This is a genomic window from Affinirhizobium lemnae (assembly GCF_022968395.1).
GTDB lineage: Bacteria > Pseudomonadota > Alphaproteobacteria > Rhizobiales > Rhizobiaceae > Neorhizobium > Neorhizobium lemnae.
Genome location: NZ_JALJQZ010000031.1, coordinates 1 through 45,155, shown reverse-complemented (window position 1 = coordinate 45,155; position 45,155 = coordinate 1). Strand labels below are relative to the sequence as shown.

General features: G+C 56.7%; 44 protein-coding genes. 17 read left to right on the top strand and 27 right to left on the bottom strand.

Features of this window, described 5'->3' with window-relative positions; genetic code table 11:
* Window positions 1–78: 78 nt before the first annotated feature.
* The 5 genes from MUU53_RS17005 to MUU53_RS16985 all read right to left on the bottom strand — a co-directional run bounded on the left by MUU53_RS17005 (window position 79) and on the right by MUU53_RS16985 (window position 3,664).
* Window positions 79–1,092 carry a LacI family DNA-binding transcriptional regulator gene (locus MUU53_RS17005; protein ID WP_247261968.1) on the bottom strand — a complete coding sequence of 338 codons (1,014 nt, stop codon included), beginning with the start codon at window positions 1,090–1,092 and terminating at the stop codon, window positions 79–81.
* Window positions 1,093–1,183: 91 nt separating this feature from the next.
* Window positions 1,184–1,516 (bottom strand): EthD domain-containing protein, encoded by a 333-nt coding sequence (locus MUU53_RS17000; protein ID WP_247261967.1) that lies wholly within the window; start codon window positions 1,514–1,516, stop codon window positions 1,184–1,186.
* On the bottom strand, window positions 1,513–2,400 hold the full coding sequence (locus tag MUU53_RS16995; protein WP_247261966.1) for an NAD(P)-dependent oxidoreductase: 888 nt from the start codon (window positions 2,398–2,400) through the stop codon (window positions 1,513–1,515). Before MUU53_RS16995 ends, MUU53_RS17000 begins: the two co-directional genes overlap by 4 nt.
* Before the next feature lie 2 nt (window positions 2,401–2,402).
* Window positions 2,403–2,906 carry a gluconokinase gene (locus MUU53_RS16990; protein WP_247261965.1) on the bottom strand — a complete coding sequence of 168 codons (504 nt, stop codon included), beginning with the start codon at window positions 2,904–2,906 and terminating at the stop codon, window positions 2,403–2,405.
* Entirely contained in the window at window positions 2,906–3,664 is a 759-nt protein-coding gene (locus MUU53_RS16985; RefSeq protein ID WP_062556977.1) for an SDR family oxidoreductase, read from the bottom strand. The genes MUU53_RS16990 and MUU53_RS16985 overlap by 1 nt, the downstream gene beginning before the upstream one ends.
* A 98-nt stretch (window positions 3,665–3,762) precedes the next feature.
* Here MUU53_RS16985 and MUU53_RS16980 point away from each other — a divergent pair, with 98 nt between their 5' ends.
* The 4 genes from MUU53_RS16980 to MUU53_RS16965 all read left to right on the top strand — a co-directional run bounded on the left by MUU53_RS16980 (window position 3,763) and on the right by MUU53_RS16965 (window position 7,219).
* Complete coding sequence (locus MUU53_RS16980; RefSeq protein WP_247261964.1) at window positions 3,763–4,710, top strand: 2-hydroxyacid dehydrogenase; 948 nt, start codon at window positions 3,763–3,765, stop codon at window positions 4,708–4,710.
* Between the two features lie 12 nt (window positions 4,711–4,722).
* Window positions 4,723–5,754, top strand: a complete 1,032-nt coding sequence (locus MUU53_RS16975) for an L-idonate 5-dehydrogenase (protein WP_247261963.1) — start codon at window positions 4,723–4,725, stop codon at window positions 5,752–5,754.
* A 35-nt stretch (window positions 5,755–5,789) separates the two neighbouring features.
* Complete coding sequence (locus MUU53_RS16970; RefSeq protein WP_247261962.1) at window positions 5,790–6,680, top strand: SMP-30/gluconolactonase/LRE family protein; 891 nt, start codon at window positions 5,790–5,792, stop codon at window positions 6,678–6,680.
* A gap of 374 nt (window positions 6,681–7,054) precedes the next feature.
* Window positions 7,055–7,219: a hypothetical protein gene (locus MUU53_RS16965; protein ID WP_247261961.1), complete on the top strand. Its 165-nt coding sequence runs from the start codon at window positions 7,055–7,057 to the stop codon at window positions 7,217–7,219.
* A 279-nt stretch (window positions 7,220–7,498) separates the two neighbouring features.
* Here MUU53_RS16965 and MUU53_RS16960 read toward each other — a convergent pair whose 3' ends face one another.
* From MUU53_RS16960 to bglB, 8 genes are all read right to left on the bottom strand, one after another.
* Window positions 7,499–8,494, bottom strand: coding sequence for an MDR family oxidoreductase (locus MUU53_RS16960; protein WP_247261960.1), 996 nt, complete (start codon window positions 8,492–8,494; stop codon window positions 7,499–7,501).
* Window positions 8,495–8,569: 75 nt separating this feature from the next.
* Window positions 8,570–9,673 (bottom strand): ABC transporter ATP-binding protein, encoded by a 1,104-nt coding sequence (locus MUU53_RS16955; RefSeq protein ID WP_247261959.1) that lies wholly within the window; start codon window positions 9,671–9,673, stop codon window positions 8,570–8,572.
* A gap of 10 nt (window positions 9,674–9,683) precedes the next feature.
* Window positions 9,684–10,736, bottom strand: a complete 1,053-nt coding sequence (locus MUU53_RS16950; protein WP_247261958.1) for a carbohydrate ABC transporter permease — start codon at window positions 10,734–10,736, stop codon at window positions 9,684–9,686.
* Window positions 10,736–11,689, bottom strand: coding sequence for a carbohydrate ABC transporter permease (locus MUU53_RS16945; protein ID WP_244484841.1), 954 nt, complete (start codon window positions 11,687–11,689; stop codon window positions 10,736–10,738). The genes MUU53_RS16950 and MUU53_RS16945 overlap by 1 nt, the downstream gene beginning before the upstream one ends.
* 199 nt (window positions 11,690–11,888) lie before the next feature.
* Window positions 11,889–13,151, bottom strand: a complete 1,263-nt coding sequence (locus tag MUU53_RS16940) for an ABC transporter substrate-binding protein (RefSeq protein WP_247261957.1) — start codon at window positions 13,149–13,151, stop codon at window positions 11,889–11,891.
* Window positions 13,152–13,198: 47 nt separating this feature from the next.
* Complete coding sequence (locus MUU53_RS16935; protein WP_247261956.1) at window positions 13,199–15,670, bottom strand: hypothetical protein; 2,472 nt, start codon at window positions 15,668–15,670, stop codon at window positions 13,199–13,201.
* Window positions 15,667–16,503: a 5-dehydro-4-deoxy-D-glucuronate isomerase gene (gene kduI, locus MUU53_RS16930; protein ID WP_247261955.1), complete on the bottom strand. Its 837-nt coding sequence runs from the start codon at window positions 16,501–16,503 to the stop codon at window positions 15,667–15,669. Before kduI ends, MUU53_RS16935 begins: the two co-directional genes overlap by 4 nt.
* Entirely contained in the window at window positions 16,500–17,600 is a 1,101-nt protein-coding gene (gene bglB / locus MUU53_RS16925) for a beta-galactosidase BglB (RefSeq protein ID WP_247261954.1), read from the bottom strand. Before bglB ends, kduI begins: the two co-directional genes overlap by 4 nt.
* Before the next feature lie 118 nt (window positions 17,601–17,718).
* Between bglB and MUU53_RS16920 the strand changes: the two genes are divergently transcribed.
* The 6 genes from MUU53_RS16920 (at window position 17,719) to minE (ending at window position 22,653) form a co-directional block, all read left to right on the top strand.
* Window positions 17,719–18,774, top strand: coding sequence for a LacI family DNA-binding transcriptional regulator (locus tag MUU53_RS16920; protein ID WP_247261953.1), 1,056 nt, complete (start codon window positions 17,719–17,721; stop codon window positions 18,772–18,774).
* A 78-nt stretch (window positions 18,775–18,852) separates the two neighbouring features.
* On the top strand, window positions 18,853–19,893 hold the full coding sequence (locus MUU53_RS16915; protein WP_247261952.1) for a dipeptidase: 1,041 nt from the start codon (window positions 18,853–18,855) through the stop codon (window positions 19,891–19,893).
* Between the two features lie 176 nt (window positions 19,894–20,069).
* On the top strand, window positions 20,070–20,216 hold the full coding sequence (locus tag MUU53_RS16910) for a DUF1127 domain-containing protein (RefSeq protein ID WP_247261951.1): 147 nt from the start codon (window positions 20,070–20,072) through the stop codon (window positions 20,214–20,216).
* 568 nt (window positions 20,217–20,784) lie between these two features.
* Window positions 20,785–21,549, top strand: a complete 765-nt coding sequence (gene minC, locus MUU53_RS16905; protein ID WP_247261950.1) for a septum site-determining protein MinC — start codon at window positions 20,785–20,787, stop codon at window positions 21,547–21,549.
* Window positions 21,550–21,580: 31 nt separating this feature from the next.
* Window positions 21,581–22,396, top strand: a complete 816-nt coding sequence (minD, locus tag MUU53_RS16900) for a septum site-determining protein MinD (RefSeq protein WP_062556958.1) — start codon at window positions 21,581–21,583, stop codon at window positions 22,394–22,396.
* On the top strand, window positions 22,393–22,653 hold the full coding sequence (gene minE / locus MUU53_RS16895) for a cell division topological specificity factor MinE (protein WP_062556957.1): 261 nt from the start codon (window positions 22,393–22,395) through the stop codon (window positions 22,651–22,653). Before minD ends, minE begins: the two co-directional genes overlap by 4 nt.
* Window positions 22,654–22,705: 52 nt before the next feature.
* Here minE and MUU53_RS16890 read toward each other — a convergent pair whose 3' ends face one another.
* The 4 genes from MUU53_RS16890 to MUU53_RS16875 form a co-directional block, all read right to left on the bottom strand.
* Window positions 22,706–23,602 carry an amino acid ABC transporter substrate-binding protein gene (locus MUU53_RS16890; RefSeq protein ID WP_247261949.1) on the bottom strand — a complete coding sequence of 299 codons (897 nt, stop codon included), beginning with the start codon at window positions 23,600–23,602 and terminating at the stop codon, window positions 22,706–22,708.
* Between the two features lie 4 nt (window positions 23,603–23,606).
* On the bottom strand, window positions 23,607–24,641 hold the full coding sequence (locus MUU53_RS16885; protein ID WP_247261948.1) for an amino acid ABC transporter substrate-binding protein: 1,035 nt from the start codon (window positions 24,639–24,641) through the stop codon (window positions 23,607–23,609).
* Window positions 24,586–26,772, bottom strand: coding sequence for an EAL domain-containing protein (locus tag MUU53_RS16880; protein ID WP_247261947.1), 2,187 nt, complete (start codon window positions 26,770–26,772; stop codon window positions 24,586–24,588). Before MUU53_RS16880 ends, MUU53_RS16885 begins: the two co-directional genes overlap by 56 nt.
* A gap of 393 nt (window positions 26,773–27,165) precedes the next feature.
* Window positions 27,166–28,764, bottom strand: coding sequence for a sulfatase-like hydrolase/transferase (locus MUU53_RS16875; RefSeq protein ID WP_247261946.1), 1,599 nt, complete (start codon window positions 28,762–28,764; stop codon window positions 27,166–27,168).
* A gap of 80 nt (window positions 28,765–28,844) precedes the next feature.
* On the opposite strand from MUU53_RS16875, the gene MUU53_RS16870 reads away from it, so the two are divergent.
* On the top strand, window positions 28,845–29,765 hold the full coding sequence (locus tag MUU53_RS16870) for a lysylphosphatidylglycerol synthase transmembrane domain-containing protein (protein ID WP_247261945.1): 921 nt from the start codon (window positions 28,845–28,847) through the stop codon (window positions 29,763–29,765).
* 13 nt (window positions 29,766–29,778) lie between these two features.
* Here the strand turns inward: MUU53_RS16870 and MUU53_RS16865 are convergent, their stop codons facing one another.
* On the bottom strand, window positions 29,779–30,489 hold the full coding sequence (locus MUU53_RS16865; protein ID WP_247261944.1) for a CDP-alcohol phosphatidyltransferase family protein: 711 nt from the start codon (window positions 30,487–30,489) through the stop codon (window positions 29,779–29,781).
* Between the two features lie 118 nt (window positions 30,490–30,607).
* Window positions 30,608–31,714 carry a GTP cyclohydrolase II RibA gene (ribA, locus tag MUU53_RS16860; RefSeq protein WP_247261943.1) on the bottom strand — a complete coding sequence of 369 codons (1,107 nt, stop codon included), beginning with the start codon at window positions 31,712–31,714 and terminating at the stop codon, window positions 30,608–30,610.
* Between the two features lie 368 nt (window positions 31,715–32,082).
* On the opposite strand from ribA, the gene MUU53_RS16855 reads away from it, so the two are divergent.
* The 4 genes from MUU53_RS16855 to MUU53_RS16840 are packed head-to-tail and all read left to right on the top strand — an operon-like array spanning window position 32,083 to window position 35,120.
* The gene (locus tag MUU53_RS16855) at window positions 32,083–32,871 is read left to right on the top strand and encodes a zinc-dependent alcohol dehydrogenase (RefSeq protein ID WP_247261942.1); all 789 of its coding nucleotides are present in this window, start codon (window positions 32,083–32,085) and stop codon (window positions 32,869–32,871) included.
* 16 nt (window positions 32,872–32,887) lie between these two features.
* Entirely contained in the window at window positions 32,888–33,286 is a 399-nt protein-coding gene (locus tag MUU53_RS16850; protein WP_247261941.1) for a 6-pyruvoyl trahydropterin synthase family protein, read from the top strand.
* 35 nt (window positions 33,287–33,321) lie between these two features.
* Entirely contained in the window at window positions 33,322–34,326 is a 1,005-nt protein-coding gene (locus tag MUU53_RS16845; protein WP_247261940.1) for a glycosyltransferase, read from the top strand.
* Window positions 34,323–35,120, top strand: coding sequence for a class I SAM-dependent methyltransferase (locus MUU53_RS16840; protein WP_247261939.1), 798 nt, complete (start codon window positions 34,323–34,325; stop codon window positions 35,118–35,120). Before MUU53_RS16845 ends, MUU53_RS16840 begins: the two co-directional genes overlap by 4 nt.
* Here the strand turns inward: MUU53_RS16840 and MUU53_RS16835 are convergent.
* Both MUU53_RS16835 and MUU53_RS16830 read right to left on the bottom strand, forming a co-directional pair.
* Window positions 35,049–35,885: a RibD family protein gene (locus MUU53_RS16835; protein WP_247261938.1), complete on the bottom strand. Its 837-nt coding sequence runs from the start codon at window positions 35,883–35,885 to the stop codon at window positions 35,049–35,051. The genes MUU53_RS16840 and MUU53_RS16835 overlap by 72 nt on opposite strands.
* A gap of 15 nt (window positions 35,886–35,900) precedes the next feature.
* Window positions 35,901–36,431: a cytochrome b gene (locus tag MUU53_RS16830; protein ID WP_247261937.1), complete on the bottom strand. Its 531-nt coding sequence runs from the start codon at window positions 36,429–36,431 to the stop codon at window positions 35,901–35,903.
* 207 nt (window positions 36,432–36,638) lie between these two features.
* Here MUU53_RS16830 and MUU53_RS16825 point away from each other — a divergent pair, with 207 nt between their 5' ends.
* Window positions 36,639–37,886: a cytochrome P450 gene (locus MUU53_RS16825; protein ID WP_247261936.1), complete on the top strand. Its 1,248-nt coding sequence runs from the start codon at window positions 36,639–36,641 to the stop codon at window positions 37,884–37,886.
* 14 nt (window positions 37,887–37,900) lie between these two features.
* Here MUU53_RS16825 and MUU53_RS16820 read toward each other — a convergent pair whose 3' ends face one another.
* From MUU53_RS16820 to MUU53_RS23245, 5 genes are all read right to left on the bottom strand, one after another.
* Entirely contained in the window at window positions 37,901–40,222 is a 2,322-nt protein-coding gene (locus tag MUU53_RS16820; protein WP_247261935.1) for an FdhF/YdeP family oxidoreductase, read from the bottom strand.
* A gap of 102 nt (window positions 40,223–40,324) precedes the next feature.
* Window positions 40,325–40,600 (bottom strand): hypothetical protein, encoded by a 276-nt coding sequence (locus tag MUU53_RS16815; protein ID WP_247261934.1) that lies wholly within the window; start codon window positions 40,598–40,600, stop codon window positions 40,325–40,327.
* Window positions 40,601–40,627: 27 nt separating this feature from the next.
* On the bottom strand, window positions 40,628–42,814 hold the full coding sequence (locus MUU53_RS16810; protein WP_247261933.1) for a mechanosensitive ion channel family protein: 2,187 nt from the start codon (window positions 42,812–42,814) through the stop codon (window positions 40,628–40,630).
* Window positions 42,815–42,934: 120 nt separating this feature from the next.
* Complete coding sequence (locus MUU53_RS16805) at window positions 42,935–43,879, bottom strand: 2-hydroxyacid dehydrogenase (protein WP_247261932.1); 945 nt, start codon at window positions 43,877–43,879, stop codon at window positions 42,935–42,937.
* A gap of 13 nt (window positions 43,880–43,892) precedes the next feature.
* Entirely contained in the window at window positions 43,893–44,021 is a 129-nt protein-coding gene (locus tag MUU53_RS23245) for a hypothetical protein (protein WP_281435172.1), read from the bottom strand.
* Here MUU53_RS23245 and MUU53_RS16800 point away from each other — a divergent pair.
* A complete protein-coding gene (locus tag MUU53_RS16800) occupies window positions 44,020–44,874 on the top strand; it encodes a D-amino-acid transaminase (RefSeq protein ID WP_247261931.1) in 855 nt (284 codons plus the stop codon). The two genes, MUU53_RS23245 and MUU53_RS16800, sit on opposite strands and share 2 nt — an antisense overlap.
* Before the next feature lie 14 nt (window positions 44,875–44,888).
* On the opposite strand, the gene MUU53_RS16795 is transcribed toward MUU53_RS16800, so the two are convergent.
* On the bottom strand, window positions 44,889–45,155 hold a 267-nt coding region (locus MUU53_RS16795; RefSeq protein ID WP_247261930.1), incomplete at its 5' end, for a hypothetical protein.

Here is a 45,155-nt window from a genome sequence, read left to right as displayed (position 1 = left end):
CGATCTCCAAAATCAGCTTTGAATCCGATTTGCGCTCTTTTGGGAATCCCAATCCTTAAATCATCACCACGACCTAAATCAGCGGGTGCTTTCTCGAACGATTAGTTGAGGCTTGATGAGCACATCGCCCACATCCTGCTTGCCGTCGAGAATGTCCAGCAGCAGGGAGCCGGTCTTGCGTCCGATATCGCGCGCGTGCGCATCAATCGTGGTGAGTGTCGGCACACAAATGCTGCCGATTTCATAAGCACCAAAGCCGCCGATCGAGATATCCTCCGGCACGCGCATCCCCCGCCGCTGACATTCGGTCAAGGCACCGAAGGCGGAGAGATCCGACACGCAGATCACGGCTTCAGTATCAGGAAACTGCTCAAGAAGCCGCGCCATGGCATTGGCGCCTTCCCGCATGGAAATCGGCGGTGGGCCTGCTGCAATCAGCCGGGACGTATCGAGCCCGTGTTGGCGCATGGCCTCCAGAAAGCCCTGGCGTCTGTCGCTGCCGCGCGTATCGCGCCCCACATCGCCGCCGATGAAAGCGATACGGCTATAGCCTGTCCGAACGAGATGATCCACCATGCCGCGCACGACGCCGGCGTTCGAAAAGCCCACGAAGCGACCGATGGGCTCAGCGGGAACATCCCATGTTTCGATTACGGGAATGGGCGCGTTTTCCAGCAGTTTGCGGGCACGCGCGGTGTGTTTTCCGCCCGTCACCACAATGGCTTCCGGTTTACGACGCAGCAGTTGCTCGATCAGCCGCTCTTCTTCCTGCATGTCATAATTGGTATAACCGAGCAGGATCTGCATGTTGCGGGCGGCGAGCGTTTCGGAAAGACCGCCCACCGTATCGGCAAAGTTGGCATTGTTGATCGAAGGGATCGTGACGGCCACGAAATCGGTCTTCTGGGAGCGCAGGTTCGAAGCCGTGGCATCGAACACATAGCCCAGATCTTCTGCGGCCTTCAGGATGGCGTCCCGCGTTTCCTTGCTGATGAGGCTGTCCGTCTTGAACGCACGCGAAACCGTCATCGGCGAAACGCCCGTGACGCGCGCGATGTCCGCCATGGTGGGCGGTTTACGGATCTGGCTCATCAAACGCCTTTGTTATCGATACCATCCAACTAGAGCCTGTTTATTGAACCGGCGCAAGTGGAGGTGGCGGGTAAAACCGATGATCCGTCAATCAAAGCGGAAATTCGTTGGCCAGCGTCACGTGATGATGAATGCGGCCATCGAAGAAACGTGAGAGCACGCTTTCGGTCGCGGCCCGCGCTTCGGTTCGCACAGGACTTGCCAGCGCCTGTTCGACGGCTTCGATGCTGGGATAATTGACGGCGAGGATCATCGGGAATTCCGGCGCGCCATCATCTCTGGCTTCCGCGAAGGACACTCGCACATCAAGCGCACCTGGAAACTGCTTCCACTTCGGCAGGATTTCATCCATCACAGCGGTGCGAAAGGCTTCTGTCTGGCCTGGTTTTACAGTGCCTTCAAACAAGGCATAGCGCGTAATCATGGCGAAATCTCCCTCTTCGCTCCCGTGAAAAATTCCATCAGCGCCGCTTGATCTTCGCCGCCAAGCCCGGCAGCCGTCAGCATGCGGTGCACCTCCGCACACACGGCGGTTAATGGCATGGCGGTGTTGGTGCGGCGAGCGAGATCCTGCGCGCCGTTCAGATCTTTCACCATATTGTCGATGCGACCGGTGCGCCGATAATCCTTGGTCACGAAGCGCGGCATATATTCCTGCAGGATGGCGCTGTCAGCACGTCCGCCCTTGAGCGCCTGCGGAATCTTGGCAGCATCGACCCCGGCATCCAGCGCGAGTTGGGTCGCCTCGGCAACAGCCAGAAAGTTCAAGCCGCACAGGACCTGATTGATGAGCTTCGTCGTCTGGCCTGTCCCAACCGGCCCCATATGGGTGTAGTTGGAGGAAACATGGCAGAGAACCTTGTGGGCATCGCTCACATCCTGCTCTGTGCCGCCAGCCATCAGGGTCAACTGACCGATCAGGGCTTTCGGTGCGCCGCCGGAAAGCGGGCTATCCACCCAGCGCAAGGCCTTTTCAGCCGCCTCTGCCGCGAGTTCCCTGGTCGCTTCCGGGTCTATGGACGACATGTCGATGATAAGGGTGCCGGGAGCCGCGCCCGCGGCAACACCCTTGTCACCAAAAACCGCGAGCCGAACAATCTTTGGCGCGTTGAGGCTGAGGATGACGAAATCCGAAACGGACGCGGCTTCCGCCGCACTGGCAGCCCGCTTTGCGCCAAAGGCCTCCAGTGCTGCAATCTTGGCAGGATCGGGATCGAACACCGTCAATTGCTGACCCGTCTCGGCGAGGCGCTGACCGATCGCCCCACCCATTGCGCCTGCGCCGATCAGGGCGACCCGGTTGCTCATCGTCAGTTCCTTCCGATTTTGTTCAGAATGTCCTGGACCACCTCATCCAGAGGTTGCCCAATATCGGCATCGACAGACAGTTCGCCTTCTCCCGGCGGTTCCAGCGTCGCGAACTGATTATCCAGCAGCGAGGTTGGCATGAAATGTCCGGGACGATGCTTCATCCGCTCGGCAATCACCTCTTTCGCGCCTGTGAGATGAATGAAGAGGACAGGCTCTCCCGCCTTCTCGCGGATCAGATCGCGATAGGAGTGCTTGAGTGCAGAGCAGCCAATGAAGATCTCGCCCTTATGGTTGCCCAGCCGTTCGCCCACAGCGGCAAGCCAAGGCCAACGGTCTTCGTCGGTCAGCGGAATGCCCGCACTCATCTTTTCGATATTGCTTTCGGTGTGCAGGTCATCGCCGTCCACGTAAGGCGCGCCGGTCTTCTCCGAAAGAGCTGCGCCGACCGATGACTTGCCGGAGCCGGACACACCCATGATGACGAACTTCTGGATATCCGCCATCAGAGCGACACCGTGATTCCGCCATCCACATAGAGGATGTGACCATTGACGAAGGTGGAGGCGTCGGATGCCAGGAAGATGCAGGCGCCGACCAGTTCTTCTACTTTGCCCCAGCGTCCGGCAGGGGTGCGCTTTTCCAGCCAGGACGTGAAGGCCGGATCGCTGACCAGCGCTGCGTTCAGCGGGGTATCGAAATAGCCGGGTGCAATGGCATTGCATTGCAGGCCATACTTCGCCCAGTCCGTCGCCATGCCCTTTGTCAGGTTGCCCACGGCACCCTTGGTGGCAGTGTAAGGCGCGATGGAGGGGCGGGCCAGCGCCGTCTGCACACTGGCAATGTTGATGATCTTGCCACGGCCGCGCTTGATCATGTGGCGCGCAACGGCTTGGCCAACATGGAAAACGCTGGAGATATTTGTTTTCAGCAGCCGCTCGAAAGCGTCTTCCGGGAAGTCTTCCAAAGGACCGCGATGCTGCATGCCCGCATTGTTGACGAGCACATCGATGGCACCATGTTCAGCCTCGAAACGATCGATTGCCTCGCGCGCTGCGCCGTGGTCCGTAACGTCGAAGTTCAGAACCTGGACCGGCTTTGAAAACTGTTTTGCGGCTTCGGCAAGCTTTGCGGGATCGCGGCCATTCAACACGAGATCAGCTCCCGCATCTGCCATTCCCTTAGCCAGGGCAAAGCCAATTCCCTGCGACGAACCCGTGACAAGCGCCCGACGGCCCTTCAGATCAAAAAGTGCAAGCGACATGTTTTCCTCCCTCTTGCATCTCGACAACCGTCATCTTGTGCGTTTATGTTATCGATAACATCAAGTGTCAAGACGATTTTCGTGGAGGAATGTTAGCAATGGCGAAACCGCACATCCTGCAGGTTGGACCCTATCCGCAATGGGACGAGGAGCCTTTGAATGAGGCTTTTCAGGTGCACCGCTATTTTGAGGCCGAGGATAAGCAGGCATTTCTTTCACAGGTCGGTCCGCAGGTTCGCGGCATTGCGACTCGTGGAGAACTGGGCGCCAACAGGATCATGATCGAGGCTTGCCCGAACCTCGAAGTCATCTCCGTCTATGGTGTGGGCTATGATGCCGTGGATCTCGCGGTCTGCCGTGAGCGCGGTATCCGCGTTACCAACACGCCGGATGTGCTGACCAATGACGTGGCTGATCTGGGCATTGCCATGATGCTGGTACAATCGCGCGGCATCATCGGCGCGGAAACCTGGGTGAAGGATGGAAGTTGGGCCGCCAAGGGCCTCTATCCGCTTAAGCGCCGTGTCTGGGGCCGCAAGGCGGGTGTTCTGGGCCTTGGCCGTATCGGTTTTGAGGTGGCCAAGCGTCTCAAGGGCTTCGATATGGATATTGCCTATAGCGATGTATCTGCCAAGTCATACGCAGAAGGCATGGAGTTTGTGAGCGATCCGGTTGAACTGGCGCGGCGATCCGATTTCCTGTTCGTCACTTTGGCGGCATCTGCCGAGACACGGCACATTGTGGGCCGCGCTGTTATTGAGGCTCTTGGACCGGAAGGCATGCTGATCAATATTTCGCGTGCCTCGAATATTGATGAAGAGGCGCTTCTGGAGGCATTGGAAAACAGGCAACTCGGCTCGGCGGCGCTGGATGTTTTTGAGGGCGAGCCGAAGCTGAACCCGCGGTTCTTGGCACTCGATAATGTTCTGTTGCAGCCGCATCACGCATCTGGAACGGTGGAAACCCGCAAGGCCATGGGCCAGCTGGTTCGCGATAACCTGATGGCGCATTTTGATGGACGCGCCCTGCTGACGCCGGTGATTTGAGGAGACAGAACCATGAGAGCAATTGTTGCACACGCGGCGAAGGATCTGCGCATTGAAGAACACCCATCTGCAGCGCCCGGTCGAGGTGAGGTCAAACTGCGGCTGGCGACCGGCGGCGTCTGTGGCAGCGACCTTCACTATTATAATCACGGTGGGTTCGGCACGGTTCGCCTGAAGGAACCGATGATCCTTGGCCATGAAGTTTCCGCCTATGTCGAGGAACTGGGTGAGGGCGTGACCGGTCTTGAGATCGGCCAACTGGTGGCTGTTTCGCCGTCGCGGCCATGCCGCACCTGCCGCTACTGTCAGCAGGGGCTGCATAACCAGTGCCTGAACATGCGGTTCTACGGCAGCGCCATGCCTTTCCCGCATATTCAGGGTGCTTTCCGCGAGAGTCTGGTGGCAGATGCCATTCAGTGCGTTCCCGCTGACGGGCTGTCCGCGGGCGAAGCCGCGATGGCCGAGCCTCTGGCGGTCACGCTGCATGCAACGCGGCGGGCGGGCGAAATGCTGGGTAAGCGGGTGCTTGTCACGGGCTGTGGCCCGATTGGCCTGCTCTCCATTCTTGCGGCCAGACGTGCAGGTGCAGCGGAAATCGTGGCGGCGGATCTTTCCGATTTCACGCTTCAAATGGCAAAAGCCGCCGGTGCCGACCGGACCATCAACACAAAGGATGAGCCGGAGGCGCTCATCGCCTATTCCGCCGACAAGGGCACGTTCGATGTACTCTACGAGTGCTCGGGAGCGGCTGTTGCACTGGCGGGTGGCATCGCGGCTCTTCGTCCGCGTGGCGTCATTGTTCAGCTTGGCCTTGGCGGCGACATGAGCCTGCCGATGATGGCTATTACCGCAAAGGAACTGGAGCTGCGCGGCTCCTTCCGTTTCCACGAGGAATTTGCGGTGGGTGTCGGGCTGATGCAGAAGGGCCTTATCGACGTGAAGCCGCTGATCACCCATACGGTCGCGCTTGACGATGCGGTCTCGGCATTTGAGATCGCCTCGGATAGAAGCAAAGCCATGAAGGCACAGATCCGATTCTCTTGATCGAGGTCTGATAGAAGGGTTGGGAGGGTGAGTGCATGTCGTTTTTCGAGGTCGTCGAACCGGTATTTTCGCGCTTCGTGCTGGGGAATGCGCCGGTAAAGGAGATCGCGACCGGCTTCGACTGGGTGGAGGGACCGGTGTGGTTTGGAGACCTGAACTGCCTGCTGTTTTCCGATATACCCAACAACCGGATGATGCGCTGGATACCGGGCGTCGGAACATCGGTGTTCCGCGCTCCTTCCAACTATTCGAACGGCAATACACGAGACCGGGAGGGGCGCCTGATAACCTGCGAGCACCTGACGCGACGGGTGACCCGAACCGAGCGTGACGGATCGATCACCGTGTTGGCGGACAGTTATCAGGGCAAGCGGCTGAACTCTCCCAATGATATCATGGTCGCGTCCGATGGTGCTGTCTGGTTCACCGATCCGCATTACGGGATTGCGATGGACTACGAGGGTGAAAAGTCGGAGCAGGAACTGCCCTGCCATGTCTATCGCATCGATCCCAACGGTGAGATCAAGGCGGTTCTGACAGACTTCAACTGCCCAAACGGGCTCGCCTTCAGTCCGGATGAGAAGCGGCTCTATGTGGCAGATACCGGCCGCATGCATTCCGGTGACGCGCAACACATTCGCGCCTTCGATGTGGGGGAGAACTGGTCACTTTCTGGCGGTGAGGTGCTGCACAGCATCAAGCCCGGTTGTGCCGACGGTTTTCGGCTGGATACGGACGGCAATATCTGGTCTTCGGCGGCGGACGGGGTTCACTGCCTTTCGCCTGAAGGCCGGTTGCTCGGAAAGATCAAGATTCCGCAGGTTGTCTCGAATGTCTGCTTCGGTGGCAGGCACAGGCATGTGCTGTTCATTACGGCTTCGACCAGCGTCTATTCTGTTGCGCTGAACAGGCGCGGGGTGCTGTGAGGTCGCAAATCTATAAATGATTTGTTGACCATACATCGCTCCAATAGCGTCTCCGATCCGGCCATCATTGCGACCATTCAGGGATTGGGCCAGTTTGCCTGACACGCAATGGGACAAGGATCAGAGCACATGCAGGTTCGGGCGGCGATCGCTCGCTTACTGGCCTTAACTGTAGCGGCACCCGAGACCTTGGCTGCTGGCACTTGCCTGCAGAGAATTTCAAATCAATGTTGGGAGTCGATTTTTTTGAGTGGGTTTGCCTAGCTCGAGCCCGCCCGTACAGTTAAGAAATTCTGAGTAGCAACGCATTTCGCTCTTCTGGAACAATCCAGCGGGCTGGTCCGTTAGTGGGGCAAGATCAATGGAGGTGAGACATGGACAAGTCTTCTTCACCTGCTGCTCACAACGCGGCGAATGAACAAAAGACGAAGCAAGAGGATCATGGTGTGATCTCTGCCGGGAATGATGCTCACAAACGTGAAAATGCCAGTGAACCTCAAGCTGAAGAAGTTCGCGGGACGCGCCAGGAAAAGAGATAAACACAACCTGATCGCATGCGCTTTGTACGCCATCTCTCCGACCAGGATCTGTTGACAGAAGACTGGCGCACAACGTGACCAGAGTGGTCATTCAGAATGTCGGCGTTTGCCAAGAACAAAAATTCAGAATGATTGGAGCCTTTGATTAGATGAAATCGGGTCTTTCATTTAATTGCTAGCAGTCACCCGCCAGGCTATCATTTCGCCAAGAAAAAAGGAGTCAGACCATGAATGGAACAAGGTCAGGACCCTCCGACAGGCCTGTCTGGAACTGCGGATCTAGCGGTTAACATCTACGACGACGCGGCCCTGGATGCGTCCCGATACGATATCCTGCGCCAATTGCGGCAGGGCCGACATGGGCTCGATCCTTGTCATTTTGGCTAGATGCGTGCGATCAAGGTGGTCCGCCAAGGTCTTCCAGGCTCGCGCACGCTTTGGCATGGCTGTCATCACGGAATCGATACCGATCAAGGTGACGGCCCGCAGAATATGCGGCATCACGGTTGCCGGAAGGTCTGCACCTCCAGCCAGACCGCAGGCGGCGACAGCTCCGCCGTAAACGGTTTGTGCGAGGATGTTTGCCAGGGTGACAGAACCGACAGCATCGACCGCGCCAGTCCAGCGTTCCTTTTGCAACGCGCCACCTTTTTCACTCAGAGTTGCGCGATCAATGATGTTGCTCGCACCGAGATAGCGCAGATAATCATGCGTTTCCGGCCTGCCCGTCGAAGCCGTGACGCTGTAACCTTTGGCGGCGAGCAGGCTGATTGCGACCGAACCGACACCGCCCGCAGCCCCCGTGACCAGAACCTCGCCTTGGCCGGGACTGATCATGCCCCAATCTTCGAGCACATTGACGCAGAGTGCCGCAGTGTATCCAGCCGTGCCGATGGCCATCGTCTCTTCAAAGCTGAAGGCGTCTGGAAGCGGCATCAGCCATTCGGGTTTCAGGCGTTGGTATCGCGTATAGCCACCGGATTCGGTTTCGCTCAGTCCCCAACCGTTCACAATAACCTTATCGCCCGCTTTCCATACGGGGGAGCGCGATTCAACGACCGTACCCGACAGATCCAACCCTGCAATGAGCGGCGTGCGACGCGCAATGCGCCCCTTGCTCGTTATAGCCAGGCCGTCCTTGTAATTGACGGTCGAACAGGCAATCTCGACCAGAACGTCGTGATCCGGCAGGTCAGCCGTTGTGATCTCGCGAAATCCGGCTACCGGCTTTCCGTCTACCAGATCAATGACCATGGCGTTGAATCGATCTGTCATCCTGTCTCCTCCTCGCATTGCTAAAGCAGACAATATGCAGAGAAGCAGTCGGCTGACAAACGAAGCTTTCGCGTCTCAGACGAAGGTCGGGGAGTGGCCATCTTCCGTCTGAACGGTTGCGATCCGCAAGCCGCTCTGATCGAAAAGATGCAAGGGGGCATTGGCGTAGGAAAGATAGATCGTATCGCCCGTAGAAATGCGTCGTTGACCCGGAACGATGGCCAACAGTTTTGTTCCGAAAGCGGAAGCGTGAATGACGGTTTCTGAGCCCAGGGCCTCGACCAGTTGTACCTGAGCCGCAAATCCCGATTGATCATTCGACAGCGAGATGTGTTGCGGGCGAAGACCGACGGTGATCGGTGCGCCGGGAGCAACGCTCTGAGGAAGATGAAGCACATCACCTTGCGCTGTGCGCAGCATATGGGTGCCGTTGGAGCTTTCCAGCGCGCCTTCAATGAAGTTCATATGTGGTGCACCGATGAAGCCCGCGACAAATCGGTTTGCCGGTTGATTATAGAGATCGAGCGGCGTTCCAACCTGCTCAATGCGTCCCGCCCGCATGACCACGATCCGGTTTGCGAGTGTCATGGCTTCAACCTGATCATGGGTAACATAGATCATCGTCGATCTGAGGCGGGCATGAAGCGCTGCGATCTCGGCACGGGTCGAAACGCGCAGTTCCGCATCGAGGTTGGAGAGAGGCTCGTCGAGCAGGAAGGCCGTGGGACGACGCACAATGGCGCGACCGATGGCAACGCGCTGGCGTTGCCCGCCTGAGAGCTGGCCCGGACGGCGGTCCATGTACTGCTCGATTTCCAGCATTCGGGCCGCTTCACCGATACGTTGTGTGATCTCGGCCTTGGGCATGCCTGCATTTTCTAGACCGAAAGCGAGGTTCTGGCGCACTGTCATGTGCGGATAGAGCGCATAGGACTGGAATACCATAGCGAGACCACGATCTGCGGCCGAAACGTCATTGACGCGTTCGCCATTGATGGAGAGCTCCCCACCTGTGACTTTCTCCAGACCGGCTATGACGCGCAGAAGCGTGGACTTTCCGCAGCCGGATGGACCAACGAATACGATGAACTCACCTTCGTTGATCGCAAGGTTGATGTCGTGGAGGACATGCACGGCGCCATAGGACTTCTGGATGTTCGTGAGAGTGATGCTACCCATTTTGATAATCCTATTTCAGTCCGGAGCCGGCGATGCCGGTGGTAATGAAGCGCTGGAGGAAGATGAAGACAACGACGACAGGGATCATGGTGACAACCGTCATGGCGAGAATGTAATGCCACTGCACATTCAGCTCTCCCGCATAGATGCTAAGACCAACCTGCAGCGTGTAAAGCTCGCGCCTTGAAAGTACGATGAGCGGCCAGAGGAAGTCGTTCCAACGCCAGACGACGGAGAAGATGGCGAGAACTGCAAGCGCGGGGGCTGTCAGCGGCACGATGATGCGCCAGTAGATCTGCCACTCGGATGCCTTGTCCATGCGGGCGGCATCGATCAGTTCATCCGGTATGGTCAGCATATACTGTCGCAGGATGAAGACGCCTGTCGGCGTTGCAACGGTGGGCAAGATGACGCCCCACAGGCTGTTGAAGAGGCCGACTGTCGAGATGATCGAGTAGAGCGGAACGAGGATAACCGAGAGCGGCACCATCAGCGTGGCAAGGATCGTCAGCATAGCCAGATTTCGGCCTTTGAACTCGTATTTCGAGAGCGCGAAAGCAGCCATGGAATTGACGATGAGGGTGATCAGTGTGGCCGTCACGGTTACGAAGACAGAATTCCACAGGTAGCGGAAGAAATCGAACTGCATGAAGGGCTGCGTATAGTTTTCTGTGGCGAAGAAAACTTCTCGCACGGGCTGCCGATCACCGATGTTCACCTTGATGACTTCGCCCGGTGCCTTCGGGTCGACCATCTGGCTGACAATGCCGATCCGGCGCACCTCTGCCAGAACCCGTGTCGAGCCATCCGGCATCTTAGCATTGTAAAGCATCAACGGCTTTTCATAGCCTTCAACCTTCACCTGCTGGGTGACATAGGGGAGAATGCTGGGCGGAAATTCCGCAAGCCCTTGCGGTGTCTTGAAAGAGGAGAAGGCAAGCCAGACGGCAGGCCCGAACATGATGAACAGGCCACCGATCAACCAGACCCAGGTCACGATATCGGTCCAGTGCCAGCCCTTGCCACCCTTGCGGCGCGTAAGAAAGCGGATCGCGGCGCTCATCAGCGTTTCCCCTTGTTTTCATTCTTGCGGCCAATGCCGAGTTGCACGAGTGTCAGCACGACCAGAACAAGCCCCATGAGGATGGATGCTGCCGCGGCAAGGCCTGCATTGCGGGGTTGCGAGACGAAACCGGTTTCATAAATATACTGCGTCAGGAACAGCGTGCTGGTGCCGGGGCCGCCACCGGTCAGAACGAAGACCTCGTCAAAGACCTGCACGGCGCGAATGAGTGCGAGCACGACGACGACCAGAAGGTTCGGCATCAGGAGCGGCAGCGTGATGCGCCAGAAGATGCGGGCTGGTTTCGTGCCATCCATTTCCGCAGCTTCGTAGAGATCTTTCGGAATCGCCTGGAGCCCTGCGAGAAGGATCAGCGTGTAGAAGCCCATATGCGCCCAGATCGAAACACCAACCGCCGCAGCAAATGCGAAGGTACGGTCCGACAACCAGGTATAGGGCTCGAAACCCATGGGATAGAGGGCGAAATTCAGAAGCCCTTGCCGTTGCAGGATCCATTTCCAGATCAGGCCGACGACCACCGGCGACAAAAGGACCGGAAAGAAGAACACCGCACGCCAGAAGGAACGTGCCATCAGTTCCCGGTTGAGGATCAGCGCTGTGATGAGCGAGAACAGGATCAGCAGCGTAACTTGCAGAACGACAAACCAGAAGGTGTTGCCGACAGCCGTCCAGAACGCATCTTCCTGGCAGGACATCGGATCCAGATAGCTTTTGCAGTCGAAAAGCTTTGCGTATTGATCTGTTCCGACAAAACTTCTCTCTGACAGGAACAGTGCGGAGCCGCCGGTCATCGAGTAGATGAGGTTTATGATGATTGGCAGCAGAACGAAGACGCCGAAGATGAGCATGTTCGGCGCGAGAAAGAACGCGGCCATGCCACCTATGCCGGCGCGCTTTTGCAGCAGGCGCAGCGGTCGGTCGGCCAATCCCATGATGAAGTGGACGGGCGCAAGCACGACGGACGACCAGTCTGTTTTCGGCTTGAGCTGCCCGGTTCGCGGCGGCGTATGGGAAGGCGAAGACATGGCGTCATTCCTCTTGCGCTGATTTTGCCCGGCTATCGATGCCCGACCGAGAAACGGCCGCCGCCTCTCGTGGCGGCAGCGGCCGTGATTTCACCTGATTGAACGATCAGAGACTGGATGCCTTGACCTTTTCCGCGACATCGCTGTCGATGCGGGTGAAGGCATCTTCCTTCGACATCTCACCGGCCACCGCCTGGGCTGTGCGGGTGACCACGGCGCCGTACATGGTGTCGGACCAGCGCCAGCCGGGCATTTTGTTGGCAAGGTCGGACGTGGTCTTGGTCGCGTTGACGAAGGTGTTCAAGGCTTCCTTGACCAGAGCGCTATCGGTCTTGAAGTTGACGCCCTCGGCAATCACGCCCTTATGCGCAGGCAGGAACAGGGTACGCTCAGAGAATTCCTTCACGATGTCCTTGCGCGCCAGATAGTCCATGACCTTGGCGACTTCCTTGGCGTTTTTGGTATACTTCACAGCAACAAGTGCTGCGCCACCAGGAAGGCCTGTGCAGGCCGCCGGACCGCAGGGACTTCCCGTCGCAACCCAATCGAAATTGGTGCCGATCTTCTTCGCGAAATTCGGGACCTGCCACGAGCCTGCATAATAGAATGCGACTTGACCGTTGATGAAGTCATCCGCAGCAGCGCGATAGGATTGTCCAGCGGCCGAGACCCAGACGTCCTTCGACATCGTGCCGTCCTTTGACCAATCCACGAACTTGCCGAGGAAGCCCTTTGCGCCAGCGTCGAGCGGAGCAGGCTTGCCGTCCTTGCCGATGTAGTTGGCGCCGTTGGAAATGGCCGGGCCGGTGATGCGGTGACCCGAACGGTCCATCGCCATCGGATAGGGGATTTGCTGGCTCTGCGCGACCTTCTTCGCCGCCGCTGCCCACTCGTCCCACGTCGCCTTGGGGCCTGGAAGCGGGACATTGGCCTGCTCGAAAAGGGTCTTGTTGGCGAAGCCGCCGGTCAGCGTCAGCTGCGTCATGAAGCCGGAAATCTGGTTGGAGCCGTCCGGCCGCATCCAGTCTGCATTGGCGCCGAAGTTTTCGTCCCAGTATTTTGCATCCGCCACCAGCGGGCGCAGATCCAGCCAGTGCTTCGCCAGATCCTTGATGGCGGTCACGCGGGCGATATCCGGGCCGTTGCCGGCTTCCAGCTGAACCGGGAGCTGCTCCTTGATGACGCTGTAGGCGACATTATCAACGATAACGTTGATGCCGGGGTTCTCCTTCATGAACCTGTTGACGAGATCCTGAAAGACTTCTCCCTCGATACCATCCGAATACCACATGATGCGGACATCGCCCGCATGGGCCGTGCTGGCCAGCAGCGCAAAAGCGGATGCTGCAAAAAGCGACTTCAATGCCATTGTCTTTCCTCCTCCGATTGGGCAGATCCTCCATCCGCCCGGCTTGTTTACAGGTCGATCGCTTGGCCCTTTACGGTGTAATCCTCGCGACGAAGTGTTCTGCCTTCCGCCTCGACCGAGCCGTCGGCCAGGAACCGGACAGGCCCGTAATCAGGGTCGTTGACGGTGAATATTCCATCATTCTCAACCATCGCCAAGTCGCCATACCGCGCCTCGGCCTCCGTCAATCCGTCGCCTTCGCAGAGACGGACGATCCAGCGCGTCTTGCGCCCTGGAATACGAAGCTCCGCGCCTGCGGACGGGCCTTCATGGACCTGCGACAGCGTATCGCTCGCGATCAGAAGTGCTATGCCTCGACCGCTGCGGGCGATGGCTTTGTTTCCAGCAATCTTGACGTCGTCGAATTCGGCCTTCGGGAACCACGCATGGGAGAAGTCAGGTTGCTCCTCATGCACGTCGAAATCGACAACAGCCAGACCGCGGTACTGCTGCACCCTGGGTACCGAGCCGCAACCACCCCAGTAGGATGGACGCCCGTAGCCGAGCTGGATGATTTCACCGGGATGGTTGATCCAGATCGCTGCCTCGGGCTTTTCGCCGATACGTAGGTGCAGAACGGTTTCCTGATAGCCCCAGTCCTTCCAGCGGTAGTGGACTGCGGAACCCATCGCATAGTGCTCGCCCTTGTAGTGGTAGAGCGCGGCAAAACTATCCTGACCCTGTGCAAAGCGCCATTCCTGATGCTTGGCACGACGGTGGCTGGCGATGGCTACCAGTTCTTCAGGCACCACGAGGCCATGATCCCGAAGGCAGACGGCGAGTTGAGACAGCGCATGAACGCGGCGTCCATACCAGCCCTTGCCCCAGAGGAGACGCGCAACCGCAGAAAGCTCCAGCGAGCGACCGGCGCAGAGCGTGTGTTCGTAGGAGCGGCCCTGTGCTGCCGTCAGCATGCCATGATGGGCGGAGCGAGCCACGATCTCGCACAGCCGGATGATGCCAGCCTTGGCGCGGTCCGCGATATCCTTGTCCGGCGAAAGTGCTGCCAGCGCTGTCAGGCCCTTCAGATCGATCGGGAAATAGGGTGCGGAGTTGAACTCGGCCATTTCCCAGTGTTCGAAATGGTCGAGCCATGCACGCACCCGCTCCGCCCCGATTCTCGCTTGTTCGGAACCCTTGCGGCCAGACCGCACGAAGGTCGCTTCCGGCAGCAGATGTCCTGCCAGATAGCAGGAAGTGTGGAAGAGCAGCGCGTGGTTTTCGGAGAAATACCACTGAACGTCGTTGCCTGGCTCATCCATCCAGTACCGGTAATTGAGGATGGCGCCGTCGATACGATCGCGTGTCTTCTGGTTGATATCCTTGCCCCAGACGGTGCGCGACCAGATGAGCGGGACCAGCGAGAAATCGGCGCAATCATGGCAATCTTCGATGGAGGGCAGGATCTCCTCGATCATTGCATCGGTATCGCTCCCGGCGCGACCGCTTGCCAGCCGTGCGAAAGCGCGCACCGTATCGCGCTCGGAGTGCTCGGAAACTTCGGTTAACGTCTCGACGATGCGTTCCTGAAGCGAAGCCGGAGCCTGACCCTGGCGCTCCGCATGGCAAATCTCCACCCCAAGCGGGCGCGCCGCGACAAAGCCGCCAGCATCCAGCCTGATGCGGAAATGGCGGAAATCCGCCGGTGCGCTTTCTGCGGAGCCGAGATTGAGGCTCGTTGCGCCAGCGGGCAGCTTGAAATCATGATCGAAGCGCTCACGCGACATGAAATCGCCTTCGACCGCGACATTTACCTCGACGGCAACGGGCAGCGGCTTGGCGAATAGAAGCGTGATATCACCGCTGAAATAGGCGGGGCGATCAAGATGCATGCCTTCCAGTGCGTTCTCGATACTTTCGGCAACAGAGCCTTCCACCGGGACCGGGATCGCGATCTTCGCGGCCGGTCCGGCCAGATAGTCGAACTGATAGAAGTAGCGCGCGTCGCGTTCCGCAAGATCATCGAAAAACAGCGTAATCTCGTTCAGCCCGGGCTTGAGGTCGAGTTCAAACTCCTGCTTCGTTTCCAGATTGCGGCCATAGGGTGCCATCCATCCGGCTTCCTGACCGTTCAGGAAAAGGACCGCGCCGCCGCAGGTGCCGAGACGAATACGAGCGGTCCCTGCTTCGCTGACCTCGAGATAGGTGCGGGCCCAGGTTGCCAGACGCGTGGGACGGAACCAGAAACCGGACAGATCGACACGCGGAGAACCAAACGGCAGCCACCACTGCTTTGCCTCGAACGACCCACGCACATCCGGTCGTTTGCCGCGATAGGTTTCTGCAAAGATGGTGCGGCACGGATATTCGTGCGGAATGAAGTTCTTGTGCTTGGTCAGGAAGAAGAAGGGGTCCATCTCGCCCTTCATCGGCTGATCGACTACGTCGAAGCGGTCTTCCATCGTCGCGCCGAGCTGCCAGTACCGCACCGGTTCGCCCGCGTTCAAGGTCTTGTGCATGTAGTTCTGTTCTGTCGTCATTTCAGATCCGCCACGGCCACCGGGGCCACATCGTTGTATTCCTGGTTCTCGCCGGTCATGCCCCAGACAAAGGCATAGGAGCCTGTGCCTGCGCCCATGTGGATGGACCATGCCGGAGAAAGAACTGCATCGCCGTTTGCTACAATGAGATTACGCGTTTCGTCCGGCCTTCCCATCAGGTGGATGACGCGATCCTCCGCTGCCATGTCGAAGTAGCAATAGGCTTCCATCCGCCGTTCATGCAGGTGCGGCGGCATGGTATTCCACACGCTGCCTTCAGCCAGATCCGTGATGCCCATCAAAAGCAGGCAAGACGGAGCAACCTGCGGATGGATATACATGCGCAGGTTTCGCTTGTTGGAGCGCTTCTGATCGCCCAGTTCGAGCAGCTTTGACTCTTCCCGCTTGATCAGGCGATGCGGGAAATCGGCACTCGCCGGGACGGAGTTCATGTAGAAGCGTGCGGGCTCATCGGAACTGTTCGATTGAACGGTAATGGTCTGTGCGCCTCGGCCCACATAGAGCACATCGCGGTTGCCGAGCTCATAGGTCTCGCCGTCGACGGTCACGCTGCCCGCACCGCCGAGATTGGCAATGCCCATCTCTCGTGCGGAAAGAAGATAGGGTGTTCCAATATCTTCGCCTGACCCGAAGGTGAGGGGAGATGTTGTCGGAACCGCGCCGCCAAGGATCAACCGATCGACATGGGTGTAGACAAACGTTGCCTGACCCAGCTGAAACAGATCCTCGACAAGAAACGCATCGCGCAGTTTTTGTGTATCGTAGCTTTTTATATCTGCCGGAGCGGCACCGTAGAGAACGCGCATGGTCATGCCGCCACCTCGGAAGCATTCACATGGTTGAGGGCTTCCGACAGGCAAAGGATTGAGAGGGCTTGCCCATAGCCGGTCGGCTGTATCGGAATGTCCTTGTAGAACTGAAGATCATGGCCCATGCGAGTGCCATAGGACACGTTGAGTACGGTTCCGTTTGCATCGATGTTGCGAAGGACGAACTCGACGGCCCGGAGGCCTGCTGTTTTCCAGCGCTCGTCTCCATATCCCAGGCGATAGGCTTTCAGCAGGCCGTAGCCAATCCCCGCAGTGGCCGAGGTTTCCTCGTAAGATGTCGGGTCGTCCAGCAGGGTGCGCCAGGCGCCGCTCTCGGCTTGCAGGGGAAGCAGGGCGTTCACCTGGGCCGTCAATACGCCGAGAAGGAAGTCCCGCACCGACGTGGGGAGTTCGGCCAGATCGAAAAGATCGAGAATACCAGCTGTAATCCACGCATTGCCACGCGCCCAGCGTGCGCGGGCGAAGTTGTGGCGCCCATTGAAAGTCCAGCCATGGAACCACAGGCCGGTTTCCGGATCTGAAAGATAGCGCGCATGTACGAGGAACTGGCGCGCTGCTTCATCGACCAGTTCCATCCGGCCACTCGCCTGCCCATAGGAGGCCAGGAACAGTGCAACCATATAAAGCGTGTCGTCCCACAACTCGTCATCGTTCACCTTGTCGGAGACGTGGTGTTCGAATGCGCCTTCTTGGGTGCGACCCATCTCGGTGATGACGCGGCTCGCCCAGGTGTCCAGCGTCTCTTTCCAGCGGTCATCCTGCGTTTCGCGCCAGAGCACGGAAAGGCCAAGCATCGGCGCCGTCGTATTGACGTTCAGCTTTGGCAGGCCGGCGGCCAGCCGCCGCACATACCAACCCTCGATTAGGGCCTTCAGGTCATCCCGACCCGTGAACTGCCAAAGGCGAATGATACCATAGAGCCCAACGCCCTGCGGCCATTCCCAGCTATCGAATGAAATGTAATCTCCTGCCGTGCCGTCAAGGTTCGGCTCGTGAAAACGACCGTCGTTTTTCAGGCCAGTTATCCCGGCAACAAGCCGATCGAGATTGGCAAGAATGGTATCGCCATTCAGGGCCATGGTGTCCTCCTGCGTCCGCCTCTCCCAAGGCGTCATGTATGAGCAAGAAGAAATCATTACGAAAATCATTGCGCAAGCTGAAAATTTTTTGCAATTTGCTGCAAACGCGAGAAAAGCCATGACCAGTCGACCCTTGCCCGGAAAACGGGCTACGAAATCCAGGCGGATAAAACTGGAAGACGTCGCAGCGGCAAGCGGCGTGTCGATCAGTACCGCTTCACGTGCGCTGGCAGGCGAGAAAGGCGTGAAACCGGAGATACGTGAAAAGGTTCTGGCCGCTGCCAAACAGGTGAATTACACGCTTCCTGTTGCGCTCTCCGGCCGCAAGATCGTGCTGGCGGCATCGAGCGCCGCAATGATCGATTATGTGCGAAACCAGTTCACGCTCTACGTGCTTGAGGGACTGCGCGAGCGTGCCGAGGCGCTCAATCTGGAGATCGTGACTCGTCCTATCGCAGACAAGGCGGACGAAACCCAGATGCTGAAGGAAGCGCGGGAAGACCCCGAAACCGCGGGTCTTCTGTTTCTGACGGTGGACGACGAGGCCATGCTGGCGGCGACCCGTGATTTTCCGAAACCGGTGGTCCTGCTGAACGGACATGATCCTCTGATGCGTCTTTCCAGCGTGACGCCTTGCAATCGCTCCGCCGCAAGGCTGGCCACAGAACATCTGATTCAGTTGGGGCACAAGCGAATCCTCTTTCTGATGCGCCCCGGAAGACGGACGATTCTGCACCGTTGCGACGGCTGGCAGGATGCGCTGAAGGCTCATCAGCTGGTTGCTGACCAGGATCTGATCATCTCGGTCGATGACTGGCTTCCGGAGTTGGCGGCAAGGGCAATCGAAGAACGCATACGGGACAGGGGGCTGGATTTTTCCGCGATCGTGACGGCAGGCGATAGCCTTGCGGTCGGCGCCATCATGGGTGTTCAAAAAGCGGGCTTCACGGTGCCGGACGATGTGTCGGTTGTCGGCATGGACGATCTGCCTCAGGCTTCTTTCGTCAATCCACCGCTGACGACAATGCATCTGCCGATGCGAGAGATCGGTTCGGCTGCTCTCGACCTGATCAGCGACAGTATGGCGGGCAGGATCAACCCTGCTCGGCGCGTCGAACTGGCCTGTCATCTGGTAGAGCGTTCATCGACCGCACCCGCAAAGGTCTACCTGTGAAAGCTGCCAATTTGCCCTGAGCGGCTGGCTGGCGTAGGACTGGGTTGAACAGCTCGATATGTTTTACTGGAATGCATCATGCCCGAACTCTCACTTGTTCCGATCATAGACGGTCATAACGACGTTCTGCTGCGCATGATGCAGCCGGGCCAAGACGATCCCGTTGCCGGGTTTCTGGAAGGCGAGGGAAGGGGGCATATCGATCTGCCGCGCGCCAAAGCTGGCGGTCTGGCAGGAGGGCTTTTTGCCATCTTCGTTCCCTCCCCGCATCATAAGCCAGATGCCGAGGGAAATTTTGTTGCACCGGAACAGGCCTCCGCCCTGAACCAGACTTTGGCAATGGCCCGCAAACTTTTCGAACTGGAAGCCCGTTCACAGGGCCAGATCAAGGTCTGTCGCAATGCAAGCGAATTGCAGGCCTGTATTGAGCAGTCGATTTTTGCGCCGGTTCTTCATATCGAAGGTGCCGAGGGCATAGGTGAGGACCTCGATGCGCTTCACGTGCTTCATCAGGCCGGTTTGCGAAGCCTGGGGCCCGTCTGGAGCAGACCCAATATATTCGCTCACGGTGTTCCCTTCCGGGTGCCCCATTCTCCCGACATCGGGCCAGGACTGACGCAGGCAGGGCGCGCTCTTGTTCGCGTCTGCAATGATCTCAAGATCCTGATCGACCTCTCGCACATGAACGAACAGGGTTTCTGGGACATTGCAAGACTTACGGATGCTCCGCTCGTGGCGACACACTCCAATGCACATGCGCTCAGTCCGCACAGCCGGAACCTGACGGACCGCCAGCTTGATGCGATCGGCGAAAGCAAGGGCCTTGTTGGTATCAATTATGGAGTTCTGTTCCTCCGGGACGATGGGGTACGGAACCTCGATACTCCTTTGCAGATCGTCGTGGACCACATTCGCTACATTGCTGACCGCATAGGAATCGAGCGTGTAGCGCTGGGTTCCGATTTTGACGGAACGACTGTTCCCAATGAACTGAAGGATGCTGCTGGCTTGCCGCGTCTGATCGAGCTTATGCGGCAAAACGGTTTCGATCAGATTTCGATCGAGCGGATTGCCTATCGCAACTGGATTGATGTGCTTGCTCGTACCTGGGGCAACTGAGTGGCAGCCTTGCGTTTTGTCATTAGTAATTTGGAAACCAATGCATTTAGTGCATGGGTGACATGAAGTCTTGTCTCTGCAAGTTCGGCGGGTGCGGGACTATATGGAGCTCATCGAAACGACGCCGGAACTGATCTAGTTGCTGACGTCACCAAGACCTCAGAAAGGCGAAGAAAATGAACGTAGCACGCTCCTTCAACAACTGGCGTAAGTACCGCAAGACTGTCAACGAACTCGCTCGCATGTCGAGCCGTGAGCTCTCTGACATGGGCATCTCTCGCTCTGAGATCGAAGCTGTTGCTCGCGGTGCCGTGTCGCGCTAATCTTTTAGCTGATCGTAAGTCGCAACGCCCGCCTCAAGCGGGCGTTTTGCATTTTGCAGCTTATGCCGCATCGCATTTATGCATAGCTGCACTGCAACATAAGCGCCTCCACTTCTCTATGGATTCGCTAATCTATTTCCATCGAGACGACGCATCCTCCTCCCGCGAAGTTTTGATATGAGGCCAACTCCTCATCCTCCCAAAGTTGGCTTGTAAGAACAACAGCAACTCCTCCTCCCACGCTGTTGTTCGATCATTTTCGGAAAGCCTGCCGCACTTCTTCCCGCGGCAGGCTTTTTTGCTTTGTGGGATTTTCTCGTAATGGTTGGGTGCTTCTGCACTTGCACTATATTAACAATTAGTGATGATCGTTTTGTCAATCTGGCACGGCAATCGACTGACGGCGCAAGTTTGGCAAAAGTTTCGTCTGGCTAAAAAAGATCAACAATTCAGGTACGATCTCTGCAGACCGTATGCGCTTGCGATACGGGGCGGGAGACTGTTTTCCGTCGTTAACTCTTTGTTAACTATGTAACCGCTATCAGAAATCAACCATTCGTTAACGAAGATGACCAAAGTGCAAACAAATTCACGCTCGATCAGGATCAAGGGACGCTCGTTTCTCGCCGTTGTTCTGACGCCTGACCTGCCCCTCGATCAGTGGCTGGAGAGATTGGATGATCTTGCCGCACGTTCTGCTGGTTTCTTCTTGGGTCGGCCGGTCGTGCTCGATGTCTCCGATCTGCAGATCGATCGGCAGCAACTCGGCGAATGTCTTGCCCATCTGGCGCAGCGCAACGTCAGCATAATGGGTATTGAAGGCGCGCGCCACTCGATGATCTCACCGGGGATGCCGCCAGTTCTGAAAGGCGGCCGTCCGGCGGGCGATGTCGATGTCGCATCCGTTGAACCGGTGGCAGTCGCTGCGCAGTCCGTTGCTCACGATGCTGGCGAAACCCTGCAGGAGCCGCAGGCAACTGTGCTGCAGGCGCCCCGCTCCACCTTGCAATCGCTGCTCATCAACGAGCCCGTAAGGTCCGGACAATCTATCATCTTTACGGAAGGGGACGTCACGATCGTCGGCTCCGTTGCCTCCGGCGCTGAGGTCATCGCGGGCGGATCGGTGCATGTTTACGGCACTCTTCGTGGACGGGCCATGGCCGGGTCCGTCGGTAATTCGCAGGCGCGCATATTCTGCCGCAAACTCGAAGCCGAGCTGATCGCGATCGATGGAATTTACAAGATGGCCGAGGATCTGCCTACGGACCTGCTTGGACAACCCGTGCAGGTCTGGCTCGAAGGAGATGCAATCGTTGCCGGAAAAGTCAATTGAGCTGCACCAAGCTCACGAACAGGAGAGAAAGATGGGGAAGGTAATCGTCGTTACGTCAGGCAAGGGCGGGGTCGGCAAGACAACCTCCACAGCTGCTTTGGGTGCTGCACTTGCCCAGCGCAATGAGAAGGTCGTCGTCGTGGACTTCGATGTAGGCCTGCGCAACCTGGATCTGGTCATGGGTGCCGAGCGCCGGGTCGTCTACGATCTCGTCAACGTCATTCAGGGCGATGCGAAGCTGACACAGGCGCTCATTCGCGACAAGCGGATTGAAAACCTGTTCCTGCTGCCTGCCTCCCAGACGCGCGACAAGGACAATCTGACGCCGGAAGGCGTCGAGTGGGTCATCAACGAACTCAAGCGCTACTTCGATTGGGTCATCTGCGACAGCCCCGCGGGCATCGAGCGCGGTGCGACACTTGCCATGCGCCATGCGGATGTGGCCGTGGTCGTCACCAATCCCGAGGTCTCGTCGGTGCGCGATTCCGACCGTATCATTGGTCTCCTGGACTCCAAGACGGTCAAGGCGGAGCGGGGCGAGCGTATGGAGAAGCATCTTCTTCTGACCCGTTTCGACCAGAACCGCGCCGCACGCGGCGACATGCTGAAGGTCGAGGACGTGCTGGAAATTCTCTCCATCCCGCTGCTCGGCATCATTCCGGAAAGCATGGACGTGTTGAAGGCTTCCAACATCGGCGCTCCGGTAACGATCGCTGATGCGAAGTCCGCTCCTGCCCAGGCCTATTTCGAAGCGGCCCGCCGTCTGGCCGGTGAAGACATTCCTGTCACCATGCCGGAAGAAAAGCGTGGTCTGTTCGGCAAGATCTTCTCGCGGAGGGCTGCATGAATATTTTCCGGCTTTTCAACAAGCAGAGATCCGCGCCTTTGGCGCGCGAGAGACTGCAGGTCCTGTTGGCGCATGAGCGTGTCGCGACAGGTAATGATCTCGTAGCCGTCTTGCGTGAGGAAATTCTTGCGGTGATCGCCAAGCATGTTGAACTCGACAGCGAACGCGTTCACGTGAAAATGGATCGCGATGAGCGGTTTTCCATTCTGGAGATCGACGTGGAAATTCCTTTGGAGGCAAAGCTCGAAGCGGCCTGAAGGCGAGTTTCAATGTAAAGTGTCGGCGCGGATTATCTCAGCGCCGACCTGCTCATTGAGTAGCAAATGATGCTTTGAGTTCGTCACTCATCGGTAGGTTAAGTCCTTTCGGTGATCCCTCGAAGGGCTGCATGAACCAGCGATCATACATCTCTTGCATCTGCGGGCTGCGATAGACACTGCGGAGGGCGGTCGCTGCAAGCTCCGCAAATTGTGGATCACTGATTCGTGTCATAAAGCCGTAGGGTTGCGGTTCGGAGATAGCCTCCGCGCTCACCACATAATCATCCGGGTTTCCTGTCTGGGATATCAAGTTGCGGATCAAGACATCGTCCATCGCGAATGCCGAGACACGTCCCGATTTTACAAGTTCAAAGGCTTCGCGAACTTCGTTTACTGGCACCGAGACAAGCCCGAGCTTCCTCTCGCGAGACAGTTGCAAAATCTGGCTTACGTTAACTGTTCCAAGAACGACGGCAACGCTCTTCCCTCTCAGATCATCGATCCTGTTGATATTGTTGCGCGCGAGCGAAACGACCTTCGTCTGGGCTATGAAATGGGGCGGAGTAAAGAATACCGCCTTGCGGCGTTCCGCAATGTTGGTACTTGCATTGCACTCGATGTCTATCCCTCCGTCATTTAACGATTGGATGCGATTTGCGGGTGTGCGCTGCACCAGTTCTACAGACAGTTCAGGGAGATCCAGCATGGTCTGTATTTTTGCGGCCATGGCTTTGCACAGATCTATTGAATAGCCAACGACGTCACCTGAACTGGTCCTGTAGGAGAACGGTTGAGCCAATCCATAACCGACTCGCAGGACCCGTGTCTCCTTCAATCGTTCTATGGTCGAGCCATTTAAGCTCAAATCTGTCTCAGCGAATGCGAGAGTTGATTGCAATATCAACATGATGACGGCCAAAAGCCGTTCGAAGACCATCCTCAACATTAAATTACTCCAAATATTCTTTTGGCTTTGAAAAGACCGCCTTCAATTCGGGCGACATTGGCAGCTTCATATTCTGTCCCAACGGCGGAATTGGGCGCTCGAACCACTTTGAATAAAGCTCCTGGATATCTTTGCTGGTGAACAGTTTTTCCAGGCTTCTGTTCACGATCGTCTTGAAAGCATCATCGCCCAATGGCAGTAAAATACCGTAAGGCTCCGGCGGACTGAATGTTTCCTCGGAGATAACATAGTCGTCCGGTCTAGAGGAGGCTGCGATCTGTCCGGCGAGGAGAATATCATCCATCACAAAGGCAGAGGCTTTGCCATTGGTGACCAGATTAAAGGAGTCCGCATTTTCGCGATTGAGCAAAACGGAGATATTCAGCATCCGTTGACGGTTGATCGCGTTCAATTGATCAAGGTTCACAGTTCCTGTCGTTGCTGCAACGCTTCTGCCTGCGAGATCCGAAATCAAGCGGATATTCGAACTCTTCAACGCGACGAAGCGCGTTGCCGTCACGAAGTGCGGATAGGAGAAGGCGACCATCTTCCGGCGCTCTGCGTTATTGGTTGTCGCCGCGCATTCCATGTCGATCCGATGAGATTTGACCATGACGAAGCGGGTAGCCGCTGTCACCGAAACATATTCTATCCGAAGGTCAGGCATACCAAGCGCGGCTGCGATATCTTTTACAATCCGCTGACAGATTTCGACGGTGTATCCGGTCGGTATGCCAGCAACAAGATAGGAGAAGGGTGGTTCCAAGGCACGATGTCCGATCGTGACTGTTCCGGTTTTTTTGATCCTCGTCAGAGTGTCTGAATTCTCTTCTGCCGATGCGGCAACGCTTCCCACAGTCAGTGCCAGTATCACAGCCCATAAGATTGTCGTGACGGATCGCAAAAGGTTTGAGGATGTGCTGATAACTCGTACCGTCGCTGCAATTTTATCGTAACCCGGCATAAAGATCGTCCCTTTTGTTTCAGGCAGCGCTCGATCCCAAATACTGTTCCGTGAAGCTGGCTTGCGGTCTGCCAAGTAGATAGCCCTGTACTGACCCGCAACCGGCCGCACGAAGCAGATCCAGTTGTTCCTTGTGTTCGACACCTTCAGCGGTAACGCTGATGTCCAGGCCACGGGCCAGTGAAACTGCCGACAGGACTATGTTGAGGCAACGGGTACTTTCCGCGACGCCTGAAATGAAGCGGCGATCCAGCTTTATGCGCGTTACCGGCAAGTCAATCAGATAGGACAAGGATGCAAACCCCGTCCCGAAATCATCGAGTGCAATGCCCACACCCATTGCCCGAATGGCCGTTAGGATGGTGATCGCTTCCTTGCCTTGGACTTTATTGGTTTCGGTGATCTCTATTTCTAGGCGGTCAGCCTTGAGCCCGGTTTCATTCAGTGTAGCACGAATAAAATCCGGTAAATCCTGTCTCAGTAATCCTATCGCAGAGACATTTACCGAGACTGTTGTCTGATCATCCTTGGCTGCTATTTGTCGGCATGCCTGCTTTAGGACCCAACGGTCCAGCTCTACGATGAAACCGGTTTCCTCAGCTGCAGGGATGAATTTGTCCGGCGTAATGAAGCCGCGTTTGGGATGGTTCCACCGCACAAGTGCCTCGTAGCCGGAAATACGACCCTCGCCGATAGCCACGATTGGCTGGTAATGTACCTCGAACTGGTCTTCGTTCAGGGCAGTCATGAGCTCCAGCTCTATCGTGGAGCGATGTGATGTTTCCATGGTCATCCCTGGTTCAAATATATGAAAGCAACCGCGACCTGCGCCCTTTGATGTGTAAAGAGCAACATCCGCATTGCTCAAAATTTGATTTGAGTTTCGGCCGTGTAATGGTGCTCTAGCTATTCCTATGCTGGCACCGATAGACAAGGAAAGTTCATCAATCTGAAAGGGTCTGGAAATCGCTTCCAGAATTCGCGCGGCCAACCGCCTTGCCTCCTTCTCTGCGTTTATGGCCACCACTTGTATGAGCGCAAACTCGTCACCACCGAGGCGGGCGAATACATCGTCCGGTCCCAGTAGCGTGGAAACCCGCTTACAAGTCGATATCAGCACCTGGTCACCGACGGCATGTCCGTAGGTGTCGTTGACGGGCTTGAAGCGATCAAGGTCTAGCAACATGACGTTGATAGTCTTGTTTCCGACTTCGACCTCTTCAAGCAGGCTACAGAGTGCCTTCTGGAGAAAAGCCCGATTTGGCAGTCCCGTCAGAGCGTCATGATGGGCAAGATGCTCCAACTCCCTGGCTGCCTCCCGCATTTGTCTCAGATGTTCACGCTCGACCACGGCCTCCCGCAAGGTCTCGATTGTCGTCGCAAGTTGGCCGATTTCATCCTGTCGTCGTTGATAGGGCGTGATATTGCCTGTCTCATCGCGCGCAATTCGTTTAAGCGCTTCGATTAGCACAGGCACGGGTTTGAACAGGCTCCGAAGCAGCAAGGCAATGGCGCCACCGGTGGCGAGCATGATCACGCTAAAGGACAGCAGGGAGTTGCGATAGAAGAGACCGCGGGTAGCCATCAGTGATTCCTTGGGACCAACAGATGCTGCGACACCGCCGAGGATCTTGCCATCGGAAGAACGGATCGGCAGATACCCTACATAATGCTCTTCCGACCCAATCTTCGCAAATCCTGTAAAGAATTCGGTGAAGTCTTCCGCAACGGCCCCCTTGTTCTCGGCCGATAAGGTCAAGCCTGATGGGCCTCCGTCACTGTCAGTGATGGAAATGAGACTCTTCGTTGATGCATCGTATTGAAGAAGCCATACCTTCTGTTTTGTCTGGACAGAGGCAAGTGCAAGAACATCCACGGCTACATAGCCTGTATCCAGCACGGATGCATCGTCCCCTATCATACGGTCGGTGATGATCCGTACGATCTGGCTCGACGGTGTCATGTCCACAGCAACGAAGGTATAGACGCTTCGAATTGCACTGCTTGCGATCTGAATATTGGTGCCCGCCTGCTGTCGCCATTCGTCTCGCTGACTTCGTTCAATCATGATCCAGCCTGTCGCTGCACCCGAAATAAAGGCAAGCGCGACAGCAAACAGCAGGAATGAAGTAACCTTGCCAATGATGGAGCGACGCCAATTGAAACGCGTTTTCGGGGCCTTTTGGCCTGCGATTATCGACAGCATCAGAGTTCCAATCAAAATGCAATTATAAGTAGGTTGTGTAAATGTCACATTCTAGATGATGGTTGCAGGGTTCTTTCAAAATCATTGACGGAGATGAAACTATGAAACAAAACAACCGCATGGTTAATAAAAATATATTAACCAGAACGTGATAATATTAAATTCAGATATTTTGGTGTGCTTCGAAATGAATACTGTAGTATTTAATCAATAATAATTATCAACATCTAAATTTATCTGGAGAAATCAATCTGAGTAAAATTGTTTACGCTTCAATACATTATAATATTAGAAAATATGATAATAAATCATTTTTTTGATTTGTGCCAACATCTATTTTTTGCACTGAGGCAATACTTACCACCAATGAGATCATCCGCGCGGTTTCTGGCTTCAAGGAATTGGTCCAGAGAAAAGCTCTACGATAAGGTTGCGGAGTTGATCCATCCTCAGGCTGTCTGTCTGTTCCGGTTTCAAACCGGAATTAAATCCATGCTTAAGGAATTCAGCGACAATATCAGACCGCTTTGCAATGATGTGAATCGGAACATCGCGTGTTGCGTCTGGTCCGGTTACGACTGACGCAGGCTGATGATCACCGATAACGATGAAGATCGCATCATCACCGAAGGTACGGATATAGCTTGCCACCGCCTCCAGCGAATAGTCTATCGTCCGGATGTAATGGTCGCGGATACGGTCGGGGTCTGCCCAGACGAAAGCCGGCGATTCGCCTGACGCGGCTTGGTCATTGAAGGCTTTCCCATCTCCCACCGCCTGCCAGTCGATCATATGAGGGACTGGCGTCCACGGTGCATGACTAGAAATGAGGGCTGTCTCGATCATGACACTCCGACGTGGCTGGGGATCTCGAATAAGTTTCTGGATGGCCGCAAGCGTGTACTGATCGGGCATTGTGACCCAGTTGAACGGCTTGCCATTGTAACCTAGATCTTTTGCAGCAAAAATTTGATCGTAGCCGAAATAAGCACTTTCCGGCCAGTCTAGTGTAATCGCGGGCATCGCCGTCGCCGTCTCCCAGCCCGCATTCTTGAACAAGCGGTTGAGACTGCTTCTGTCACTCATGATCAGCCGATCGTAGCGCGCCTGACTGTCGATCCAGAGTCCTGACAACAGTGTGCCATGGGCAAGCCAACTGAGGCCTGCCACAGTCGGCGATATGGCCCAGCGGCTGGCGATCTGAAAGCCGGACTGTTCAAGGTTTTTCTGCATATCCTCAAATCGTGCAGCTATACGCGGCGAGTAACGTGTGTCTTCAACAGCACTGCGTCCGTAAGACTCGACGAAAATCAGGAAAACGTCTTGTCCCTTGACCCGTCCCATGAGTTCGGTCTTGCCTTTGAAGGGGTCGGATTGTGCGAGCTCCACCTCAAAGCGGTGCATGTCAGCAATCGCATGCGAGATCAGATCGAGCCGCTGTATCAGATAGGGCGTGGCTTTGGCTTCGACCGTCAACGCATGCCGCTCATCTCCGCTTCGTAGCATCAGAATCGAAAGCCCGATCAATGCGGTTGATACCGCCACACAGCCATAAAGCTTGCGTTTGGACGACCAGCCTCCCGGAAAGTTGCATGACCAGTAGAACAGGCCAAATATGATGAAAAGGCTGAAGGATCCGCACAGAATGGCAAATGCGCCGACCCAGGTACCAATGCTCCTGGAAAGCACATTCCAGCCGTCGCCAATCATTTTGATATCGAGATAGGGGTTAAACGGTCTCTGGAACGCGGATTGCGTGCCGATGTCTGCCAGTTTGAGCAGAACCAGAACGCTTGCCAGTACAGTGACCACAGCCGCAACTTTTCCGCGCCACCTGCCGGGAACCATGATGAGACCCAGAGCTATGATCGGTATCTCAAGCGGGATGGACAGGAATGTCCGGAAATCGAATGCGTCGGGATGGTCCGGCATATTGATAAGCACGGACAAGAGAATGCAGAACAAAAGAAATCGCATCGCGCTTACAAACATGTAAATCATTCCCGCTCGTCGTCATCCGCGCCGGTCCATCACAATCGACGTTCCGTATCTGGACTACGCCCCGATTGTAGATGGCGATCACCCTGCTCGAGGAAAGGAGCCTGATTTTGAAACTGGTGCGCATTGTCGGTACCCTTCTCGCCCTGATCCTTGCTGCTTGGGTGGTCTGGCGAACCGACTGGAGCATCGTTTTAAAATCTCTTTCGTCAGTTTCCCTGGTTCATCTTTCTGCAGGCTTGTTGTTGGTCCAGTTCCAGATCTGCATGTCCGCATTCCGCTGGCGCTACACCGCATTGCGCATCGGACAGCCCATCGGGAAGTGGCAGGCCGTTCGCGAGTACTACCTGTCGACAGGTCTCAACCAACTGCTGCCCGGCGGTGTCGCAGGCGATGCAATCCGCGCCTATCGCGGACGGGCACACGACGGATCGGGCTTGGCACGATCTGCGACGTCCGTCATTCTCGAGCGGCTGTCTGGCCAGATTGCCCTTCTGATGTTCGTTTTGGGAGGCCTGCTGCTATGGCCAGATCGGATCTATGGCATCAATAAATGGGCTGTGCTGGCCTTGGTCGGTGTCGTGGTGGCAGTCTTGTGCCTGGCGGTTCTTCCAGTCATCCGCTCCAGATTTGCAGGGCTTGCAAATGATCTCAGCGCAGCTTTCTGCAGCATGGGAGCGGCGGGTTACCAATTGACGACAAGTGTTCTGATCGTTGCATCCTATATTGCGCTTTTCATGCTGTGCGCTCACGCAACCGGAGGCTCTCTGACGATCGGTCCGGCACTGATGGTTGTCCCTCTCTGCCTTTTGACGATGGTATTGCCGAGTGGCTTCGGCGGCTGGGGAACGAGAGAGGCTGCGGCTGCAGCTCTCTGGCCAATGGTCGGCTACACTCCCGACCAGGGCATTGCAGCAAGCCTGCTTTATGGAGCCGTGGCTATGCTCGGCGCAGCACCAAGTCTATTGGTGCTTCTTACATCCAAAGACAGATAATGCCCTTCGCGATTCATCCGCGCGCCGCGACGGATTTGGACGACCCTCGGACGAGTGCCACGATATCGACGGCGAATGAATAGACTAGAGCGATCAAAGCAATGGCTGAAATCCAGGCTGATATTGGCGCTTCGACTACCGGCACGAGTACAATACCGAGAGCCAGCACCTGGACCACACAGACCAGCTTACGGCGAAACGAGGGCTCGAGAGGCTGATTGAGGGCAGGCAAGGCGAGCTGCCCAAGAATGAACATGTATCGCATGGCGCCGATGAGCAGCACCCATGCTCCAGCTTTGCCCAGAACGAAGGCGGCACACGACAGCATCAGGATCAGAAATGCATCGACTTCCATGTCGAACTTGGCACCGAACTCCGACACGTGGTTGAAACGTCGGGCGAGGTATCCATCGAACCCGTCAAGCGTGAGCGCGACCACGGTGATGACGAAGACCGCCCAGACCAGGGCTGTTCCGTCCGAGCCTGCAAATGCATCCGAGAGAAGTATTGTCGCCGCCACAAGGCTCGTCGCGGCAGCACGGACGGCGGTAACCAGGTTTGCGTAACCAAACCTGGTGTGACGATGCTGCGGCAAAAAGCAGAGTGCCAGCCCGAACATGACAGCAAGCAATCCTGCCGCAGCGAAAGGAACAACTGGCTCCAGCGAATAATGGTAGGCGAGGGCTACGCTACCCACCAACGATAAGACAAAGATCACCGCCATCGATTTCAAGGCATCCCTCAGCAGCCTTCGACTAACGTTGAACGACTGCAAGGTGGGGAGCAGACTGTTCGAGCTGCGTCTGTCTGAATCAAGAATTGTCATGACGGCACGTCAATCCTTACTCAGCCGCGATCAAGGCGTCTACATCCAGCATATGGCCGGCGCGCGCGGTTTTCGTGCGGAGGTAAAACTCATTTTCTGAGGTAACGCGGCCTGTGACGGCACTGCGTGCATGAACGAGAATGCCCGCATCCGATAGCGCAGCGATTTTCATCGGATTGTTGGTGTAGACGATGACCTCATCGATATTGAGCAGCTTCAGCATAGCGACAGCAGCCTCATAACGACGATGATCGGCGCCGAAACCCAACTGGGCGTCTGCATCGATTGTGTCCATTCCGCGATGCTGGAAGCCGTAGGCCCGCATCTTGGCGCCAATACCCGTGCCGCGCCCTTCTTGGTCAAGATACAGCAGAACGCCGCCACCAGCCTTGGCCAGCAGATCGAGACCGTTCCGGAGCTGATCACCGCAATCGCATTTCAGCGAGCCGCACAAATCGCCGGTGATGCAGGACGAGTGGATACGGATCGGCACCGGCTTTGACACATCAGGCTTGCCGACAACGATCGCCACCTGATCCTTCTGCGCCAAACCACCGCGGAACACGACGAAATCCGCGTAGCCAAATGTTTCGAGCGGAACCGGCGTACGAGCGACGACCTGGAATGACTGCCGGACGTTGGAAGACGCGGACAATTGCGCATGATCCAAGGTACAGCACGAAGAGAAGCGCTTGTCGCCTTTTTCTACTTCTGCGCAGACCATGGCTGGAAGCAGCAGCGCCGTGCTGGCGAGCTCGGCGCTCGCGCTCTCCAGTTCATTTGCCTTGCGCCAGTAGGACAATGGCTTGGTCCCGGGAGTGTAAGCAAGCTCCGACGCCTGCTGGAAACTTGCATTCCAAAGCGGTGCGACGATATCGCTTGCCCGGGTGATGCCAAGTTTCTCGGCGCGATTGCGGGTGAGAAACAGTTGGTGCTTTTGGCCAACAACGCTCGCAAATTGATCGTACAGGGCCGGGGAAACGGCATCGAGAGCCAGTACGGCGAGAGCGCGAGATCTATCTTCGAGTATGATCGGCCGACCGAACCGCAACTCCGCTACGGCACGCTCTACTTCACGGGAAGGGTCTTTGAACTCGAGAGCAAATGGGCTGTGCTCGGTCATGATCATCTCCATTGAGTTTTCAGCTACTTACGCAACCAACCCATTCCTTGGATCGGTCGAAGGTGCATAAATAAAAGTTGATGGCTCAGGGGTGGAAATTCTGAAAGAAGCTCTAATTAGCAGCGGCTGACCCGAGGAAACTCCCACCTCGCGCCGTCAGCAACGCCTTAACTTGAACAGATGGTGTAGCAATGGTCGATGCCAAGTCCCTCTGGTGTGAGGCAGCCGGATATCCGGTATTGCGGTCAGAGGTTTTGCCACCCAGATCAAACGGCGAAGTGCTTGTCCGAACTCTTTTTTCAGGCATCAGCCGCGGAACGGAAACCACTGTCTTCACTGGTAAGGTACCCGAAACAGAATATGAGAGGATGCGTGCTCCGCATATGTCGGGCACATTCCCGTTCCCGGTCAAATACGGATACAGCTCGGTCGGACAGGTTGAAGAGGGTGAGGGGCTTGAGAAGGGGACCACCGTTTTCTGTCTCTTTCCACACCAGAGCCACTACCTTGTCAGAGCCGAGGATCTTGTCGTCGTCCCGGCCGGATTGCCGGCAGACCGTGCAGTTCTTGCCGCCAACATGGAGACAGCGCTTAATATCTGTTGGGATGCGCAGATCGGGATCGGTAACAGGGTCGCGGTTTTTGGTTGCGGAGTCGTCGGTCTGGCGGTCGGCTACCTCGCATCGCAGGTGCCGGGTGTGGAGTGCACGCTGGTGGATCTGGATGCATCGCGGTCTGAACCGGCGGAGCGCATGGGCGCTGCCTTTTGCCATCCCGACCAGTTGAGAGGTGAATTCGACATACTAATCAACGCGTCCGGGTCTGGGCAGGCACTTGCCCAGTGTGTGGATCATGCTGGTCTCGAAGCCAGAATAGTAGAAGCCAGCTGGTATGGTGAGCGATCCGTGACATTGCCGCTCGGAGGCGCCTTTCATTCACGCAGGCTTCGTTTGATCAGTTCACAGGTCGGACACGTCTCACCTTTACAGCGACCGCGCTGGACCTATGCACGCCGGCTTTACAAGGCTCTGGAACTGTTGGGCGACGACAGACTTGATGTGCTGATCTCCGGGGAGACCGCTTTCGATGATCTACCCCAAGATTACGGCCGTATCCTGACCGATCCCTCCACGCTGTGTCACCGTATTCGCTACTGATCAAAAGGAAATTTGCATGTTTGCCGTAGAAGTTCGCGATCACATCATGATTGCTCACAGCCTACCAAGACCGGTATTTGGCCCAGCTCAGGGAATGCACGGTGCGACTTTTGTTGTCGATGCCGCCTTCTTTACGCGCGATGTCGATGCTGATGGTCTGGCTGTCGATATCGGCCTGGCGACGCAGGTTCTTTCCAAGGTACTCAAGCCATTAAACTACCAGAACCTTGATGAGGTTGAGGTTTTCAAGGGTCGCGTTTCGACAACGGAAGTGATCGCCAAGCATATTTTCGATGAGCTTGCCAAAGCCGTAAAGGTTGGCGAACTTGGTTCCGGAAGCGATCGTATCTGCAAATTGCGTGTTCTTCTGCACGAAAGCCATATGGCGCGTGGATGGTATGAGGCCGAGCTTTGAGCCCGTCGCTCGTCTTTGCCTATCCAGGCGATCTCATGACGAAAACCGGCGGTTACGCCTACGACCGCCATATCGTCAGCGAATTGAGATCAGCCGGTTGGACAGTCAACATGATGCCGCTTGGCCTGGGGTTCCCTTATCCGCGCGAAAGGGATCTTCGGAATGCGGAATCGTTGATTGCCGCACTTCCGGATGAAACTGTGCTGCTCGTGGATGGTCTGGCCTATGGCGTCCTGCACGAGGTGGCCGAGCGCGAACGGGAACGGTTGCGGATTCTGGCGCTCGTACATCATCCGCTGGCGCTTGAGACCGGTCTCGATCCTGCAGACCGCGTCAGGCTGGAGGTCAGCGAACGGCTCGCTCTGACCTGCACCAGACATGTTTTCGTAACCTCGCCAGCGACCGCAAAGACGCTGGAAAGCTCCTACGGGCTGACCTCCTCTCATATCACGGTTGTTCTGCCAGGGACCGAGCCGGTTCAACCTGCGCAGCGCGGCTCAGATGTGCCGCACATTGTTTCGGTCGGTTCGCTGACCCCGCGGAAAGGCCATGACGTATTGCTGCGGGCACTGGATACGGTGCGTGACTTGCCCTGGCGCGCAACGATCGTTGGCAGTGAGAAGCTCGAGCCTGCGACGGCAAGAACCCTTCGGGCTCTTGTGAAGGAGCTTGATCTGGAGGACCGTGTTGTTCTTGCGGGAGAAATTGATGATGTGGGCGAGGTATTCGCGTCTGCTGATCTCTTCGCGCTTGCAAGCCGCTACGAAGGCTACGGCATGGTGTTCGCAGAAGCGCTCGCCCACGGTCTCCCGGTTATCGCCTGTCGGGCAGGTGCAGTTCCGGATGTGGTTCCTGCCGGTGCTGGTCGGCTGGTTCCACCGGACGATCCAGCGGCCTTTGGAACTGCATTACGGGAAGTGTTGCAGGATAATGACCTCGCCGATCAAATGGCGAAAGCGGCTTATGCCGCCGGTAGGCAGCTTCCGACCTGGGCGCAGTCGGCATCCGTCCTCTCCGACAGACTGAAGGATTTTGCATGAGTGGTTTTGATAAAAGCTGGCTCGCGCTGCGAGAGCCTGCAGATCTCGCAGCGCGCGACCCGGGTCTGGTCGAACACATGGTGGATTGGTTGCGCCGGAAGGAAAGACCGGTGATCGTTGATATCGGCTGTGGAACCGGCTCGAGCGTCCGCGCCTTGGGGCCGAAGTTTCCTTCCGATTTGCAGGTGGACTGGAGGCTGGTTGACTATGATTCAGAGCTTCTCCGCGAGGCGAGACACCGACTTGGCGACGATGGTCTTGAGTATCATCAGGTTGATCTCAACCATCTTGAAAATCTGCCGTTGGAAGGCGCTTCTGTACTCTCAGCCTCCGCATTCTTTGATCTCGCATCGGCGAGGTTTTGCGAGGAGATCGCAGCTCTTGTCGCAAAGCGCCGTTGTGCCTTCTACGCCGCGCTGAACTATGATGGCAAAGTAGAGTGGAGCACCCCTCATCCACTCAATAGCGATGTCGTCCGCGACTTCAACCAGCACCAACGCATGGACAAGGGACTGGGTTCTGCATTAGGCCCTCAAGCAGTGGCACATCTGCAAGGTGTGTTTGAAAGCCTCGATTACCGGATTTTCGTCGCCGAAAGCCCCTGGATCCTGGGAGAAGAAGAGGCGTTGCTTCAGCAGGAAATGCTGAAAGGAATGGTGCGACCGGTTCTTGAGATCGGCAGGCTTTCGCCCGCCGAAGTCGACCAATGGTTGGCGTTCAGATTAGACAGGGTCCGCGAGCGCTCGAGCTGTCGGGTTGGCCATCTGGACATCCTTGCCCTGCCGCGCGCTTGAGGAAGCAGCTTCGGCCCGGAGGCGGCAGTCGAACAGAATGTCGCTTCCGAGGCTGTAGACGCTGGCCTGCGGGCGCTGCGCTTCGGACAGGAACTTGATGGGATTGAGCGAGATTCCCGATGGTCCTGACCCGATGATCAGCGGAGCTATGGAGACGTGCAGGTGATCGATGAGATCCTGCTCGAGAAAACGGGCGATCGTCCGTGCCCCGCCCTCGACCAATACCTTGTTCAATCCGCGAGCTTGCAAAGCGTTCAGGATGTCGTGCGGGCAGAGGCCACGCTCCTTGAGGGGCAATCTGATGACGTCGGCGCGCAGTGCGCGACGCGGAGCTTCGGCGGATTGGATGACAATGACCGGAGCCCCGTCATCCAGCAAAATTCGTTCAGAGCCCGTCAGTTCAGCACGACAATCGATGACGACTCGGACCGGATCCGGCCCCTTGACCTCGCGAACGGATAATCTGGGATTGTCGGCCTTCACCGTCCCAACACCGACAAGAACCGCATCCATCAACGCACGGCACCGATGCAGATGGGCAAGACCATCAGGCCCGGATATGTCGCGCGCATCGCCGAACGGCGTTGCCACGCGTCCATCTAGAGACTGGCCGACTTGCGCGAGGACGAAGGGCCCACGTGCTTCTGCCAAAGGCCCATAGAGCATTGAGGCAGCGCCTCGTTCGATTGAAAGACGGCTGGCTGAACTGTTGCGCGCCTGAAGCAAATCGCCCCAGATCTGGTCCGTCATTTCAACGCGACGCATAAGCAAACCTCCCGCTTACAGCATTTTCTGCAGCGTTCCGTCTCTTTTGATGAGATGGTGAAACAGCACGCCAGCGATATGTAACGCAAAAAGGCCAAGAAGGATCCATGCGCTCCAGGTATGGATGGTAGAAAATGTCGGAGCCAGTGATGGAAGTTTGCCGATCGGACTCCATACGGTGAAAAGGCCGAACCAGGAGAGGGGGAAGCCATGGGCGTTCGTTGCGAGAAAGCCGCTAACCGGCATGACCACCAGCATCAGATACAGCAGGGCGTGAACCAGTCCGGCGAGAGCGGCAAGCGAACCTCTGTCGCTGGAAATGGGCTTCTCACTCGTCAAGCGTATGCCGATACGGACTAGCATGATCCACAGCACGAGGAAGCCTATGGATTCATGCAGCATGTAGAAAGTGAGCTTGAAGGGTTCCGCCGTGAATTTGATCATCATCCCCAGCGGCCAGGTGGCCAGAACGCCGAGTGCGACGATCCAATGCAGGGCTCGCATGGGCGCGGGATAGGGTATCGTTGACAAGCGGTCAGTCTGCATGGCTGTTCACCTCCTGGGTCTGATACGCTTTCTGCGGATGCTGGATCAGGAGAGTGCTGGCGTTGCTGCAGTTCTACCGATGACATGGCATCACAAAATCGTTTGGCAGGCCAGCCAAATCCCGAAACTTCAATTTTTCTGCGGATGGCTGTTTCGTGGCATCGCGAATTGATTTCGCTTTCTGCATTGATGATGTAGTCCTCAGGAATGACCGACATGAACGAATTCCTGCGCATCGATGCATCCACCCGCCGGGTTTGGCTGGATGCTCGCCATCCCGGATTCTACAGCGATCCGAACCTGACCTATGCACAGCTGCATGCCCAGTGCCCCACCTTCTTCTGGGAGCAGCAAGGGCAATGGTTTTTCACTGGTTACGACCACGTGAATGCCCTGCTGAGGGATCGAAGATTTGGTCGGCAGATTCTTCATATAGCCAGCCGCGAAGAACTGGGGGTGGCGGAGCCGCCAGAGCATACCCGCAATTTCGATCTGGCCGAAAGACATTCGCTTCTGGAAATAGAGCCGCCGGAACACACGCGACTGCGGACGCTGGTCAATCGCGCCTTTGTTTCGCGCCATGTCGAGAAGATGAGCGGCGAAATCGAGCAACTTGCGAACGATCTGATCGACAGGTTCGAGAGCGCCGGACGAGTGGAACTCTTGTCAGCCTTCGCCGACATTATCCCTGTTACGATGATAGCGCGGATGATCGGCATTCCGGAGGAGATGGGACCGCAGCTTCTGCGCTGGAGCCATGACTATGTCGGCATGTATATGTTCAAGCGAAGCCGCGCCGATGAAGAGGCGGCTGATCGCTCTGCCAAGGAGTTCGCAGATTATGTGCGCTCGGTCATCGCGGAGCGCCGCAGCGCCCCGAAAGACGATCTGCTGAGCCACATGATCCACACGGAGCACAAGGGTCAGTTTCTCACGGAGGAGGAACTGGTCTCTACCACGATCGTACTGCTCAATGCTGGCCATGAGGCGACGGTTCATCAGATCGGCAATTCAGTTCGGATCATCCTGGAAAGCAGGCTTCCGGTGAACGACCTGTTTCGGGACTCGGCTTCGACGGAACGCGTGGTTGAGGAAACGCTCAGGCTCTGCGCTCCCGTTCATATCTTCCAGCGCTGGGCGTTGGAGGAGGTTGAAGTCGACGGCGTATCGCTCAAGCGCGGCGACAAGGTGAGCCTCATCCTGGCTGCGGCCAATCTGGATCCGGCAAAGTTCCCGGACCCGCTCATCTTCAAGCCTGACCGCAACGATGGAGCAAACCTGTCCTTCGGGGCGGGCATCCATTTCTGCATTGGCGCGCCCTTGGCACGCCTAGAGCTGAACATTGTCCTGCCTCTTCTGTTCCGGCGCTTGCCGAACCTAAAGCTGGCGCAGACGCCCCAGGTGAAGGACGTCTACCATTTTCATGGGCTTGAATCGCTGCATCTCACCTGGTGAGAAGTTCAATCGGTTCACGTTACGATCTGGACCGGAACGGCTTTCGATGCCGGGGTTTTCGAATGCTGATCGTGATGCGAAAGGGGGATCAGCGGGTTGAGCTCGGGGTAATAGCCCGCGATACAGCCATCCGGCAGGTCGAATGGTGTCACCGTCAGACCGCCCACATAGCGCTTGCGTCCGTCGTCGGCGTCTGAGGAGAGGCCGACAACCTGGCCCTCGCGAAGTCCAGCCTTTCGGATCTCGGACGGGCTCATCAACAGAACTGAACGCGTACCTTCGATCCCGCGCAGGCGATCGCTGTAACCATAGACGGTCGTGTTGAACTGATCGTTGCTGCGCAGAGTGATGAGGCGGTAGCGTCCAGCAGAGTCTGCGAACCCTGCCGCCGAGAGCTGCTTGGGAAGGGTGAACTCCGCCTTTCCGCTTTCCGTTTTCCAGATCCGCTCCCGAGCGCTATTGCCGCGATAGAAGCCACCCGGGGTAAACACTCGGGCGTTAAAATCGTGGAACTGGTCAGGGTAGGTGGCCTCGATCAGGTCGCGGACCTTCGAATAGTCGCCCGTCCATTCATCCCACCGCACCTTCGGATTGGGGGCAAGGGTCTCCTTGGCGATACCCGCTACGATGGCCAGTTCGGACTTCAGATGTTCGCTCGCGGGCTTGCGCTTGGCAATCGATCCGTGGATGCAGCTGAAAGTATCCTCGATCGTCACGATTTGCGGGCCCGCCTCCTGCAGGTCTTCCTCGGATCGCCCAAGACAAGGCAGGAGATAGGCGATATCGCCGTTGAAAAGATGGCTGCGATTAAGTTTGGTTGCGATCTGGACTGTTAGCCGCATCCGGGGCCAGGCCTCTTCCATGGCGCCTTGCTCGGGAATGGCCCGAACGAAATTGCCGCCAAGACCAATGAATGCCTTTACGGTGCCGTCCAAAATTCCCTGACAAGCGTCAACGGTCGTCAGTCCTTTTTCGCGCGGTGCTGTGAAGCCGAACATCTCCTCCAACCTGTCGAGTGGAACAAGCTCCGGCTTCTCCGATATGCCAACGGTGCGCTGGCCTTGCACGTTGGAATGACCGCGCACAGGTGAGATGCCTGTGCCATCACGACCGATATTGCCTTTCATCAGGAGTAGATTGACGAACATGCCGATGTTGTCAAATCCGTGAACTTGCTGGGTGAGGCCCATGCCATAGATTCCGATGACGCGTTCCGCTTCGACATAGACCTGCCCCGCCTGTTCCAGAGCATCACGCGTGAGACCGGATTCGTACTCGATCTGCTCCCATGGCGTTGAGCGGACGAGATGTTCAAACGCTCCAAAATCATGGGTATGCTGATCTATGAAATCACGATCCAGAACGCTGCGTCCGCTTGATCTTGCCTCGTCATCCTTCGCCAGAACATGTTTGCAAAGTCCCATGAGGGCTGCGATATCGCCTCCAGCCTTGACCTGAAGATAGTAGCTGGAGATTTGCGTTTCCTGGCCCGTCAGCATCTCGGTCGGGCTTTGCGGATTGATCATTGCTTCCAGCCCGCGTTCGCGAACCGGGTTAAACGTGACGATCCGGCAGCCCCGCTTTACCGCGTCCTGAAGAGGATGCAGGAAACGCGGACTGTTGGAGCCTGTGTTCTGGCCGAAGAAGAAGATGGCGTCACAGGTGGAGAAGTCCTCGTAGACTGAGGTGCCGACTGGAGCGCCGATGACTTTCTTCAGGGCGACAGACGTCGTCTCATGACACATGTTGGAGCTGTCGGGTAGATTGTTGTTTCCGTAGAGTCGCGCGAACAATGCGTAGAGATAAGACGTTTCGAGGCTGGCTCGACCCGAGGCATAGAAGACCGTGGATTTCGGATCGAGAGATTTCAGCTCGCGACCGATGGCGGAAAAGGCTTCATCCCAGGAGCAAGCGACATAAGTATCCAGCTCGCGATCGTAGCGCAGCGGATGGGTAAGACGCCCCGTTTGTTCGAGATCGTAATCGGTCCAGTCCCGCAGTTCGGAAATCGTATGTTTTGCAAAGAAATCGGGCGTGCATCTGCGCGTCGTAAGCTCCCACAGGGTCGCCTTCGCACCATTCTCGCAGAACTCGAATGCATTGTGATTGGCAGGCTTCGTCCAGGCGCAGGACGTGCACATGAAACCGCCAGGCTTGTTCTGGTGGGCGAGCGTATCGAGAACGCCAGGGGTCGGCCATTCCTTGCCGAAAATGCGGGTGATACCTCTCAGCGAGCCCCAACCGCCGGCCGGTTCATCATATTTCACGGTATCCTGATCAGCCACCAGCGCATCTCCTTCTGCCTGCGGTCCAGGCCGAAAGCAGCTCTGTGTCATTGCAGATTGAACGACTGCATTGGCGTGATGCTTCGACGGCCCGCTCGGGCAACTCGAAGAAAGCCGGTTGGTTCCCCGACTAATCTATCTTTCAGGTATCGATCAGGAAACGTTCCGCAAGGCGTGCCCAGAGTGCTGCTCCAACCGGAATGTTGGCATCGGAGAAATTGTATTTCGGATTATGCAGCCAGCCGACTCGATACCATTGCCGAGGCGGATGAAGGCACCCGGCAATTCCTCCAGCATATAGGCAAAATCTTCGCTGCCGGGGATGAGCCGACAGACGCCAACCTTCTCCGGCCCGACGAGTTCTGAAGCAATCGTTTTGATGAATTCGGCATCTGCCTCACTGTCGGATACGACAGGCGTGCCGCGCACATAATCGATGCAGATATCAGAAATCTGTCACGTGCTTGCCTGTGACGTCAGCGGCATAAGCGAGGCCGCAGCGGCATCTCCCGGGCGTTCGCTGCCGCCGCGCACGACAACGGCGTTTGATGCCAGCGGCAATCCGGCTGCTTTGAACGCGGCCAGAAGGCGCTTCATGCCCTCGCGCTTGATGATGCTGGGATTGCCAGGGCGCGCGGTAAACTTGAAACGGATCACCATGGAATTTTCCGTCACATCCTGAATGCCCTGCATCTTGAGAGGCACCAGGAAATCGCCGCCGAATTCCGGATCATCCAGCATGGCAAGGCCGACCTTCTTCGCCGTCTTCCGGATCAGCTCCAGATCCGCGTCCCGATCGAACCGCAATTGGAATTTGATGGTTCCCCAGTCGCGGCTGTAGTTGGTGATCGAGGTAATCTGGCCAAAAGGGACGGTGTGGATCGGACCATTATGGTGCCGGAGCCGAACCGACCGCAGCGAGATTTGCTCAACCGTTCCCATCAGCTTTCCGGTATCGATATACTCTCCGATCCGGAACGCGTCCTCGGCCAGAAAGAATATGCCGGAAACGACATCCTTCACCAGCGTCTGGGATCCGAAAGACAGGGCAAGACCCAGCACTCCGAAACCGGCAAGAAGTGGTGCCACATCTATTCCGGCAGCCGATACGACGACAAGCGCCGCGATGGCGATGACGCCACCCAGGACAAGATTTCGCACGACAGGCAAGATTGTGGAGATCCGGCTTTTTTCCTTGCGGGCATCGCCATCATCCTCTCCCGGCATGATGACCGTGGCGCTCGGCGCGATTGCTTCGAAATATTTGAGTAGGAAACTGCAGAACGACCAGCTGACGATCAATGCCAGGCTCAGTCGCTCAAGCCACATCAGCCAGGTGGTCACCAGTGTAGAAGCACCCATCAACAATGGCTGCCACAGCTGCACGATCATATGAAGCCCTATCAGCCATATCGCCCCCGCCAAGGGTGTTCGAAGGCTCCACAAGACAACGGATGGCAGGCCCTTGCCGGTCGCGGCTTCGCGCTTCCTCGCCATATGGCCAAGAAGGGAAACGACGGCCAGATCAAGAACGGGCACCACGATCATTAGGAACTGCGTTATACCGGCGGCGCGAGCCCAAACCAGGTTTTGTGCCGAACCCGCGACCAGCAGGCCTGTTGCCCATATGACGATTGCCGAAACAATGTATGAACCGGCCAGAATACTCCCGACTGCCCGCCGAAAAGGCCCGGCATCTTTCCCGGCAAACACAGACGCGATATCGCGGCGACCGCCAATGAACCAGTAAAGCTTCATCACGGTCAGGACTGTGGTTGTCAGGAACAGCCAGCTATCGGCCGCCGCAGCATCAACCATTCTCATATCCGCCAAATGCACGCTATTCCCGATGAAGGCGGTCATAAGCCCATAAAGCACCAGCATCCGGAAATGCCAGCGCGGCCTTGCGATATCGATCAAAGGGCCGCCGCCTGAACCATTGGAGTGAAACAGAAAGCGACCGAGGCACGCATACACCAGCCCGCCTGTCAGCATTGAGAGAAGGGCGCCATTGACCTGACGCCCAAAGCTGCCTGCATCCAGACCCTGGCGAGCCGCGATGTGGGATGCTGCATGGAAAACTGCCACTGCCGCGAGATCAAGTAGCAAGCGCAAACCCGCGCTGGTGAACCGGCGTTTCGGTATGAAACGCCCGAAGGCATGGTTCAGAACCACGCGAGCACCATAGGCGCTGATAAGCCCCAGGCTCGCACTGACCAACAGCATCCATGCTGCGAATGTGGTGCCACCCGGCTCTTCGGAAATTGTCTGCCAACTTGTCTGGAACACGGCTGGCAGCCGGGTGATGCCGGAAATAGCCCCCTCTGTGCCGTTTGCCAGTGCTTTCTGAAGGTCGCCGATCATCCACATGTTGTTCATGGCGGCCATGGATTGATCGCGGCTGTCAGACACAGCTGGCGGCGGCGTCTCTTCCGCCCATCGGATGAGCACGGGAGCGCCGCCCTGAGAGGCAGCCTTGACGGCGGCCTCTATCTGCTCGGCTGTTTGATTTGCGGTAAGGACCACGATCGTCGGCGGCTTGTCTTCAGCAGAAGCCGAGCTCTTGGCCGTCTGAAGCCAGACAACAAGACAGACAAGGCAGGCCAGAAGCCGCGAAAACATATGAATGCGTGTACCCAGCATGCCCCACCTGACGCCATCGAAAATGCCCCCAGGCATTCCATTGATGATGATGCAATGTTGCCCGCATTTAGGCAATTGGCCGAGGGTGGGATCTGCCGGTTCGGCCGATGGCCTGGACGATCAATATCCGCGTTTTCGGTCTATGGTGACAGGCAGCTTCCCAGTACTTCTCCAGGTCTCGATGTTCTGTGCCACTATTCTCGATGCTGTCACTGCATCTGTTGGCGCTGAGATATGCGGAAGAACCGTAACATCCGGGTGCTGCCATAGCGGGGAGTTCTTGTCGAGGGGCTCCTGCGTAAAGACATCAAGCACCGCATGATCGATATGCCTGCTATTCAGAAGCTCGATAAGGTCATCCGTGTCGACAATCGCGCCACGGGCGAAATTGATGAGGGAGGCACCTCTTGGCATCAATCCAAGGCGATGTTTGTTCAGCAAACCTCGGGTTTCGGTAGTAAGAGGCAGAAGGCATACGATGATGTCGCTTGTCGAAAGAACCGTGTTGAGGCCATCCTCCCCGGTGAAATGCATGACACCTGGCAGCGTTGCCGCGCTACCGCTCCAGCTCTGGACCTTAAACCCGGCATCCATCAGGCGTCCCGCTGCCGCCTTGCCAAGCACACCCAGTCCCAATAGACCAACAGTCATTTCGCCGGGATGTCGGTAGCTGCGTGGTTCCCAACGGCAATCGACTTGCTGTTTTCTGTAAGCGGGCATCTCCCGTTGCAGATAATAGGTCCAGGCCAGAACCGCCTCCGCCATCACGCGAGACAATTCCGGATCGATGAGCCGCACGATGGGCGGAGCAGCAGCGCCTAGTTCAGCAACCAGCCTCTCCACACCGGCCCACAGGCTATGGATCCAGGATATGCCGGGAAGGGCGGCGACATCACTAGGATCGGGATTGGCAACGATTGCGATTTCGGCCAGTCGCCTTTCCTCCTGCGTCAGATCCCGAAAAGAGAGAATATGCTCTGTCGGCATGGATTGCTGCAGGACGTTCAGCCAATACTTCTCTTCATCGCCGGGCATACGGGTGACAAATGCAATCGGCGGCGCCATGGCGATTCTCCGTTCAGGTTTCGGTCTTTTCAGCATCCACGCCATAGGCGTCAAGCCTTGGCCTTGCCCGAATCGTATGCTGCTGGTTCTGTGCGACCAGCGACGTCGCATGGGCGTCTGATAGAATGACCGGAGTGAGCATGTCCCGCATCGTATTTGTAAATGGCGAATGGAAACCCGAGGCCGAGGCAACGATCTCCGTCTTCGACAGAGGTCTTCTGTTCGCGGATGCAATCTATGAGGTGACGGCTGTCATCAACCGCAAGCTCATTGACTATCCAGGCCATACGGCCCGGCTCAAGCGATCGCTGGAAGCGCTCGGAATCCCGGCACCGGTATCTGACAGTGAGCTTCTCGACCTTCATCGCCAGATCATCGAGCGAAACGATCTGGAGAGCGGATTGATCTATCTGCAGATCTCGCGAGGGGCAGCGGATCGCGACTTTCTCTTCGCCGATGGCATGAAGCCCAGCATTATCATGTTCACTCAGAAGAAAAACGTTCTTGAGAACACGAAGTGGGAAACCGGTCTCTCGGTCGTCACTGTGCCGGAGGGGCGTTGGGCGAACCGGCAGATCAAGACCGTGCAGCTTCTCTACTCATCAATGGTGAAGACGGAAGCTGCAAAAGCAGGAGCAGACGATGTATTTTTGGTCGAAGACGGGCTGATCACGGAAGCGAGCTCATCGAACGTTCACATCGTCACCAAGGATGGCGTTCTTGTAACGCGGCATCTGTCGAACGCGCTTCTCCACGGCATCACGAGGGCATCCGTGCTTTCTCTCGCGCAGGGCTCCGATCTCAAAGTGGAAGAGAGGGCGTTTTCCGTTGATGAAGTCCTGAGCGCAGCAGAAGTCTTCATTACCTCCGCAAGCGCATTCGTTATGCCTGTCGTTCGCGTCGATGGCAGATCAATCGGTGACGGCAAGCCTGGTCCAGTTTCACGGAAGCTTCTGCAGACTTATATCCAGGATCGTCTGGCCAACGCGATCTAGCCGCAAACCCGCCCCTATACCCACGTTCGGGCCGTATTTTTGGAGCTTCCGGCTCTGACGCTAGGCGGATGCACGAATAAATTAAGCCATATCAACGGCTTATCATTTTCGTTGACTGATTTTGAAATCGTGTGTTGACGGATAAAATTGGTTTGCCTATAAGCCGTGTCACTGACGAGGGCAGCGGCGCTGCTGGCGACGGTTTTTTTCGTTCTTGAGGAAGTCTGGTTTTGGCTGGATTGTTTCTCGAGGGGTTGATGATCATTGAGATTGGCGAATGC

Coding starts and splice junctions, on each gene's coding strand:
- bglB (WP_247261954.1), bottom strand. CDS start 17,600: ATGGCCCTGAATGGCGATACCATTCTTGCCAATCTCGATCGGCTTGTT.
- MUU53_RS16915 (WP_247261952.1), top strand. CDS start 18,853: ATGCCCGAACTCTCACTTGTTCCGATCATAGACGGTCATAACGACGTT.
- MUU53_RS16870 (WP_247261945.1), top strand. CDS start 28,845: ATGGCGATCACCCTGCTCGAGGAAAGGAGCCTGATTTTGAAACTGGTG.
- MUU53_RS16960 (WP_247261960.1), bottom strand. CDS start 8,494: ATGACAGATCGATTCAACGCCATGGTCATTGATCTGGTAGACGGAAAG.
- MUU53_RS16890 (WP_247261949.1), bottom strand. CDS start 23,602: ATGTTGAGGATGGTCTTCGAACGGCTTTTGGCCGTCATCATGTTGATA.
- kduI (WP_247261955.1), bottom strand. CDS start 16,503: ATGACCATGCGCGTTCTCTACGGTGCCGCTCCGGCAGATATAAAAAGC.
- MUU53_RS16800 (WP_247261931.1), top strand. CDS start 44,020: ATGTCCCGCATCGTATTTGTAAATGGCGAATGGAAACCCGAGGCCGAG.
- MUU53_RS16935 (WP_247261956.1), bottom strand. CDS start 15,670: ATGACGACAGAACAGAACTACATGCACAAGACCTTGAACGCGGGCGAA.
- MUU53_RS17000 (WP_247261967.1), bottom strand. CDS start 1,516: ATGATTACGCGCTATGCCTTGTTTGAAGGCACTGTAAAACCAGGCCAG.
- MUU53_RS16920 (WP_247261953.1), top strand. CDS start 17,719: ATGACCAGTCGACCCTTGCCCGGAAAACGGGCTACGAAATCCAGGCGG.
- minE (WP_062556957.1), top strand. CDS start 22,393: ATGAATATTTTCCGGCTTTTCAACAAGCAGAGATCCGCGCCTTTGGCG.
- MUU53_RS16855 (WP_247261942.1), top strand. CDS start 32,083: ATGCGTGCTCCGCATATGTCGGGCACATTCCCGTTCCCGGTCAAATAC.
- MUU53_RS16880 (WP_247261947.1), bottom strand. CDS start 26,772: ATGCTGTCGATAATCGCAGGCCAAAAGGCCCCGAAAACGCGTTTCAAT.
- minC (WP_247261950.1), top strand. CDS start 20,785: ATGACCAAAGTGCAAACAAATTCACGCTCGATCAGGATCAAGGGACGC.
- MUU53_RS16910 (WP_247261951.1), top strand. CDS start 20,070: ATGAACGTAGCACGCTCCTTCAACAACTGGCGTAAGTACCGCAAGACT.
- MUU53_RS16980 (WP_247261964.1), top strand. CDS start 3,763: ATGGCGAAACCGCACATCCTGCAGGTTGGACCCTATCCGCAATGGGAC.
- MUU53_RS16970 (WP_247261962.1), top strand. CDS start 5,790: ATGTCGTTTTTCGAGGTCGTCGAACCGGTATTTTCGCGCTTCGTGCTG.
- MUU53_RS16850 (WP_247261941.1), top strand. CDS start 32,888: ATGTTTGCCGTAGAAGTTCGCGATCACATCATGATTGCTCACAGCCTA.
- MUU53_RS16985 (WP_062556977.1), bottom strand. CDS start 3,664: ATGTCGCTTGCACTTTTTGATCTGAAGGGCCGTCGGGCGCTTGTCACG.
- MUU53_RS16965 (WP_247261961.1), top strand. CDS start 7,055: ATGGACAAGTCTTCTTCACCTGCTGCTCACAACGCGGCGAATGAACAA.
- MUU53_RS16810 (WP_247261933.1), bottom strand. CDS start 42,814: ATGCTGGGTACACGCATTCATATGTTTTCGCGGCTTCTGGCCTGCCTT.
- MUU53_RS16865 (WP_247261944.1), bottom strand. CDS start 30,489: ATGGCGGTGATCTTTGTCTTATCGTTGGTGGGTAGCGTAGCCCTCGCC.
- ribA (WP_247261943.1), bottom strand. CDS start 31,714: ATGACCGAGCACAGCCCATTTGCTCTCGAGTTCAAAGACCCTTCCCGT.
- MUU53_RS23245 (WP_281435172.1), bottom strand. CDS start 44,021: ATGCTCACTCCGGTCATTCTATCAGACGCCCATGCGACGTCGCTGGTC.
- MUU53_RS17005 (WP_247261968.1), bottom strand. CDS start 1,092: ATGAGCCAGATCCGTAAACCGCCCACCATGGCGGACATCGCGCGCGTC.
- MUU53_RS16845 (WP_247261940.1), top strand. CDS start 33,322: ATGACGAAAACCGGCGGTTACGCCTACGACCGCCATATCGTCAGCGAA.
- MUU53_RS16955 (WP_247261959.1), bottom strand. CDS start 9,673: ATGGGTAGCATCACTCTCACGAACATCCAGAAGTCCTATGGCGCCGTG.
- MUU53_RS16840 (WP_247261939.1), top strand. CDS start 34,323: ATGAGTGGTTTTGATAAAAGCTGGCTCGCGCTGCGAGAGCCTGCAGAT.
- MUU53_RS16830 (WP_247261937.1), bottom strand. CDS start 36,431: ATGCAGACTGACCGCTTGTCAACGATACCCTATCCCGCGCCCATGCGA.
- MUU53_RS16950 (WP_247261958.1), bottom strand. CDS start 10,736: ATGAGCGCCGCGATCCGCTTTCTTACGCGCCGCAAGGGTGGCAAGGGC.
- minD (WP_062556958.1), top strand. CDS start 21,581: ATGGGGAAGGTAATCGTCGTTACGTCAGGCAAGGGCGGGGTCGGCAAG.
- MUU53_RS16945 (WP_244484841.1), bottom strand. CDS start 11,689: ATGGGATTGGCCGACCGACCGCTGCGCCTGCTGCAAAAGCGCGCCGGC.
- MUU53_RS16995 (WP_247261966.1), bottom strand. CDS start 2,400: ATGAGCAACCGGGTCGCCCTGATCGGCGCAGGCGCAATGGGTGGGGCG.
- MUU53_RS16975 (WP_247261963.1), top strand. CDS start 4,723: ATGAGAGCAATTGTTGCACACGCGGCGAAGGATCTGCGCATTGAAGAA.
- MUU53_RS16805 (WP_247261932.1), bottom strand. CDS start 43,879: ATGGCGCCGCCGATTGCATTTGTCACCCGTATGCCCGGCGATGAAGAG.
- MUU53_RS16875 (WP_247261946.1), bottom strand. CDS start 28,764: ATGTTTGTAAGCGCGATGCGATTTCTTTTGTTCTGCATTCTCTTGTCC.
- MUU53_RS16990 (WP_247261965.1), bottom strand. CDS start 2,906: ATGGCGGATATCCAGAAGTTCGTCATCATGGGTGTGTCCGGCTCCGGC.
- MUU53_RS16835 (WP_247261938.1), bottom strand. CDS start 35,885: ATGCGTCGCGTTGAAATGACGGACCAGATCTGGGGCGATTTGCTTCAG.
- MUU53_RS16940 (WP_247261957.1), bottom strand. CDS start 13,151: ATGGCATTGAAGTCGCTTTTTGCAGCATCCGCTTTTGCGCTGCTGGCC.
- MUU53_RS16820 (WP_247261935.1), bottom strand. CDS start 40,222: ATGACACAGAGCTGCTTTCGGCCTGGACCGCAGGCAGAAGGAGATGCG.
- MUU53_RS16825 (WP_247261936.1), top strand. CDS start 36,639: ATGACCGACATGAACGAATTCCTGCGCATCGATGCATCCACCCGCCGG.